Below are 57,671 nucleotides of genomic sequence, written 5' to 3'. Positions count from 1 at the left end.
ACTATTGCTGATAAGAAAGGGGTTGATAGTTTCTATTTAGCTAGTCAGGATGATAAAATTTTAATTAAAGGAACTAATGCTTTATCGATAGCTAAGGGCTTAAACCATTATCTTAAAACATATTGTCATACATCAATAACATGGTATGCGAATGATAAAATCGAAATTCCAAAACAATTCCCAAAAGTTTCAAGTCCGGTTGCCGAAGTTTGTAGATTCGAAAATCGGTTTTTCTTAAATTATTGCACATTCGGCTATACTACTTTATGGTGGAAATGGAGAGATTGGGAGAGACTAATTGACTGGATGGCACTGAATGGTATAAACATGCCCCTTGCGATAACCGGCCAAGAATATGTCTGGCAGAAGGTATGGAAGAAATTTGGCATGACGGAGGCCCAAAGCAGGGCATTTTTTACTGGTCCGTCTCACTTGGCATGGCAAAGAATGGGTAACCTGGACAGGTGGTTAGGCCCATTGCCACAAAGTTTTATCGATAATCAATTTGAGCTTCAGAAACAGATCTTGAAAAGAGAGCGTAGCTTCGGAATGAAACCAGTTCTTCCTGCTTTCGCGGGCCATGTTCCATTTGATTTAAAACAAAAGTTCCCTAATATCAAGTTAACAAACCTGGGTTCGTACGATACAGGGAAACAAAATGATGCTTATTTTCTAGATCCGATGGATCCGTTGTTTATCAAGATACAGAAAGCATACCTGACAGAACAACAGAAATTATTTGGAACTGACCACTTTTACGGTGCTGATCCGTTTAATGAGATGGATCCACCAAGCTGGAAACCAGGCTATTTAGCAAATGTTGCAAGAACCATTTATAGTGGAATGAAAGCGGTTGATAAAGATGCGGTTTGGATCCAAATGGGTTGGACTTTTTATTATGACCGAAAGCATTGGAACAATCCTACTTTAGAAGCCATGATAAAGGCGGTACCGAAGAACAAAATGATAATTTTAGAATATTTTGGAGAGAAAGCAGAGTTATGGAGAACAACAGATGCCTTTTTTGATGCTCCTTATATTTGGTGTTATCTGGGAAATTTCGGCGGAAATACTCAGTTAGCAGCTCCATTATTGAAAGTATCAAAGCTTCTTCCAGCTGCCGAAAAAGATCCAAACAAAAGACAGATGACAGGTATTGGAACAACACTTGAAGGTTTCGGAGTGAACGATTTTATGTTTGAATGGTTATTTGACTATGCATGGAATGCTGATGCAGAAAATACTACAAAGTGGATTAAAGATTACGCAAACAGCCGCACTGGAAATAAAGATGAAATTATTGAAGCAGGTTGGGCTAAATTACTTCCATTGATTTACAACAGCCAGGTATCTGGAGTTGGTCTGGGCAATATCATCCAATCGAAACCGATGTTAAAAAGAAATGGTTCATACTCTTCTTTAAGCAGTTATGATTATTCAGCACTAGCCTCAATTTTACCAGTTTTCCTACAAGCGAATGAAGAGTCGAATAGGAACGCTCGCTTTGAACGTGATTTAGTTATGCTAGAAAAACAGGTACTGGTAAATTTAGCATTATCATTTAGAGATACCATTGCAAAGGCGTACTATGCAAAAGACGAAAAATTATTTAACCAATACACACAACATTTTTTATCACTATGTGATGATGTGAATAGCTTAACGGCAACGCAAAGCGAATTAATGCTTGGAAAATGGATAGACGATGCCAGGAGCTTCGGAAAAACTGATGAAGAGAAAAATTACTACGAAAAAAGTGCAAGGGTACTCATTACAACCTGGGGTGGCGAAGGAAATGGAATTACAGATTATGCTGCAAAAGATTGGTCAGGTTTAATAGCCACTTACTATAAACCAAGGTGGGAACTATTTTTCGATGAATTAAGAAAGACTATTAAATCAGGAAATGAACCCGACATGGCTAGTTTCGACAAAAAGCGCGCAAAATTTGATTGGGAGTGGACCGATAAAAATCACAGCACGCAATCTTTTTCTCCAACCCCCACTCCGAACACTATTAAAGTTTGTGAAGATTTATATAAAAAATGGATACCATATCTTTAAATTGAACAGGGTTTAAATAAAATCACCTACAGGATGATGGAGAAAACAGAACCAAAAACCATCGACGAATATATTGCACTATTTCCAATAAAAACGCAGGAAATGTTACAACAGATTCGAAAAAGCATACAAAATGCAGCACCGGATGCCGTGGAAGTAATCAGCTACAAAATGCCTGCCTTTAAGCAAAACAAGGTTTTGGTATATTTCGCTGCTTATGAAAAACATATTGGCTTTTATCCCACCGGCGATGGAATCGAGGCCTTTAAAGCTGAATTTTCCGACTTTAAATGGAGTAAAGGTGCTGTTCAGTTTCCTTTGAATGAGCCTTTACCTTTAGACTTAATTACCAGAATCACAAAATTTAAAGCGGAAAAGGATTTGGAAAAAGTAAAAAAATAAAATCATCAAATGATAGGCTACCTTATTAGCAAATTGGATAGCGGCCTGTTAGCACGATGGTACAATGTTACGGCGCTGAAATATATACAGGATGACGATCTCATGATAGAATATTAATCACATTAAGATTATTATTCTTAACATGTTCCCTTGCAACCATAACATGATATTGCAATATTGATTACTCGAAAAATATCTTTTATTTTTTTCGCCTATTTTTCTTCTCGTTAGTCTTCACAGCATTTTCAGTATCTAAATAATCTTTTCCTGTTTCCGACTTTATCCAGGCATATCTGGCAGTCACGCAATGAGGGCAAAAGTATTTTTTAATAGGGAGGAAAAAAAATAGATTTTTTATCAACCAAGGCCTGGGTATTTGATAGTGATATGGTGTGTTGCATTTCCAACATCGGGGATATAAATTAGACATCAATTTTTAAAGTTATATATTCGGTTAGCCCGATTTAGAAAAACAAATACTGTGCCAATAGTAGAATCACTTTAAAAGATCTTTATCATATCTATCTCAACTGTTTTTTACATAACTGAACTTTTCCACTACTATTCGTGGAAAAATTGGTCTCAAAAATCCCGCAAATCCTGATTAGCTTTGCTACCTTAATTTAGGATATGTTAACTCACCATAAAATAATTGCAGCCGAATTAAAAGTTGCAGAAAAACAAATAACTGCAACCATAAATCTATTAGATGAAGGCGCAACTGTTCCGTTTATTTCCCGTTACCGTAAAGAGGCGACCGGCAGCTTAGATGAGGTCGAGGTGGCCGCAATCCGCGATCGGGTTTTGCAATTACGTGATTTGGACAAACGCCGCGAAGCGATTTTAAAATCGATGACCGAGCTAGGCAAGTTAACACCCGAACTTGAGGAACAGATTAACCTGGCGGAAACCATTTCGCTTCTTGAAGATATTTACCTGCCTTATAAGCCGAAACGTAAGACACGTGCATCGGTTGCAAAAGAAAAAGGATTAGAACCTTTGGCTTTACAAATTCTCGAACAGCGCGACTTTGACCTTGCTGCTGAAGCCAATAAATTTGTCGATCCCGAAAAAGCGGTGAATTCGCTTGATGAAGCTTTAGCTGGCGCAAGAGATATTCTTGCCGAGATGATCGCCGAGAATGCAGAGGCTCGCAACAAAATGCGGGCTTATTTTCAGGAAAAGGCTGTTTTTAAATCAGAAGTAATCAAAGGCAAAGAAGAGGAGGGTATTAAATATAAGGATTATTTTGAATGGAGTGAGCCCGTTAAAACAGCTGCATCCCACCGTGTTCTGGCCATGCGCCGGGGCGAAAAAGAGCTGATTTTAAGACTAGATGCACTTCCACCGGTTGAAGAGGCCATCTCGATCCTCGAAAACCAGTTTATTGCAGGCAATAATGCGGCTTCCAAACAGGTACAGCAAGCTTTAGAAGATGGCTACAAGCGCTTACTTGAGCCTGCCATGGAAACAGAGTTGCGCGTTTTTACCAAACAAAAAGCAGATGAAGAAGCCATCCGGGTTTTTGCCGAAAATGCACGCCAATTGTTATTGGCAGCTCCGATGGGACAAAAAAATGTAATGGCTATCGATCCAGGATTCCGTACCGGTTGCAAGGTTGTTTGCTTAGATAAACAAGGTCAGTTGTTAGAGAATACAGCAATTTATCCGCATACCGGACAGGGAAATGTGAAAAACGCCGAATTTACTATCCGGCAACTTTGCGAAAAGCATAATATTGAAGCTATCGCGATTGGTAACGGCACTGCCGGAAGGGAAACTGAAGCTTTTGTCAGAACATTAAATCTAACTAATATTACCATCGTGATGGTTAACGAAAGTGGTGCTTCAATTTATTCGGCATCAGAAGTGGCCAGAGAAGAGTTCCCTACGCATGACATTACCGTGCGTGGAGCCGTTTCAATTGGTCGCCGTTTAATGGATCCGCTGGCCGAACTGGTTAAAATTGATCCAAAATCCATCGGCGTTGGCCAATATCAGCACGATGTTGATCAGAATAAATTGCAGGCAAGTTTAGATGATACCGTAATCAGTGCGGTAAATGCGGTGGGAGTAGAATTAAATACCGCTTCAAAACAGATCTTAGCATACGTTTCCGGCTTAGGCCCAACTTTAGCAAAAAACATTGTTGATTATAGGAATACCCATGGTGCTTTTAAAAACCGCGAAAGTTTAAAAAAGGTACCGCGGTTAGGTGATAAAGCTTATGAGCAGGCAGCGGGTTTCTTACGTATCCGCAATGCCGAAAATGTTTTGGATACCAGCGGTGTGCACCCTGAACGTTATGCAGTAGTAGATCAAATGGCTAAAGACCTTGGCACTACGGTATCTGCTTTAATGAAAGATACGCAATTGCAAAAACAGATTAAACTACAGCAATATGTTACAAACGAAATCGGTTTACCAACATTAACAGATATTTTAAAAGAACTGGCAAAGCCCGGCCGTGATCCACGCGAACAGTTTGAGGCTTTTAATTTTACCGATGGGGTGAATGAGATTTCTGATTTGAGAGTAGGGATGAAACTTCCAGGCATTGTAACCAACATTACCAATTTTGGAGCTTTTGTTGATATTGGCGTACACCAGGATGGCTTAGTACACACCAGTCAGCTGGCAAACCGTTTTGTCGCTAATCCAAATGACGTAGTAAAAGTGCACCAAAAAGTCGAAGTTACAGTGATGGAAGTTGACGTAGCCCGTAAAAGGATTTCGTTGTCAATGAAGACTGAAGCTAATCCGAAGTCAGAAGCCCGGAATCGGGAGCCGAAGGAGCAGAAACCTAAGCAGAATTTCAAATCTAATAATAATAACAAACCAAACTTCAAGCCGCGTAATGAACCAAAAGATGCTGATGGCGATTTACAGGAAAAATTGGCAAAACTGAAAGGGATGTTCAAATAATTTAGTTACTGAGCGGCACAGGCAAGCTTGTGCCGCTTCAGTTAGAGAATTACTGGAGCGCAATTAATAATCGAACTGGTGGGTATAATCTTTATTAACATCAACGGTAACCCCATCATCATTGGTAACCACTTTGCCATCAATCTCCGCTTTATAACTGATCTGATAACTGGTATTAAAGTTAATACACTGCGCACTTGCACTAATCACATCAACTGGCAATATGGTCTCTATTACATAGGTTTTGGTACTCCCCGTAAAATCGTCTTTACCTAAAGAAATAGCAGCCTCATTGTTTCTGGTCACGCCATTTACCTTCCAGATGGTTTTAGTGCCTTTAGTATCACCGCCTACAATTACGAAAGAAACGTAATCGTCTGTTGCATTCACACCGTTTGCAGTAATGGTAAATTTTGCAGTTTTACCACTTTTTGAAGGAGTTGTTTCTGAATCCTTTTTACAAGAAAACAGTAGCGAAAAAACAAGAGCAAGAGATAATAATGTTGAAATTTTTTTCATAGGTTTTTAGTCTTTTTCTTAGCATTTATGCCAATTAAGTGCCAAGACTAATAACTATAATTAAAATACTATGTTCCCGGTAAACGGAACTACCTGTTTTTAGGTAGTTTTTCGATAACATCTTATTATTTAATGTTTATTATGATATACAATGTCCTAAAATTACAGTTGCGAAAAAGAATTTACAATTATTAACCCAGGCTCAGCAGCTGCTAAGAGGTTTAAATCTGCCATGGAATTGAATAATTACCCGTTCTGTTTGATTTTGAAACTACAACCCCGCAAACTTATCCCGAAGCTCTAATCTTTTTTTAGGTAAACTATCAGGATAGTTTTGCTGAATAAAAGCAATCATTGCTTCCCTTACATAGCACCTTAAATCAAAAGCCCTCGACGAATTCGAAGCACTCATCAAAAAACGAACCTCGATGGTTCCGTCTTTAATACTGTCGGTAACCTGTACAACATTTACCCTTTTATCCCACAAAGGATTTTCATTCAGCAATCTTGTCAACTCCTGTCGCATTGGTTCAATCGGAATTGTATAATCAAGGTATAAAAAAACTGTTCCGAGCAGATCAGCCGAAACACGTGTCCAGTTTTGGAATGGCTTTTCGATAAAATAGGTAATTGGCAGGATTAAACGTCTTTGGTCCCAGATATTAACGACTACATAGGTTAATGTAATTTCTTCTACCTTACCCCACTCCCCTTCCACAATCAACACATCATCAATTCTTATCGGCTGGGTAAAGGCAATCTGAAAACCGGCCAACAAATTACCAAGCGATTTCTGTGCTGCAAAACCGATGATAATCCCTCCTATACCAACGCCTGTAAGCAGCCCCGCCCCGATTTTTCGCATGCTTTCAAAACTCAACAGAATAATAGCAATAGTAACCAAAATAATAAGTGAAACAATAAACTTTCGAACAAACTGCAACTGTGTTCTTATTTTACGCTCTTTTAAATTATTTTCTTTGTTTAGATCATATTTCAGGTAAAAATAGTCTTCTAAAACGTTAATGGCCCGCACCAAAATCAGCGCAAAAATAATCGTGAGTGCGATTTCCAATGCCTTGCTTATTGGAAGGCGGTAGGCTGGCGACATCTCCATCAGCGTTAAGGAAAAATTGAGGAACAGTAAAGGAATAAACAAAGCAATAGGCCTCTTCAAATGCTTTACTGTTGATTTAATAATAATAAAATCCCACCAGCGGGAAAGCAGGATAAAAGTTTTATGAATAATAAACCTGATTAAAATACCAAGAAATACCGCTATAAAACCAATAATGAGGTTCTTGAAAAACAAAGGAATAGGGAAACCGAAAAGCTGGTCGAGATACTGCATAAACGAAATTTGCTGGTTAATAAATGTGGCGGTAAGCCATTTGACATTGTTTATAACAGCCAGATTTTTGGATTGTTTGTCAATGCAAAACCATTAGCCGCAAATAAATTATCTACATTAGCATTTTATACATCCTCAAAAGATAAACATGAATTTCTTCGATGCCCACAGTATATTTTTCACAGTTTTTGGCTATAAATTGAGCTATCTGGAATTTTTCGCTGTAATTACGGGAATCGTTTCTGTTGTCCTGTCAGCAAAAGCCAGTGTCTGGAGCTGGCCCGCAGGTATTATAAATGTATTTTTATCCGCCTTTTTATATTATCAAAGTCAGCTTTATCCTGATATGTTTCTAATGGTTTTCTTTTTTGTAACCAACATAATGGGCTGGTGGCGATGGACAAATCCAAAACCCGAAGAAGAAGACAGAAACAAGGAGCTTAAAATCAGCTTTATGCCCCTAAGGCAATTTATGTATTTATTGGCCATTGGAATTTTTGGCACATTATTAATAGGCACTTTGGCTGGTCAGCTCCACAATTGGCTGCCTCTATTATTTAATTTGCCCAGTGCTTACCCTTTTGTTGATTCATTTATTTTTGTAATGAGTGTAATCACCACTTTCCTAATGATCCAAAAAAGAGTAGAATGTTGGATCATCTGGCTGATAATTGATATTGTTGCCACCTATCTCTATTTCCTAAAAGGGATTAAATTTATGGGAATTGAATATTTCATCTTTACCATTATTGCAGGCTTTGCCTTATGGAACTGGATTAAGGAATACAAGGGTTACAGTAAAACAATATCGAATACTGAAGATTTATAGATCTGACTTCGACTTACAAAACATTTTTTTATCTTTAACTTAAATCCTAAATGATATGACAGCAAAACAGATGCTTCCTATCATCCCTGATAATGTAGTTAATAAAATTTACGGGTTAAGAGGCCTAAAAGTGATGCTGGATAGTGATCTGGCGGAGTTGTATGGCGTAGAGACTAAACGTGTCAATGAGCAGGTTGGTAGAAATCCTGATCGGTTCCCAGAAGATTTCATGTTTCAACTCACTGATGAAGAGTGGTTAAACTTGAAGTCGCAAATTGCGACTTCAAGTTGGGGCGGTAGAAGAAAACTTCCTTTTGTTTTTACCGAACATGGCATACTGATGCTGTCAAGCGTATTAAATAGCAAGCAGGCTATCCAGGTAAATATCCAGATTGTCAGGATTTTTTCCCGAATACGGCAATTTATTATTGACAGCGGTGAACTTAAACTTGAAATCGAAGAAATTAAGCATAAAGTAAGCAATCAGGATAAAAACATCGAACTGGTTTTTACCTATCTGGATAAACTCATTGATAAGAAAATCGAGCCAAGGAAAAGAATTGGATATATGCCTGATGATCTGTAATAGCCGCATATAATCCGGTAATATTTGCTTACCAGGATTGCAACGATATCCTGGTAATTTGCATTAGCTTATTCACGATGTCATTCGGAGACACGAAGCATCAGTAAATGATGAACAGTTGTTTTAAACCTCAGCAGACAGCAAATTAAGATTAGCATAAACCAGATGGAAGCAACCAGAAGGGCTGTGGTTTTACTTTAGCAGAACAACTATTGCATTTTTATATCGCTGCGTTGTTCACAGTAAAGATATTTTATATCAAAAATTTTCCTTCCAACTATTTGATAATAAAAGTATTCTATCTATCTTTGCAGTCCCAAATTTAATGGGAATAATAAATTGTTTAATAAATTAAATACAAGCAAGTGAATACGTTAAGTTACAAAACTGTCTCGGCCAATGCTAAAACTGTAAACAAACAGTGGATTGTTGTTGATGCGGAAGGCGAGATTTTGGGGCGCTTGTCATCGAAGATCGCTATGATCATCCGTGGTAAAAACAAGCCTGAGTACACCCCACACGTAGACTGCGGTGATAACGTTATTGTTATTAATGCAGACAAGGTTAAATTGACAGGAAACAAATTCAGCGAAAAGCAATATGTTTCTTACACTGGTTATCCAGGTGGTCAACGTTTTATTTCTCCTAAGGAATTAATGGCGAAACACCCTCAACGTGTAATCGAGAAAGCGGTACGTGGTATGTTACCGAAAACTAAATTGGGTAAAAAATTATACACCAATCTTTTTGTGTATGCTGGTGCAAACCACCCTCATGCAGCTCAATCTCCAAAAACCATTAAACTTTAAGAAATGTCAGTTACTAACACTTCAGGAAGAAGAAAAACAGCTGTTGCACGTATCTACTTAAAAGATGGTGCTGGCGCAATTACCGTTAACGGTAAAGATCACAAAGAATATTTCCCTACTTTACCTTTACAATATATCGTAAACCAAAGTTTAGAAGTTGCTGAACTTGCTGGCCGTTACGATATTACTGTAAACGTACAAGGTGGTGGAGTAAAAGGACAAGCAGAAGCTGTTCGTTTAGCTATTGCTAAAGCGATTGTTGAACTAGATGCGGAGAAAAAACCTGCATTACGTGCTAAAGGCCTGATGACGCGTGATATGCGTATGGTTGAGCGTAAAAAACCAGGACGTGCTAAAGCCCGTAAGAAATTCCAATTCAGTAAACGTTAATCACAGGAGGCAACAACAATGGCAAGAACAACTTATCAAGACTTATTGGATGCAGGTGTACACTTTGGTCACCTTACCCGTAAATGGAATCCAAAAATGGCTCCTTACATTTTCATGGAGCGTAATGGCATTCACATTATAGATTTAAATAAAACTTTAACTAAAACTGAAGAGGCTGCGGCTGCGATCAAACAAATCGTAAAATCAGGTCGTAAAGTATTATTTGTTTCAACAAAAAAACAAGCAAAAGGAATCGTAGCTGAACAAGCTAAAAAAGTAAACATGCCTTTCGTAACCGAGCGTTGGTTAGGTGGTATGTTAACTAACTTTGCTACTGTTCGCAAGTCAATCAAAAAGATGTCTAACATCGATAAAATGACTAAAGACGGTACTTATTCGATCTTATCTAAGAAAGAGCGTTTAATGATTCAACGTGAGCGTATTAAATTAGAATCACTTTTAGGTGGTATTGCTGATTTAAACCGTTTACCTGCGGCTTTATTCTTAATCGACGTTAAGAAAGAACACATCGCGGTAACTGAAGCGTTAAAATTAAACATCCCTACTTTTGCGATGGTTGATACTAACTCTGACCCTTCTAACATCGATTTCCCAATCCCTGCGAATGATGATGCTACAAAATCTATCTCTTTAATTACTGATGTAATCATTAAAGCGATTGAAGAAGGTTTGGAAGAGCGTAAACGCGAAAAAGATGATGAGGCAGAAAAAGAAGCAGTAGCCGCTAAAGCAGCAGCTGATGCTCCTGAATCAAAAGAGCCTAGACGTAAAAAAGCTGCTGAGGCAGAAGTTGAAGCGTCAGCATCAGAAGAAACTAAAACAGAAGAATAGTAATATTTTTTAATTGCAGGTTACTGGTTTCAGGTTTTAAGTTGGCTTAAAATGAGTTTAACTTGGCGCTTGTAACTTGTAACCTGTAATTGTTATAACAAGATTGTAAAATTTAAAAGAGGAAATAAAATGTCTACAGTACAAATTACTGCCGCAGATGTAAATAAACTACGCCAACAAACTGGTGCTGGTATGATGGATTGCAAAAAAGCTTTATTAGAAGCTAATGGCGATTTCGAAGCTGCTGTTGATTTATTACGTAAAAAAGGTCAAAAAGTATCTGCTGCCCGTTCTGGTAATGCTACTTCTGAAGGCTTGGTGTCAATTGCTGTTTCAGCAGATGGTACTAATGGTAAATTAGTTGCTTTGGCTTGTGAAACTGAACCAGTTTCTAAAGTTGAAGATTTCCGTAATTTAGCTCAGGCTGTTTTAGCTGCCGCAGTTGCAAACAATCCTGCTACTACTGAAGAATTATCAGCAATTACTTTGGAAGATGGACGTACAGTTGCTGAAACCATTACTGAATTAACCGGTAAAATCGGAGAGAAAATTGTTATTCAGGAATATGCAAATATCTCTGGCGAAAAAATCGTTTCTTATATCCACTCGAACGGTAAAATGGGTGTTTTAGTAGTATTTGAAGGTGCTAATGGCGCAGATATTACTGAAGCTGGTAAAGATGTTGCGATGCAAATTGCTGCAATGAATCCAGTTGCTGTTGACAAGGACGGTGTTGATCCGGCTACTATCGAACGCGAAATCGAGATTGCGAAAGATGTTATCCGTCAGGAAGGCAAACCAGAAGAAATGGTAGAAAAAATTGCTGCCGGTAAATTGAACAAATTCTACAAAGACAGCACTTTATTAAACCAGGAGTTTGTTAAAGATAGCTCTATGGATGTGCGTAAATTTTTAGATAACACTGCTAAAGGTTTAACCGTATCTGCTTTCAAACGCGTACAATTAGGTGCATAAGCATTTATAAAAATATATTTAGAAGCCTCAAGAAATTGAGGCTTTTTTTATGCATTGCAATTCCAAACCTTGAATTAAAGTACCTCAATATAGCTACAATATTTAACTTTGAATCTATAAGCTTAACCTACTTAAACATTTCAATATGCTTAAAGTAATATCCAATACCTCTTATTTTCAGGACGACATTTTAATAGAAAACCAGGACATCGTAATTGATGGCACGATCATTTCAGGCCTTAGCGAAAGCAGCAATGAAAAAAAAGGATCTTCGCTGGCTGTGCCTGGGTTTATTGACTTACAGATTTATGGTGCAGGAGATAGGTTATTCTCTGCCGATCCAACTGTCGAATCATTAACCATAATGGAAGATGACCTGCTAAAGAAAGGCACAACCGGTTTCTTAGCCTGTATGGCAACAAATTCTCAGGAAGTTTTTAATGAGTGCATCAAAGCAGCCAAAGCACATCGATCAACAGCAAAAAATTGCTTAGGGTTACATCTGGAAGGACCATTTTTGAATCCAAAACGTTTAGGTGCACATGTACCTGCGTTTGTCAGGAAGGCCTCGCTTGATGAGATTAAAAAATTAATCGATTTTGGGGATGGTGTGATTAAAATGATGACCATTGCACCAGAACTGCAGGAGGATGAGGTAATTCAATGCCTGCTTGATCATGAAGTGGTGGTTTCGCTTGGTCATAGTAATGCGACTTTTGAAGAAGCTACAGCCGCTTATAATAAAGGCATCCAAAGCACAACCCACCTGTTTAATGCCATGAGTCCCATCCATCATCGCGAACCCGGCATACCAACAGCAGTGTTCAGTCATGATAAGGCTATGGCCAGTATTATAGCTGATGGACAACACGTAGATTTCGAAGTGATTAAATTTGCGCAGAAAATATTAAAAGAACGTTTGTTTCTTATCACCGACGCCGTTACAGCCTGTTCTACCGGACCATATCAACACGTCGAAAAAGGGAACAAATTTGTGATGCCCGATGGCACACTATCGGGTTCGTCGCTAACCATGTTAGAAGCCGTTAAAAATTGTGTATCCCATTGCGATATCAGTTTAAATGAGGCAGTAAAAATGGGAACCCGGTATCCTGCGAAATTAATTGGCCTTGACAAACTCACCTCATGTATAAGTATTGGGCAACAGGCAAACCTGTTACTCATTGATGATCATTTTAATTTAAAAGAGGTAATATTTCAGGGTAAAACGGTATAAAGCATTCAATATGGTCAAAAAAATAGCCGCGACATTGTTATTCTTGTCAATTTGCGCCGTTAATTCCTGGGGGCAACAAGCAAATACCGCTTTTTCCATAATACCGCTTGGCGTAAAGGGTGGCGATGATGAGAGCAATTTATCCTGCTATATGATTGCGCCAGAAGGCAGCAACAACTATGTCTGCCTTGATGCAGGCACCATCAATTCAGGTATTCAAAAGGCAATTAATCGTAGGGCGCTTAACGGCACCAGCGAAGAAATTCAGCGTAAACTGATTAAAGGGTATTTGATTTCGCATGCGCATTTAGACCATGTGGCAGGTTTAATAATCAACTCACCTGCTGATACTGCAAAAAAGATTTATGGAATTCCTTCCGTGCTTGGCATTTTAAGTGATAAATATTTTACATGGGATGCCTGGGCCAACTTTGCCAACGAAGGCGAAAAACCACAGTTAAAAAAGTATACTTATTTCCCCCTGATGGAAGGCAATAGCTATCTGCTGGAAGGTACAGAAATGAAAGTAAAAGCTTTTGAACTGAGCCATGGTAATCCTTATAAAAGTACTGCTTTTCTCATCAGCCACGATGATAGTTATGTACTTTATCTGGGAGACACCGGTGCCGACAAAATTTAGCAATCGGATAAACTCTTTAAATTGTGGCAGGCAGTAGCACCACTGGTCAATTCCGGACAGTTAAAAGCTATATTCCTCGAGGTTTCTTTCCCGAATGAACAGCCCGACAAACAATTATTCGGACACCTTACGCCTGAACTTTTCTTTGCTGAACTATCCAGACTTGAAGCTTTAACCAATGAAAAAGTATTTAGAAAAGTTTCTTTTGTTATCACGCATATCAAACCCCCTCTGCAAACAGCAGAAAAAGTAAAGCAACAATTGATTTCCGGCAACAAAAAGAATTTAAAATTAATCTTCCCCGAACAAGGGAGGCGCTTAAAAATCAATTAAAACAGGGGCACTATTTCAAGGTATTGCCCTTTTCTTTTAAAATCAATATTTCTATTTAAATATTTACATCAATTATTAAAAACCATAGCCAGGTATTAAAAAAATGTTAATATTTTTGGGGCCATGAAATATAAACGCATCCTACTTAAGCTTAGTGGAGAATCACTAATGGGCACAAAACAATATGGAATTGATAATGAACGCGTTAAACAATATGCTGAAGATATCAAGGCTGTACACGATAAAGGCTTAGAAATCGCAATCGTTATTGGAGGAGGAAATATTTTTCGAGGCCTGAGCGCCGAAAAAAGTGGGATGGACAGGGCACAGGCAGATTATATGGGTATGTTGGCTACAGTAATCAACTCTATGGCCTTGCAAGATGCTTTAGAGAAAGTTGGTATCAAGACACGTTTACTTACTGCCATTAAAATGGAGCAGATTTGCGAACCATTTATCCGCAGAAGAGCTGTTCGGCATTTAGAGAAAGGCCGTGTGGTTATTTTTGGTGCAGGAACCGGCAACCCATACTTTACAACAGATTCTGCTGCGGCTTTACGTGCTATAGAAATCAAAGCCGATGTTGTGCTAAAAGGAACACGTGTAGACGGTATTTATACTGCAGATCCTGAAAAAGATCCATTGGCTACTAAATACGAAGAAATTTCTTTTAGAGAAGTTTACAATAAAGGCCTTAATGTTATGGATATGACAGCTTTCACCCTTTGCGAAGAAAACCAATTGCCAATTATTGTGTTTGATATGAACAAACATGGCAATTTTATGAAAATCGCTAGTGGCGAACCGATCGGAACTCTGGTTAAATAAGATATAAAAATATTATTTTCGTAGAAATAGACACAATTATGAACGACCTCATACAATTACAATTAATGGATGCTCAATCTGCAATGGAAAGGGCTATCGATCATTGTGAATCTGAATTAACTAAAATCAGGGCTGGTAAAGCATCAGCTGGAATGTTGGATGGTATTTTCGTAGATTATTATGGTGCAGCTACAGCATTGTCACAGGTAGCGAGTATCAATACGCCTGATGCCAGGACCATCGTCATCCAACCCTGGGAAAAATCGCTTTTAACAGCAATTGAAAAAGCTATCCAGGTAGCCAACATTGGCATCAACCCGCAAAATGATGGTATCGTGATCCGCCTGGTTGTTCCACCGTTAACTGAAGAGCGCAGAAAAGAATTGGTAAAAAAGGTGAAAGAAGAAGCCGAAAGAGGTCGTATTACCGTTCGCAATATCCGCAAAGATGCCAATACCAAAATTCAGAAATTAAAGGGTGAAGGCGTATCTGATGACGAAATTAAAACAGGAGAGGGAGAGGTACAAAAATTAACTGATGCCTACATCATCAAAGTTGATAAACATGCCGAAGCTAAAGAAAAAGATGTAATGACCGTTTAATCTTTACAAAAATAAAGAATTGGGAATAGACTTAAACTATTCCCTTTTTTGTGCCCCTATTTTTTAGCGCTGGAACCCCTAACATTTAATATGGTGGGCAATGAAACCTGCGCTATCTTTTCGGAAGACTTACTGCCCTTTTTAAGTTTTTTCAATAGAATCTTCATTACGTTTTCTGCAATGGCTTCAAGAGGTTGAGCGATCGCTGTAACCGGGGGTTCACAAAATTCCAAAATTTCAAAATCATCAAAGGAAACAACAGCAATGTCCTGATGAATCTGAATACCTAGTTTCCTAAACGTTCTCAAACCATCCAGGCAAATATAGTTAGCGGCAAATAACACGGCATCAAGTTGCTTCTCGGCCTTAAAAAAATCGATCATTTCCTTAATCGATTCAGCAGAGTTTACATAATTGATCTTCTTAACAATTGCAGGCAGGTTGTATTTCTCGACAGCCTTTTCGTAACCAGCCAAACGATCAACCATCTGTTGCTGAACGGTATCAATGGTTACAAAACCGATATTTTTATAGTCGTTTTTAATAAGGTGTTCAATGGCATTGTAGGTGCTGTTCTGGTTATCAATAATGACGTAATCGGTTTTAACATCCTGTACATACCGATCAAACAGCACTACCGGAGCATCTGTCTGGATCAGTTTTTTCACCTCTTCTTCCAACCCTTCAGGTAAAGCCATAATGTAGCCGTCAACATGCCTGTCTTTAAAAATATGGAGCAGTTCAATTGCTTTTTCAGTATCGTTTCTCGTACTGCTAAATAAGATTTTATATCCCAGGCTCGAAGCAATTTCATCAATCCTGCGTGCTATCCCGGCAAAAAAAGGCTCAGAAATATCATCAACCAGGAAACCTATAATTTTCGTTTTGCCTGTTCTTAAACTTGTTGCGAGGGCATTGGGATGATAATTTAGTTCGGCCACCAGGTCTAAAACCTTTTTAGTAAGTGATTCACTGATGTTTTTTTCCCGTGCTTTCCCATTAATCACAAAAGAAACAGTGGTGATGGAGATATTTAACTGTTTAGCAATGTCTTTAATTGAAATGCGTTTCTTTATCACAGGCATTAAGCGAATAAATTTAATTGTTAATATAACAATATATCATATAAATATAGAATGATATGATGAAATGGCCTAAAAATAAAAAAGAGCAACCTATCCAGGATTGCTCGATTAACTAACTTATTATTCATAAAAAATGCTGTTGGGGAAGGAGTCGAACCTTCAAGGGGTAGTTAGCTACAGTTCAAAAAATTAATTTGTGGTCAACCCAATAAACTGCGTTTGTCCCATTATTCCCCACCACCGAGACAAGGAGGCGTGTCTGCCAATTTCACCACCCAACATTTCAAAAGTTATCAGTAAGCAGTTTTCAATTCTCAGTGATTGTTAACTGTATACTGGCTACTGCAAACTGAAACAGCTGTAGGGGAAGGAATCGAACCTTCAAGGAGTGGTTAGTACCAAAACTGGTATATTCCCATTATTCTCCGCCACCGAGACAAGGAGGTGTGTCTGCCTGTTTCACCACCCTACATTATGTTTAACAATTTTGAAAGAACGTTTCCTTTTTGTTAATTGCTTGATACAAATGTAAAGGAACAACCAATACCTTGCAAATATTTTAAACTTTTAATTTTATTTTTATAATATTAATAAATATTTGTAATTTCGTTTATCATAATTCAAAAATATGCTCAAAAAAGATAATTCCAATTTAGAAATTGACAACCTCGATATCGATATATTGAAGCAATTGATGCAGGATGCCACTAAACCGTATACAGAAATTGCCAAAGATCTTATCGTTTCCGGCGGAACGATCCATGTTAGGATGAAGAAACTGCAAGAAATGGGCATTATAAAAGGTTCCCATCTCATTATTGATCCGCAAAAGGCAGGATATGATATTTGTGCATTTCTGGGTATTTATCTCGAAAAAGGAATCCAGTATAAAGATGCAGTTGCACAGCTGAGCAAAATTAAGGAGGTGGTAGAACTACATTACACTACCGGAGCATACAGTATGTTCGCCAAAATTATCTGCAGAGACACCAATCACTTGCGCCACGTTTTAAATGAAGAAATACAGGCGGTAAACGGCATACAACGTACAGAAACTTTAATATCATTGGAAGAAAGTATTAAGCGGCAGATCGAATTGGGGTAAGCGGATAGACTAAAGTAAAAAGGTTTCATTAAGGACAACATACTTTAGACCTTATCTATCTTAAATGGTAGTAATGCTTTGGGTTTTCCTGATGCTTATTGGAAATTAACGCTCAGTATGGCTTCGGAAACGGCAGTCCCGTTATCCGCTATAGTCCCGATGAAAAAATCGGGAGCTGCCGCTACTACCGGGTTTAGGAACAAAGATTATTGCAAATAGGCCCCAAACCCAAAATAGCACTACTTAACGGACTGCCTGGACCCGATTGGAGTGAACATCCCGATTTTTTCATCGGGAAAAAACGAAAAGCGGGAAAAAAATTTAATAATTGCACAGCGCCTGCTCTCCAAATCCGAATAATGGTCATATTTTTTTGATAATGCCCTTTGACTGCGCTCTATCAAAAACAGATCACTAAAAAATATCGTCATTGAGAGAAGGAACGACGAAGCAATCTTTCCCCAGCAAACGAACCTTACTATAAAGCTTGCTACGTCGACTGAAAAGCCTTCTTATATTGACAATTTATTCAGGAGATCTGTAACGATCAATTCTCCTATTATCTACATTAAGTTTTATACACAACAAATCATCGCTCGAAAGCACGGACTTATTTATTTCAGCAACTGGTAAGCAACCAGGGCAGCAATATATGCCATCGCCGTCATATAAGCCAGCTGGATTACCGGCCACTTCCAACCCTTGGTTTCGCGGTAAACAATAGCAACTGTGCTCATGCACTGCATGGCAAAAGCATAAAAAAGCATCAGCGAGATACCAGTGGCAAAAGTATAAATTGGCAAGCCCGTACGGCTGTTAACCGAGGCAGACATACGCTCCCTTATCGTTGAGGTATCTTCATCACCACCATCAACGCTATAAATGGTAGCCATTGTACCAACAAACGCTTCACGGGCGGCAAACGAAGTAATTAAACCTATGCCAATTTTCCAGTCATAACCTAACGGACGGATAACAGGCTCTATCCAATGCCCAAGAATGCCTACATAGGAGTTTTCTAATTTTTCGGTTGCCACCAGGGTTTTAATGTGATCGGTATTTTTTGTCGTATCAGCCAGGGCCAATTCGTATTTTTTATCAATGTTTTCAAAGCGGTTGCCCGGTCCGAAAGAAGCCATTACCCAAAGGATGATGGAAATGGCGATAATTACCTTACCGGCCTCGAACACAAAAGTTTTTGATTTTTCATACATGGTGTAAAACACGTTTTTCCATCTTGGCATACGGTAAACCGGCAGCTCCATAATAAAATAAGACCTTTCTTTCGTTTTAATGATAAATTTCATTACCCATGCTACCAATACCGCAGCAATAATACCCACCAGATACATAACCATCAGCGCCAAACCTTGCAGGTTAAAAATGCCAAGAACGGTTTGAGATGGGATAATTAATGAAATGATTAAAATATAAACCGGGAGTCTTGCCGAACAACTTACCAGTGGCGTAACCATGATGGTAATCATTCTATCTTTCCAATTTTCAATATTTCGGGCAGCCATAATAGAGGGTACAGCACAGGCTAAACCGCCAATCATCGGTACAACCGATTTACCGTTGAGTCCGACCTTGCTCATAACTTTATCCATCATAAAGGTAACACGAGCCATATAACCCGTATCTTCCAAAACAGATATGAATGCGAAAAGAATGGCAATTTGTGGAATGAAAACAAAAATGCCACCCAAACCTGCAATTACACCATCCAGCAACAAATCGGTAAGCATGCCTGCCGGCAAATATTCATGCCCTATGCTGGTTATAAAACCAAAACCAGTTTCGATCCACTCCATCGGATAAGATGACCAGGCAAATATTGCATTGAAAATTACAAAAAGGATAAGCATAAAAATGGCAAATCCCCAGACTTTATGGGTTAAAACAGCGTCTAGTTTATCACTAAAAGAAAATTTCTTTTCGGTGCCTTTATCAATAACCACATCAGATAAAATAGTGCCGAGATATTTATATCTGGCAATGGTTTCTGCAGCCTGAATTTTAGAAGATTCAAAATGGTGAGACTGTTCAATATGTTCAATTTCTTCCTGCTCTTTTTCGGTGAAGAAGGTTAAATGTTCATGCTGATGTAACACCTGCAGTGCATAATAATCATTGTCTGAATTCAGCTTCGTCTTTATGGCATTAATTGCCTCCGGAGCAAGGAAGTTCACATCGATATCCTGATACTGCGTGGCAATTTTATTGGTATTGGCAATAGCCTGTTTTAGCCTGTCAATCCCGATATTATTTCTTGCCGAAATGGAAACTACCTGGATACCCAATTTTTCGGATAGTTTATCCAGATTGATTTCAATTCCCTGCCTGGCGGAAAGATCGATCATGTTAAGCGCCAAAATGATTGGGATACCCAAATCTGCCACTTGGGAATATAAAAGCATATTACGCTTTAAATTCGAAGCATCGGCAATAAGCACAATCACATCAGGATGACTATTGTTTTTTTTATCGGCAAGTACCTGAAAAACGATACTTTCATCAGTACTCTTCGGATATAAGCTATATGTTCCCGGTAAATCAATAACCTCAGCTTCTTTGCCGTTATCGAGTTTTGTAAAACCCGTTTTCTTATCAACGGTGATGCCCGGAAAGTTTCCAATTTTTTGATTTAACCCTGTTAAACGATTAAATAAAGTAGATTTACCTGTATTGGGATTACCAACTAATGCGACTTTAATATCCAAACCCAGCTTTTTTATTGAATAATAATAACATCAGCTTCACTTTTACGCAAACAAAGCTGATAACCAGCCACACGGATCGCCATAGGATCGCCCAGAGGAGCAAAACGTTCCACCTCTACTACCTCACCCGGTAAGCAGCCCATCTCCATTAACTTTACAGACATATCCAAATCTGTAAAGGCTACAATTGTTCCCTTTTCTCCAACTTTTAGGTGCGACAGTTTCATGTGCTAAATTTGTCGCAAGTTAGCCTTTCTTTAGATTTATTCCAAATAAGATAATGCGGTGGGGACGATAAATTATACAGCTTTACCGTAAAATGATTTAATCCCGCTGCCTTCCTCCTCCAAAGCCACCTCCACCATTGCCACCACGGCCTCTACCACCATCTCCGCCTGCCCTAATCATGTTTTTTCCTCCCATGCGATTTAAGGAATAGGTAAATGAAAACATGAAATAACGCTGCAATACATTGTAGCTCTCATCACGTATGGTATTATTATTGGCTGTGCGGCTTACGCCTTGATTTTCATTTAGCAAATCATTTACTGCTGCTTTAAAAGTACCCCTGTTTTTGAAAAACTGCTTGCTTATGTAAGAATTTACTAAAGTAAAGCGGGTATCAAAACCCTCTCCCCTGCCTGTATTTTGGTTATAGTCTGCATCAACTGACCATCGGATATCACCTGGAAACAAATAGCTTACACTAATATTGGGGCTAAAAGTATAATATCGTGTATTGGAACCGGATTGAACGGAATAGGTAGCCCTGTTTATTGAACCGTTAACGCCTGCGGTGAGATCAAGTTTATCCAGGTTGGAAACTAAACGGTAACCATTATTAATCGACCAGCTATTGGTGATGTTCTTTAACGTATTGGTAAAGTTTACATCCCTGCCGTAGTTGCCACTAATGTTGATATGGAAATTAAGTTTATTTTCTGCCATGATGGGTAAACTTAATGAGGAAGATAATGAACCTGAATAAACGCCATTTACGTTTACAGGCAAAACAGCAAATTTACCCTGGTTAGCCCCACTCTCGATCAGACTGCTGCTATTGGCAATTTTGTTCGAGGTTTGGGTAAGGTTTACATTTATAAATAACGACCTGTTTTTACCTGGCGTAAATGTGTTATAGGCAATGCGCAAGGTATTGTTGAACTCAGGTTTCAAATCAGGATTTCCCAATGGTATACTTTGCGTATTGGTATTGTTTGGAATAGGCTGCAATTGCTGTATGGAGGGCTGACTGGTGCTGCCCCTGTAATTAAAAACCAATCGCTTGCTGTTGCTGAAATTATACCGAAACATGGCAGAAGGGGTATAGTTAAATACGTTCTGTTTTAGTATAAATCCTCTGGTAATGTTATCGTTTTTCCGATCGGTATTCTGAACGGCCATCCCCACATTCCAGTTGTATTTTTTAGCCATTTTATTAAAACTGAAACCAGCCGTATTGGTTAAAATCGTGTTTTCATAAACGTTACTTAACGAATCATTCAGCAAATCATAATTTAGTGTAGCCGGATTAAAATCGTAGGTAAAGCGCTCAGAGGTATTGTGATTATAGCCGTTCTGGTAGTTAAACTCAATGCTTAATGTTTTATTTAATGGCTCTGTGTATACCAACCGGGTATTTTGGTTAATAGATTCGCTTTCCTGATCATTAAGCTGGTTAATAATCTTCTTTGTTTTAACATTATCTTTTTCGCGCGTTTCAGGATTGTAATTATAATTGTCGGCGTCGTTATTGTTGATATTGGTATTAAGATTCAGGGATAAAGTCCTGCCGCGGCGCATAAACTTTTTGCGTAATAAAATATTGTTGCTGACAGCTGGCGATGTATTATGGTTAGTTAACCGCTGAGCGCCATCGGTAGTATAGGTGCCAAAATCACGGGTATAAGTACTGCTGTTCACGCTTTCATTATTGGTATAGCTTAAATTCGGCTGTATGCGCAAGGAAGTGAGCGAATCCAGTTTGGTATCGACCATAAAATTTAAACGGTGGTTCAAACGGTCTGCAGTATTATTTTGGCTATTGTTGAAAACTGTGGTTACATTACCCAAAAGATTTTGGGTAACACTGTTCCTTAAAATCAGGTTATCAGATTTATTAATGAAATAGCTAAAATTAATTTCAGTTTGATCGGCATAAACGTCCGAAAAGTTGACCCCACCGGCTTTGGTATCGGTAATACCGCTACGTCCGCCATTGCCACCCCCGCCACCCAGGCCACCTCCAAAATTTTGCCTGTTCACATTGTTAAACTGAGCCACTACACTCAATCGCTTATCCTGATCGAAATGGTTGATATTCGCATTCACATCGTAACGGTCATCAGAACCATAACCACCGGTGCTATTACCGAAATAGCCATTTTTTTTCTCCTTCTTTGTGGTAATATTAATGATTTTGGTTCTTGAACCATCATCAATTCCGGTAAACTGTGCCTGATCTGAAAGTTCATCAATAATCTGAATTTTATCAATCATATCGGCGGGAAGGTTTTTAGTAGCCAGCAATGGATCATTGCCAAAAAATTCTTTACCATCAACCCTTACCTTGGTAATGGTTTCGCCCTGGGCCTTCACTGTCCCGGCTTTATCTACCTCTAATCCTGGCAATTTCTTTAACAGATCTTCTACTACAGCATTCTCCACCACTTTAAACGAGCTTGCATTAAACTCAAGCGTATCCTTTTTTACTACAATTGGTGGGATTTCGGCTTTAATATCAACCGTTTGAAGATCAATCGCCCCTCCTTCCAAAACAATATCAGCGAGGGTTATATCTGCTTGATCTGCAGTAATTGTAAAATCTTTAGTGGCATTTTTTAAACCCAAATACGCTGCATATAATCTGTATTTACCCGGCTTTAAATTTTTAAAAACAAACTTCCCATCTTCTGTGGTATTTGCAGCACCTACCGTACTTGAGTCTGCCAGATTTTTAAGCGCTAAAGAAGCATAATCAATTGGTTTTTTATCTGTCGATTGGATAATCCTTCCGCTAACAGAACCCGTTTTCTGGGCGTATACATAAAAAGATGATAAAATAAGTAGAAGGGTAAAAATTTGTTTCATTCGGTTACTTTGGCTTATAGCATAAAGACAGCAGGCTGTTATAAAGGTTTATTTTGTTTTGAGTAACAATTGAAATACATAAAATGTCAATTGTACATTTAATATGGTCAGATCTCTTAAAATATAAAAGTCCCGAATCAGACCGGAACTTTTATTTGTATTTAAAAACCAACTAATATCAACAGGATTGCATTTTCGGGCAATGGTTGCTAAGGTTGAGTTACATCCTCATGCGGCCTCCACTACCGCCACCGCCACGCTGACCTGGCATCTGCATATCGCCGCTCATGTTTCTACCCCCAATGCGCGTTAACGAGTAGGTGAAGGAGAACATATAATAACGTCTTAACACATTAGAAGTTAAATCAACAATTGAAGTACCCGTAGCGGTTCTGCTCACACCGGTGTTCTGGTTAAGTGCATCATTTATAGAAAACTTGAATGTTCCCCTATTTTTAAAAAACTGACGGCTGATGTAAGGATTAAGAATGGTGTATTCCTGGTTAAACAAATCACCGCCACCAAAATTCCTATAGTAATCGATATCAATGGCTAACCTGATATTGGCTGGCAATACATAACTGACATCAAAACTAGGATTGATGGTATAATACTGTGTATTAGATGATGGCCTGGCAGAAAATGTAGAGTTCGTATAACTTCCGGTTATACCTCCTGTTAAATCAAATTTATCTACATTGGTAACCAATTTATAACCGTTTGAAATGGTGTAACTATTGGTTACATTCTTTACCAGCGCGTTGCTCACCTGATCTGCAATAAAATTCACATTTCTGTTATAAGAGCCGTTACCGGAAATATTCAGCGTTAGCTTACGCTCTGCCATCAAGGGCAGAGACCAGGTGGCATTGGCATTACCTGCATAAACGCCGTCAACATTGATATAACTTACCTGCTGAACACCTCCTGATAAAGGTACAACCGTGTTTCCGATGGCGTTAAACGTTTGCGTAAGATTTAAACCGGCAAAGAAAAAACGACCAGTTTCGATATTAAAATTGTTAAAGTTAATTCTCAACTGGTTATTAAACGCAGGTTTTAACTCAGGATTACCCAAATAAATGGTTTGAGCGTTTGTATTGTCAGGTATCGGTTGGATCTGATCAATAGTTGGCTGATTGGTTGAGCCACGGTAATTGATGAATAAGCGCTTGCGGTTACTAAAATTATACCTGAACTGTGCTGACGGTGTAATATTGATAAAATTCTGGGTCCGCCTTAAACCAGTTGTTAAATTGGTATTTACCCTATTCGTCTGTTGCGCAGCTACGCCGATATTCCAGTTGTATTTTTTCTCTGTTGTAGTTAAGCTTAAACCTGCCGCATTGGTTAAAGTACGGTTATTGTAGATATTGGAAAATGTATTATCTACAAGGTCAAATTGTAGCGTTAATGGATTGTAATTAAATACATCTCTTTGCGAATCGCTATTTGAATAACCGTTCTGATAATTAACCTCCACACTTAACGTCTTGTTTAACGGTTCAGTATAAACCACTCTTGTGGTATTGTTTATGGAATGACTGCTGGTATTGTTTAACTGATTGGTAATGGTATCTCTTGCTACTATTCCTTTTGTAATTTTGTCATTTCTATAGTTAAGGTTCGTCCCGTCATTATCGTTAATGCTGGTATTTACATTTAAGGATAACGTACGGCCTCTCCGTTTAAAGCTCTTGCGGATCAATAGATTGTTACCAATGCTAGGTGTTGCTGTAGTTGTAGTGTTCCGCTGCGAACCGATTGTTGAACCATCATCAAGTATTCTGGTATAGCGGTTTAAATTGTTACCATCGGTTTCGGTATAGGCGAGGTTGGGCTGTATTTTAACAGATAAAGATGGGTTAATTTTGGTATCGACCATAAAATTGAAACGGTGGTTAATCCTGTCAGAGGTATTATTTATCGCTTCATCAATGTTGTTGGTACCGCCGGCGAGGTTCTGGGTATTGGAGTTCTGGATAAGTTCTGAATTTGCCTTATTAAAGAAATAACTGGCCTGAAACTGGGTACCATCTTTATAGGTATCGGCAAAGTTTAAACCAGCTGCGTTTGTAGTGGTAATTCCGCCACTTCCGCCGCCATTACTTCCGCCACCAAAACCACCACGTCCGCCACCGAAGCCCCCAAAACCATTGCCTACACCTCCGCCCTGTCCAAAATTCTGCTTGTTTACATTGTTAAATTGACCGATAAAACTAATCTGCCTGTCATCGTCAAATTTGTTTACGTTAAGGCTTGCATCATAACGGTCGTTTGAACCATAACCAACAGTACTGTTACCGAAGTAACCGTGTTTCATACCATTTTTTGTAGTGATGTTCAAAATCTTGTTTCTTGTTCCGTCATCAATGCCGGTAAACTGGGCCTGTTCAGATAGTTCGTCAATTACCTGAATCTTATCTACCATGTCGGCAGGAAGGTTTTTGGTTGCCAGTAATGGATCATTGCCAAAAAATTCTTTACCATCAACCTTTACTTTGGTAATGGTTTCGCCCTGGGCTTTTACACTCCCGTCTTTTGCTACCTCCACCCCTGGAACCTTTTTCAGGAGATCTTCTACCACGGCGTTTTCACGTACTTTAATTGATTTGGCATCAAACTCCAGGGTGTCCTTTTTCACCACAATAGGAATGGTAGCGGTAACATTAACGGTTTTCAAATCAACACCATCATCGCTCATCGCTATTTCGCCGGCGTTTACCGCTGCTTTGGCTACTTCTATATCCTTGGTTGCTGTTTTTAAACCCAAAAATGCAGCATAAATCCTATACTTACCTGGCGCTATAGCTTTAAAGGTAAAACTTCCGTCAGGACTGGATTGACCGGAAGCCACCACACTCGAATCTTTCAGGTTTTTAACTGCTATGGTAGCAAAGTCAACCGGTTTTTTATCTTTCGCGTTAACCACTTTACCGCTTATTGAGCCAGTATTTTGAGCCTGGGCCAGATATCCACAAAATAGGAGCATAATGAATATTGCCCGCTGAACGTTTCTTTTCATTAAAAAGTTAGGTATTATATTATAAAACTAAGCTATCAGACTAAAGAAAAGTCCAAAGGTTTGTTAAGGTCTGTTAAAAGCTTGGTAACATTTTAAATACAGCCTAGGGGAGATATTCAGGCCAGAAGAAAAAGCGGTCTGAAGGAAGGTTATTTTTGAGATGAAGGATAACTCTGGTAATATACTTTTGGGCAGTTACAGTCTTTTTTAAAGATACTACAGCCGCTTAAACATACCAATACGATTACACATAGAATGCTAACTTTCCTTCTCATTGAAATTTAATTTATGGAGCAATACATAACTAAAAACGGCCATTGATGCGCCTAACATATCACAGCCAAAATCCCACCATTCTGCAGAGCGGTAGGTAAAAACCTTCCATTGCAGCAATTCTATTCCGCCACCGATAATGGCATTGATGAGCAAAATTTTAAAGATGGTGAATGTTCTGAAAGCGTAGGTATGCTGATATTTAATTTTACCAAAAAAGAGCAGGACAGATAAGACAAAAAAGAAGCCCATATGGGTCATTTTGTCAAAACCTTCAAAGAAAAAGCCGCTTTTCCCAACTGAATCAGAAATGTGCATATTACAAAACACCAAAACAACAAGCGTCCAGAGAAGGGCCCATTTTTGCTGTTTTAGTGCTTTGTACAAAATATCAGGAATTAAGCTCCTACCAGTTCCTGGTAAGCTTCTGCTGTTAATAAACTATCTAATTCAGCTGCATCCGCCAATGATACTTTAACCATCCAGCCTTGTCCATAAGGATCAGAATTAACCAATTCCGGGTTATCATTTAATTCAGCATTAACTTCCAATACCGTTCCGGTAACAGGCATATACAAATCAGATACAGTTTTAACTGCTTCTACGGTACCGAAAACTTCTTCTTTAGCAACCTCACTACCTACAGTGTTAATATCAACATAAACGATATCACCCAATTCACGTTGTGCAAAATCGGTTACGCCGATATAAGCTTCATTACCTTCAACTCTAACCCACTCGTGGTCTTTGGTGTACTTTAATTCTGATGGAAAATTCATTATTTTTATATTTTGAAAATAAGTTATCTAAGTTGTTGCTCTGTCAGGGCTTGCAAACATAGCTGCAAAGATTTTAAAGCTTCCTGACATTTACACCCCAAAAATACAATTTACTTTCACATATCGCAATGCCTAATCCATTAACTTAGATATTAATTTATCAGCGATACGCTAATATATTGCAACATTTATCAATTGAACAAACATCTATTTTGCTAGGCTGCTGTTTCGACGATGTTATGCGCGGGTATTAAAACGCCGGCTTGTGATTCTATACTACAGCAGCAATTGCAGTGAATAAATAGAAACAATTAAACTTCAGGTATATGGCATGATGGTGGCTGCTACTATAACCAGTCAACCTTAAATTATGATATTCGATTCAACCCATCAATAATTGATAATGAATAGTTCAAAATCATATGCTCCTCATATAGTACCTTAATCCAAAGTCATTATCCACACCAGTAATGATATAATAAATAATAGCGTAAATATGGATCCGATTATGTCAAATTTGCTCATAAACATTTGGTTAATAATATTCACATACGAAATGTTTTATCAAATGGTTTCCTCATCTTTTCATTTTACGATCACAATCTACACGTTTATTAAATTGTAGACATTTCCGAAGCGGTCAATTAATTGGTTCCAACACCTCATTATCAGATAAGCAGACCTCTTTAAACTATAATTATCCTCTTATTTTGTATTAAAAGTTTTTAGGAACTCAAAACGAAAAAAATTATGAATGGGGCTCGGGTAAGCTTGTTTCATTCGCGCTAAGAACATGTAAAAAGATAACATTCAGAACTTATACCCGCAGCAATAGTATAGTTTTAATCTTTCAAGGATAACTATACTGCTTTCAATCGAAAGTTTGCCCGCTTAACTAAAATTTCATGGACATAACAAACACATTAAATAATTACACCATTAGTTACGATGTAGTATCATGATCTGCTTCTTCCTAAGTTGATTGCGTTTCTTCTGACACTGAAAATCGACTACCATTAGCATAAATGCCAAAATCAATAAAGTGATCAATAGCCAGTCCACCGTTGGACGGTCTCTCATAAAAAATAGTTGGTTAGAATGCAAACATAGTAAAAAACTTAGTGTAACGCAATAATGCATATTTATGGATATGATTAACGAACAACCGCATCTTTAGATAATAAAAATGTATTAATCCTATTTAGCATGAAGCGGTATATTATTTAAGCAACCCGATTAAATTACCTGTTATAGAAACCGTTAAAGGCATGAATATTTTTATGGAATTGCCTGCTCTGGCTTGCCTTATCGACTAAAATTATCACTAAGGCACAAAGTAATAATAAGATTAACATCCAGTCAATTGTGAATTGCTTTTTCATCATCTGATTATTTAAAGACATGCAAATTTATGAAAAAAAATAAATGCAGTTCAGCAACTCCGCATCGCCAGATTAGGGCTGATATTAAGCCCTATACAGGAAAAATATGGTCAGTTAAAAGCATTTGGCTGATAACTGGAGGATAAGGTGGCAACAATTCAAACCATAAGAAAATATCTGATCCTGCAAATGAGTGTTTTTTTTTTCAATCCTGCCTACTTATACATACAGAAGATATCGCATCGTAAAAATAATAATTATTTGATTACTAACAGATTAAGAAATATCACAATATATACAAACATATTAGGAATATCTTTTCTGTTGGAATTCAAATCTTTTAAATGAAAAATTACGTATCTATGTAAATCTAACCATACACAATACCTAACCAAAAACTAATTATGAGTAAGCTAATTATTATTGCAATTATTTTTTTCAGCTTATTTTGGGCAGTTCTGCTGATCGTGAAGCCCATAATCCTGGCTGTTTTTATCGTATTAACCAGCATTGTATTTTGGCTGAATACCAGATATGCAAAAAACATAGAATAAAGCTTTAGCCATAGGAAACCTTTTCAGGAATATGGGTTTCCTATGCCGAAATAGTTTAAATCCCCTATATAGGTCAAATAAAACATCATTCTATTATTCAACAGAAATCAATCAAAATTAGTCTACATACTGTCTCTAAAGAATGAAATAAGATTTGTTATGCTCCTTTCAAGCACATAACACAACCATTAGCAAACCAGCTTTCATTATCATTTAGAAAAGAGATCTTTACGTTAGAATATTCACCCTTGTAACAAATCAAAGTTTCTTTATTAATACCGGCCTTTTTATATACCTCATCTAAATTTATAGTGATCTGATTGAGCACATGATAAACCGCTACTAAAACTAAACCTCTAAGGTCATCGTTAGGTTCAAGAAATTTAACTAAACCAAGTTCTTGATATACAGATATTTGTTCGATATCCGAATCTGCTGTTTCATCAACATCTACTGGCATCTTTGGTAAACTGTATGCCTCACATAATCTATGAAATGCGACTTCAGCCTGTTCTTCAATTGATTTGTTTAAGCCCTGTATCTCAACCAGGATAGAGGCCAAAATATGATCACTATCAATCCAGCTTTTTATGGGGTTAATTTCTTTATTATGCTTTGCCATAAATTTTTTCTCTTATACCACATTGTAACCACTCTACAGGCCTTAAGTTGCTTGGCAGGAATTCGATACCTGTTAATTTTTGATCTTCTACCGTTTTCTTGGAAAATACTGGAAAAGCACTTTACCGAATTCTTCTAAAATAGTTTTGAATAAATCACTAACAATAGTTTTGGCGTAAAACCTGGTGGCACCGTACTAAGCAGATCAGTTAATTTTGCCCTTTTACTCAAAATACCTTTTGGAACAATGGGTTTAAAATCAACCTTCTCAAACCTTATGTTTTCAGCCAAACTTAAATTATTTCCCAACCTAAAGGGAGCTCTGCATCCTGTATCTGAGGATATTGGCCAATGATTTTATTGTTTGTACTTACTTCTATCTTATAAAACATCAGAATATTAGTTGATCAAGTGGAATATTAACCCATTTCAAAAATAACGGCAACTAAGCTTTTCCATAAATTGCACTTCTATGTTCATGGAGCCATTCATTTGAAGTAAAATTAATTGGTTTAAATTCGATACCTGTAATTCCATTTACCAGCAAAGCTTGCTTAACTCTTTCGGAGACATAATATCCTAGCCCTCCTTCAACATGTGTTAGTACAAAAATGTCCTTTGATGCACTTTCAGAGATGTTTACACGATTAATAATCGTTTTCCATCTTTCCAAATCGCTTTGACTGGCTAAATAATCATTAAACTCTGCCAAGGTTGAAATATTTACACGCTCAAAGTAAAATCCACCTTCGGGGTTTCTTTTTCTTGTTGTCACTTCAGATTGCTTAAAATCAACAAGTTCAAAACTAGTACTTAGTGGAACTGATAACCAATATTCATAACTTAGGTTATTAGCTTCAATTTTACACGAAAAAAATTGAAAAACATCTTCATCAAATTCATTCAATATATTTTTCAACTCCTTGCTAACTAAAAGCTTTTGGGAGAATCCTGCAGGAACAGCGCTTAGCAAAGCTGTCAATTTTGCTTTTTTGTGTAGTATCCCAATAGGCATTTTTGGTTCGAAATCTATTTTTTTCAAAGAAATATTGTCAATAAAGTTAGGGTCTGAATCCCAATTAGGAGGTAAAATAGCCTCTTCTATTTGACAATAATTACCAACAATTTTATTGTTTAAACTGTGTTGTATTTTATAGAACATTTAAAAAATTAATTGATTAAGTGGAACATTTGGGTAATTATTAATTGCATTTCTAATATGGCTAATTATTGCGAGAACTTCATCATAAGTTTGTTCAGGGGTAAGATTTTTTGGAATATCTTCGAGTAGCTCAACAACCCGATTATCATATAGGTTATGGCTCCCGCTGTGCGCTAGGTTGTTAAGAGGAATTCCATTCAAAATGTCGTTCATATGAAAAAAATGTTTTGATTTAGCAGCTTTTTGGATAGCCCAATTTGTAGATTTAGCCCAAGGAATAATATGATGAGCTTGTCTAGCATCCCCTTTGGCTAGTTGCAAGACCTTTCTGAGTTGACTTCTGTTTCCAAAATGAATTGTCTCCCCAGCAACTACTACCCATTTTAATGTAGTTTTAGAACCATTAGCCAAATTAAGTGTCTTTTTCGCATATTTAGCGCCAGTAGCCCACCAGCCTGCAATTGGAATTACAGCGACGAAACTCAATGTAGCATTAGTTCCATTTCCCTCTACTAAATACATTACTCCATTAGCGACATCGGCTACCTCGCCATAGACTGGAATTAAGCCTGCTCCGTCTAATGTTAAATGAATCATTTCTTTACTGGCATGCCAAAAAACTTTCCATCTAGGCCAGTCCGGATGTTGAAATTTAATAATTGCACATTCAGTTGAAAAATAGGTAGAAAAGTATAACCCAAAATCAGGGTACACTCCTGGCATTACAGATGAAACATTAGCATAAAGTGTTTGAGAATTTGGCCAATTAACTTGATTTGCTATCGTGCCTTTAATCATCATCGCAGCTGCAATCTGAGATTCATAAGAGTAATCCTCTTCCTTTAGCAAAGCATCAAGCTCAATACTTAACACAGTATTATTAGTAATGAAATCTCTAATACTATTATCTTGATTTATCAAAGAGTTAGATAGCAAGGTAGATTGGGCCGCATTAAGAGTGAGTTGACTGGGCGGTGTAACCGGCGGAACAGGGTCACAAGGTACCGAAGGGGCACTCATTAAACGTGTACCTCTTTCGTAGCTGACCAGAATATTGGGATCTGGGATTTCAGGACATGGATTATATCCCGGAGGTGGATTTGGAGTGGTACCGCCGCCCGTGCCACCTCCACTACTCGACCCACCGTTACTGCCACCCGTTGTAATGGTTTCACAAGTTGTATAGGTAGTAGAAGAGAAGGAGTAACCGCCCGGATACTCTCCGCTGGGAGTTGTGCCTCCGTTCCAGGGGCAATCAGGGTCCCATGGCATGTGCCCGCCTTGAGAGCATCCGTAAGGCGTATACATATAAATTGTATAATCTGTACACATCGAATAATCCATTGTCTTTCCGCCAATTCCCATTAATTTCTCACGTGGATTGCCTTTTATGGTACCTAAACTTTCAATTATGTTCAGCTCTTCCAAATTGACAGGCGCAAATGAAATAGTTCCATCAAATGGAATTGATTTCCTAGTTTTATAGGCGCTTATCCATTTTTCGGTAGGGAAATAGGTAGCAATAAAAGCTTTGGTTTTACCACCTTGTACCTCTATTGTAAAATTTCTGAACGATACAGCATGCGGACTGGATAAAGGCATTCTAAAAATATAGCTTGTTCCGGTTGCTGAAGTTATTTTGTCGATTGTATCTGTGTAAACCTCTAATTTTGTAGTCAGGGAAACCTCTCCAATAGACATTAATTTTTTCTTTCTATCAAAATTCACGAAATTTGGCTTCAAGAAGCCTAACGAGTTAAAATTGACCTGACTGCTGAATTTTTCGAAGTTAATTTTTTGAACTACATGTTCAGGTTGAGGCAACTTTTGTGCTGTTAATTCATCTTTTTTGCAAGAAGGGCACAGAAATACAATGGTGAATAGTAATAAAGCGAATAATTTTATCCGCCTTAGCAATAATTTTTTCATAACGTTAATTTTCAGATACTATAAATGTATAGTTTATAGATAAATTAACCGGAAAACAATACCATATTACTCACAAATGAGTAGGTTTAAAATTATAAAACATAGGAACTGATTCTATACACTAAGTTTATTCAGGAATGTTTAATTTTATGATATCAGATGATTTAGCTAAGCCTATTCATGTATTACCATGCTGAAGCGGTAATTTGCTTCAGATGTCTTCATTTCTACTAACAAAAAAGTCAAGCAATACTACCTCAGAAAACATTCCGTGTTCAGGCTCAACATCAAAAATTTCGTCAAGAATTTCAATAGCTCGGTCGTAATCAAGTTCAGTTTTTAGGATTCCACTATTGCGAGATTACTTATCCCTAATTCAATGTAAACCTTAAGCTAAAACCAAAATTACTGAAAGAGGTATTAAAGGTCTGCGAAGTATAAGGTTTTGTAATATTCGAATCGTAAAATAACTTGATATTGAATTTCTGATTTAACACATAATCTACACTCGGCCTTAAGGTAATATTCTTGGCTCCCGAAGATACTTCTGCTTCAGTGACATCGGCACGATAGATAACTGTTTTGTTATCACGGATGGCCACATCCAATTTAAAATCCATATTGTTATCCATTTTGAGGCTTTTAAACCATCCGAATGGAAAACGGAATTTATTGGTGCGATAGCCCAGGCCCAATACCATATTATTTTCAGACAACTGCGCCAATTGACTGTTCGCCAGGCTAAGCCCCAGCAAACGCGACCGGTTTAATTCGAAAGAAGCAGTGAGGTTATTTTTAAATCTGGTATCCACACCAACCAATGGAGAAAAGTACTCGGAAATGGTTACCTGAGCAAACTGGTATTCAGGTAAAAAATTATTATTCACATCTCTACTGCTAACGGCGCCGTTCGTTTCCTGATAACGCAACAAGGTATTAAATCCATTAATATTATAAGCTGAGCGATAGCCATGACGGATATCGACAGATGAAAACTGATCTGCAATAAACGGAATACGGGTTAAACCACTATACGTTAGGGTCCAGTTTGGAAGTGGTATTTTAGGGAAAGCATTCATTTTTGTTCTGCCGGCATCCTTGCCAGAATAAGCAGCCATAAAAGCAGAGATAATTACATCCTGGCTTTCCTTGCCGTATCCATCTGCGTACCCTCCACTAATGCCGGCCGAATTTGGGTTTTGCGCGCCCAGCCTTCTCGAAATAATTATCCGGTTAGCCATAAACTGATTGAATAATTCAGAGACAATAGTGGAGTTGCTTTCTTTAAACGCCGTACCCAAAGCGATGTATGATACACTATAATCGCCTGTAGTAATTGCACTCAGATTCTCAAATGATGATGCACTGGCCACATACCTAAAATTGGTACTGAAATTTCTGGTCTGTGCTTTATTGGCTTTTAAAGTAATCCGTAAATCTTTAAACGGTTCAACCAAGCCTGTAAACTGAAAATCTTCGCGCAGTGTATTAACATATAACTGGTTCTGTAAGGTATCGGTTGTTAACCAGCCATTGCCAAGCGCCATCTCGCGGATATCGCGCTGACTACCAAAAACGAACCCCAAACCAGGCGCACCTGTAGCCCTGTCAATACCAAAAAACTGTGTTGCTGGCATATAACCTGGCAGAAAAATACCTTTTGTCTGCACAAAACTGGCATTAACATTTTTTAAACTGGTTAAGATATTGATAAAAAAGTTCTTCGCTTTGCTCCCATCCTGATCATTCCCGGCATTTCTGATAAAGCCAAATTTGTTGTATAGCGCAGTCAGGTTTAACGTTGGGTTCACCTGAACGGTTCTGCTGTTTTGTACCGTGTTACCCAAATTTATATTCGGATCGCGTAAGGTAGATAGCGGCTCCGTTTGCCAGTTAAAGTTGGTTCCATAACGGGTTTTTACGGTCACCCAGTTTAGTCCCGGTATTTTATCAATCGGTAAATTATAGGTAACGTTTAAGTTGTGGTTATAATCGGTTGTACGTCCTAAGCGCTTTAGGTTCTGCCAAACGGTATCACGTTTAATGCCATCAATTCTGCCATCCGGTTCATCTATAATCGAATAATTTGTGGCATTAAAATCCAGCTGTAATGAACGTGTAAGGTTCCACGCAATACCATAAACACGGCTCATGGTAAAGTTTTTGTTAAAGGTAGTGCCGTATCCGCTCTGGTAAAGCCCAATGGTATTGTTCGGATCGTTATTCCGCAAGGTATTTTCTGAATATAAACGGTCTACATCAATTCTGAAATTAATGGCACTAGGAAAAATACTAAAGTTAAAATCCCTTAACAAAGCCAGCATGTTCGATTTTATAATCTTTTCAAAAGGGGCTATTGTTTTGGCTTCTTTTGAATAACTGTACTGTAACGATGCCCTGTAGGTATTCTGAATGCTGTTTTGATTAATAAAATCACGATGATTATATTGGGTATAAGCATAACTTGCTGCAAAATTTTCAATATCCCAGAGTTGGGCAGGTTTACTGGTATTGGTACGTTCCTTCCTAACATTGGTGAAGTTGATGCCCCTCCTAATGGTATAATCCTGTGCGAAATTTAAAATCGAATCTTTTTGCTCTTTGGTAGATTGTGATAATGCATTTTTGAGCTCAATATCTGGTGTCCTTGGATTGAATTGCGGCGTAGAAACCTGTTTAGAGTAATTCACGAACATCGGTATTTTCACACCCGATTTCTGTGGCAGGAACTTGCCCAATTCCATAGCTGAAGAAACATCAAGCAATACATTGTCTGCGCGGTTCCGCTCGCTCACTTTCGAATCAATAGATCCAAAACCAATGGTCGATTTACTTCCTGAAATATTTACATCTGCAAAATCGGCCAGTTTCAGGTTCAGTCTTCCTGTGGCTGCCCAGCCGCCTCTTTCATCAAATTCAGTTAACCTTAATTCATTAAACCAAACCAGTGCATTTTTATCAAGACCATCATCATTCTGCTCATCATTGGCAGCGCGGAGCGGATTTTTAATACCCACCATATACACCCGAACCTTGCTCATATCAGGCTGCCCTTTAACAATGATTGTCCTTGTTCCGTCGGTATAGGTAAAGGGAACATTTGTAGGCCATGGCTGCCCGTTCGCTTGTTTGGCAACGTTACGGGCTAACTTAGCATTCTGAAAAAGCGTTAAGTTAATATCCATTCTATTGGCTTCAGGCCAAATGGCATCGGCATCTCTTGTACCGGGGTTAGTAACCTTTAACGGAATTACATATTCATAATAGTTGTCTTGATTGTCGGTACCAATCCGCAAGAACGCTGCAACATCATTATCATTCAAAACCTGGTTACTAACCGCTTCAGCATGAATAAACATTTCCAGATGTTTATAAGACCTAAAATCACTGTAAGCTGTTTTAAATGCGGCTCTACCGTAACCATCTCTTAACGATTTTACGGTAACCGATAACGATTGCTCATTTAAACGTGTATCGCCCCGGTAATTGCTATAGTCTCGCTCGCGAAGAATACCAGGAGGCGTTACATATGGAATTGGTGAACGTTTGCCGTTCTCTTCAATATTTACCGTCGAAACTTCAATGGTAGAATTATCAGGAGTAAGTGCAGGTAAAGATGGGTCTACAATTACTTGCGAAGCCTGGTTAGCAGCGTTAAACTCTCTCCACTCCCCACGGATCAATTGCAACTTCGCAAAACGCATTATGGCAGTATCAGCAAAATTGGTCATAAACATCCTAAAGAAACGGATAGATTTAAAATCCTGGATACCGCCCACACGATCTTGATACTGGCTGATCGGGATTCTGAATTGATACCATGAAACGGCCTGCGTGTTTCCATTGGCCAGTCTCACCTGCGAGGTGACTTTATCAGTAATAAAGTTCTGTCCAACATTTAAATCACCTGGGCGCATGGAAACCTTATATTGAAAATACTCATCGCTTTGCGTCATGTTATTATCGCGGTTGATGTCTTCCCCGTCCGGTAACGAAGTGGATGCTGAGTTTTCAAGGCCTAATTCTTCCTGCGACTGCTGTGATGTTTTAGAATTTCCTTCTGTTCCGTTGTATTTTTCATAACGCTTAAGAATACCTGCATTGATCTGATCTAATGCCGGTCCCCTGAAATAGGTGTAGTTATCTGATGATGGATCGGCATCAATTGCTGCCGAAGCTGTTGCATTCAGTTGCGATTTGATCTGCGTAATTGCCGCAGCAAATTTTACTTTCTCATCAGCATCTGATAATCCGTCCAAACCTACATCCTGAGCCCTACGTGAATTTGGATCATTATCGAAAGCCTGCACTACGGGTTGTAGTTTCGGCACACGCCCCCAAACGGTTTCATCATATTTGCTCGGATCGTTTGTAGCAGGCAAACCATTTTCCAAAGATTTTCTACCATCTTTCAGAATATCCTCTGATATGTTTCCGAGGTTGAAATAAATATCACCTCCGGCCGAATTCGGTTTATAAATAAATGGATCCATTACCCAAAATTCGATAAAGCCAACATTTAAGGCTTCAAAATCATTGGTTTCGATTTTACGCTGAAAACCGCCCCAACTGTTCCTGGGCTGCAACAAACTTCCATCCGGCCTGAAATCAGTAGTACGGAAATTATATGGCCCCCTAACAGTTGGATAAAAGGCCACATCCAAAGTGGTAATGTTTAAAGCCTGCCCTGTTGCGGTTTCCTTAAATGGAAAAACCTCCTGTTCAATTACCTCTCTTACGTAGTGATTGGAAAGTTCGGTGCGGTTGCCCCTGATATTGGCAGGCGTAGTAGAAGCGGCTGAATTGTAAAAAGTTGGATCGATATTGTAAAATGCGATCCTCGCCCGGTTATAACCGTATGATAAATCGTTGGATTTATTAAATTCCGGAAAAAGCTGTGGTGTACCGGATAGTTGCCAGGCGATAGCACTTTTTAAATCGATTACCGATCTTGAAGCTTCGAAATCATCCAGATAACTTACCCCGTTTTTACTGCCTGCAAAATTCAGCGCTCGCGGATGACCAGGAATCAGTTGCGCAAATTCACCATAAAATGTTACACTTGATGGCGCTTTGGTTGAAATGAACGGCAGTTTATCGACCAGTTTTGTTAAAAATCTTGACGGTGAACTATAATTAATATCTGCTCCCCAAATGGTATTGGAAATAGGCTCTTCTCCAATGTTTACCTTCTGGGTTAAAGGTTTTTCGGTCAGGTTCATTATTGTACCGCCGAGATTTAATTTATTATTTACACGATAATCTAAACGGGTTCCGAAAAGCGACCGTTGCTGCAAACCAAAGGTTTCACTGTTTTCTGTGGTAATCCTGATGGGTTGACCGGATACCAGAAGTGCCTGATTGATGATGCTTACCCGGCCACCCTGATAATCGACTGTAAAATCTACGCCCTCTGTTAGTGGCATCGTTCCTGCAAAAACCTTTACCGAGCCTTCCGGAACGTTGATGGCATTCAAGCTGAATTCAGAAGAAATGTCAGACTGGTAATTTACCCTGATGGTATACCTGTTCTGGTTTTGGAATAGTTGCCTCGCAATGGTTTGTGTTGAATCGTATAGTGCCGTAAATGTATATTTATTAATCAACGCCTGTTCACTCGGCAAAAACTTTGCAGCCAGATCTTTACCAAAGGGCTCAATTATCGGAAAAATAATTCTTCCATTTGCCGGATCGATGGTAATATAACCTGCATTGGTATTGGTAACCAATGAGGTTTGTCCGTTGCTGCCTACACCGAACATACTGGCCTGATTGGCATTACTTGCTGTAGAATAAGATCCAAAAGCATTGTTTGCTGCCACAAAATCGAAAACTCCATCAGGTTTCCGTTCGTTCTGCTGATTCAGACGATCAAATTCAGTTAGGTTAATCCACTGCTTGTTAGCCGTATTCTGACCTTCGGTCATGACCGGATTATCCACCCCTGTTTCATTATCAATACGGTAAATATCAAGTTTAAAATTTTGACTGCTAATCTGGTACCCACCAATGGAGTAAATATTTTTCATCATCAGATCCCAGGTTGGCAGCTGTATCTTGGTCGTTTCGTTCTTTAACAACTTAGCATAAAGCATTTTTGGATTAGCCGCATCAAAAGGAACATCGGTAGAAAACTCACCTACCTGATATTCTACACCATTATAGGTATAGCGGTAGGCAACAGCTAAAACCTCATCGGCATTTAGCGGGTTGTTTAATGATAAATACCCCAACTGTGGCTGAAAGGTAAATTCGCGCTCTGTTAACTTTCTGGCATAAACCAGTTTGGCAAAGTTATCGGTATTGCTACTGTTAGCTGGGGTTGTTTGGAAGAAAGAAAGGACTGCATTAGAATTTGTCTGCCTGATTGCTCCGCCCTGATAAGCGTTTAACTGCGAGATCAGGTTGTTTGATTGTTGTGCAAAACCAGTAGCGGTAGTTCCTGCCGGTAAGCCTGAGGTTCCACCTGTAATCAATACATTGTTAAAAGGAACATTTTCACCAAGGTCCATTAAGCCCAATACATCCCTGGAGTCGGTTGTACTCCCTGCCTTATTGGTAATCCAAACTTCAATTTTAGTAATCTGAATAGGTGAAGTGATAATGGGTGCGTTGGCCAGGTTCCTGTTATAATTATTTCTGAAATATTGCGATAGGAAATAGTGTTTATTGGCTTCGTAGCTATCAATGCTTAATGTTGTGGTATTTTGCTGTGCGCCATTGGTAATTTTAATCTCTCTCGATTGCGATTTTTGTTGAGTATAAACACTGGTTACGTTTAAACGTCCAAATTTAAGTTGCGTTTTTATACCAAAAAGCGCCTGTGTTCCGGTAATCAATGAGGTATTTAAAGGCAAACTTACGTTACCCGCTTCTATTTTCTGAATAATATCATCTACGCCTCCTGTATAATCCAGTTTGATCTGATTTTCAAAATCAAACTGTGCTTCGGTATTGTAATTACTTTTAATTTTCAGCTTGGTACCGATATTTCCAACAAGGTCCATCTGGATCCTCTGGTTAAAATCGAAATTGGTCTGTACCCTTTGCCTTTCGTTAAAAAGTGGGTTTTCGTTTTTATTTATCCTGCCTAAAAAAGTAAGTTCGGCCTCGCCACGAGGCTGAATATCAATTGTTGTACCTCCGAATAGTTTTTCAAAAGCTTTACTGTTTACCTGGATTTTCGGAATAATGCCCGTAGTTCTGTAATCGCTTACTTCAGCATTGGAAATACTACGCCAGTTCCCCCTTTTGATTTCACTGTTTATCAGGCGCTGGTACTCATCAATGGTTAAATACTGGGTATTAAGGACAAATTTTTCTCCTATCAGTTCCTTAACCACATAACGTTTATTCTTCGCGTCGTATTCTACAACTCGTTTTAAATTACTTGGAGATGGATAAAATGGATGAACTGCCGAACCAATCCCTAATTGTTCTTTTTCACGCAGGCTGAAGTTATTTTTAGGCTTAACCGTATCCGTTTTGCCTGCAACAACCTGAGAATAAGTAGTTTGAGAAGCAGTTAAAAAGAGAGAAATGAGAAAAAGAAATGTAGATATTCTCTTCAAAGGCGTTAATCTATAAAGTTTTCAAAGCTTGTTTAATTAGTTGCTCTACCGAAAGGCTTCCTTCTGTCACTTTTAATATTTGGTCTATAGTTTTTTCGGCAGTTTGTTTGGCGAATCCGAGCATTACCAATGCTGATAACGCTTCATCTTTAACAGTATTGTGTTGAGGCATAGAAATTAATGAATCTGCCCCTTCTTTTTTTAATTTATCCTGTAGTTCTAAAACCAGGCGTTGTGCGGTTTTTGCACCCAAGCCTTTTATCCGCTGTATCAGTGGCAGGTCTGCTTTAACAATTGCAGTTTGAATCTCTATTGGTGTGATGGAGGACAAAATCATCCTCCCGGTGTTTGGACCAATGCCCGATACCGAAATTAAATGTAAAAATAAACGGCGTTCGCCCTCATCAGCGAAGCCGTATAATGTATGTGCATCTTCTTTTACATGCAGCCAGGTATATAATTTGCACCTTTCTGCATCGCCCAAAGCGCTGTATGTGTTTAATGAGATATTGATATGATAGCCTATACCTCCGGCCTCAACCACAACATAAGCCGGGTTCTTGAATGTCAATCTACCATCAATATAGGCGTACATGTAATATTACTTTTTAGTTGTTTTCCCAAATATACCTTTTCGTTTCGATGTTGCAATTTCTTCTTTTCCCTGCACATCTACAACAGCTATGGTAACCATATTAACAATTTCGCGTACAGAACTACCTAATTGAACAATATGAACAGGTTTATTCAGTCCTAACAGGATTGGACCCACTGCTTCGGCACCGCCAAGCTCTTGTAACAATTTGTATGCAATGTTTCCGGATTCCAGATTTGGGAACACTAAAGTATTGGCCGGGGCATCTGCCAAAGTGCTAAATGGAAAATTATCCTGCAGCAATTCATTGTTGATGGCAAAATTCCCCTGCATTTCTCCATCCACTACAATTTCGGGATAGTTTTTATGAAGAAGCTTTACGGTTTCCCTAACTTTATTGGGAGTTATCCCATCGTTAGAACCAAAATTTGAATACGATAATAAAGCAATGCGCGGTTTAATGTTAAACTGTTTAACCGATTTATCGATCAGCAAAGTAATATCTACCAATTCCTCTGCCGTTGGATCTACGTTTACAGTGGTATCGCCAAAAAACACAGGACCTTTTTTGGTCATCATCATGTACATACCGGCAACGCGTTTAACACCTGGTTCCACACCGATTACCTGAAGGGCCGGTTTAATGGTAGCGCCGTAATTTTTAGTTAAACCCGAAATCATCGCATCAGCCTCTCCAAATTCAACCATCGAAGCACCATAGTAGTTACGGTCTCTTAATAGCTTTGTCGCGTCGCGCATAGAAGAAACCCCCTTTCGCTGGCGTTTTTTGAAAAGTGCTTCTGCATATTGTTTGGTTTTTTCAGGATTCTGCATCTGATCGATGATCTCTACGCCCCCGAGTTCCAAAGCATGCTCATCGATAATCGCCTGTATTTTTTCGCGGTTACCCAATAGGATCGGAATGGCAATATTTTCATCTTTGACGATCTGGGCAGCTTTTAAAATTTTATAATTATCAGCCTCTGCAAACACCACCCGTTTAGGATCCATTTTCGCTTTGGTTGTAACCGCTCTCATAATGGCATCATCCAAACCCAAACGTTTCCTGAGTTCTTCATTATAGGCATCCCAATCGGTAATAATTTTTCTGGCTACGCCGCTTTCAATTGCAGCTTTTGCCACAGCCGTTGATACTTCGGTAATCAACCTAAAATCAACAGGTTTTGGAATAATATAATCGCGTCCGAATTTTAAGTTTCGTGCATTGTAGGCCAGGTTAACCGCCTCAGGAACTGATTTTTTAGCCAATTCGGCAATTGCCTTAACTGCAGCAATTTTCATGGCTTCATTAATGCTGGTTGCGCGAACATCGAGCGCTCCGCGGAAAATATAAGGGAAACCCAGCACGTTATTTACCTGGTTCGGATAATCAGAACGGCCTGTAGCCATGATCAGATCTTTACGGGTTTTGATGGCCAGATCGTAGGCGATCTCAGGATTTGGATTCGCCATTGCGAAAACAATCGGGTTTTTGGCCATCCCCATCAACATGTCCGGGGAAATAACGTTTGCTGCCGAAAGTCCGATAAAAACATCTGCCCCTTTCATGGCTTCTCCAATATTGGCAATATCCTTCCTTGTGGTAGCGAAGCCCATTCGGATATCATCCAGGTCCGTACGGTGGATATCAATCAATCCATTGATATCGAACATCACCAGGTTCTCTTTTTTAACTCCTAAGCTCAGGTACATTTTAGAGCAGGAAACTGCGGCAGCACCTGCGCCACTTACCACAACCTTAATTTTATCTATTTTCTTTTTCTGGATTTCGCAGGCATTCAATAATGCTGCCCCAGAAATAATGGCCGTTCCATGCTGATCATCATGCATTACAGGGATATTCATCTCCTGCTTTAAACGTCGCTCAATCTCGAAACATTCAGGCGCCTTGATATCTTCCAGATTGATCCCTCCAAAGGTTGGCTCCAAAGCTTTAACGATTTTTACAAAATCATCTACATTTTCAGTATCCAGCTCCAAATCAAACACATCGATGTCGGAGAATATTTTAAATAAAAGACCTTTGCCTTCCATTACGGGCTTGCCCGCTTCGGGACCGATATTGCCCAGCCCTAAAACAGCTGTTCCGTTACTGATTACTGCAACTAAATTACCTTTAGCGGTATATTTGTAAACATCCTCTGTATTGTTTGCTATCTTTAAACAAGGTTCTGCAACTCCTGGAGAGTATGCCAGGGTTAAATCCCTTTGTGATGTTGTTGGCTTAGTAGGTACTACTTGTATCTTTCCCGGACGGCCTTGCGAGTGGTAATCCAACGCATCTTGCTTTCTATTCGTATTACTCATTAAGTAACTTATTAGTGACGGCGCAAAGGTACAATTCTTTTTATGAGGCTTAAAATAAAAAGCCGTTCAAAAAAAGTGAATGGGCAGTTAAGAGATTGAAGTTTAGTTTCTGAATTAAATGGGAAAAGCAAGCGGCCTGACTTCCTTTACCGATGGACTCCGTTATGGCAGCAATATTGCCCCAAAGAAATTTCACCGCTATTCCTTTAAATATAAATATTAGATTCCAGATAGGCTGTGAATTATCCTTTGCTGATTTTCAGGATCATCCCAGCTTGTAAACCGGCTTTTGACAAATTATTATCTCTTCTGATACTTTGTACGGTTGCCCCGTCAAATCGCTCTGCAATCTCCGATAAGGTATCGCCCATTTTCACTTTATAACTGAAAAACGATGATGGCGCTTTTAATGGTTTGTGGTTTTTGGCATAAATCTTCAACATTTGGCCAGGCACGAGTGTTTTGCTTTTTAAACCATTCCAAACCCTTAAATCTTGTACTTCTACACCAAATTTATCAGCAATTGTGGTTAAACTTTGTCCTGAGGTTACTTTATGAAAAACTACAGCTGATGCAGTTACGCTTTTATTCTTTTGCTTTCTTAAATCCCGGACATCATCGGTACTGGCAGCCACCACTTTCATGTCAACCTCTACTTCCTGGTTGTTCAGCACATCATAAATACCTGCATAATCGATATCCCTCAACTTTGGCATTACAATACGCTTTGGTTCATCATCGGTGCCGTTAACAATCTTCTTCTTATACGATGGATTTAAAGCCATCATAGCCGATTCTTCAATATTAAGCACCCTGGCCAAGGTAGCCAGAGATACAAACCGCGTAGTTTGTACGGTATCGGTTTTGAGGAACATATTCGAGGCCTGTGCCGTAATCTGGTGTTTGTGAGAATAGTTCATTACATAAACCGCAGCAATAAAGGCTGGCACATAATTTCTGGTTTCTTTGGGCAAAAACTGTCTGATTACCCAAAAATCCCTTGATCCTGCTTTATCAATGGCCCGGTTCACATTTCCCTTTCCACAGTTATAGGCAGCAATGGCCAGCAGCCAATCGCCAAGTTCTTCAAAAGCATCTCTAAAATAAGCTGCCGCAGCATAACTGGCCTGTATTGGATCTTTCCGTTCATCAACAAAATTATCCATCTTTAAGCCGTAAGCCTTGCCTGTGCCGAACATAAACTGCCAGATACCTGTAGCGCCCACTCTCGAAATCGCGTGCGGATTCATCTGCGATTCTACTATGGTAAGGTATTTTATTTCCTGCGGAATATTGTAATCCTTTAATGCTTTATCAAAAATGGGAAAGTAGTAACTCGATAAACCCATCATTTTACCAAACATGTCTTTACGTTTGGCATAAATATCAATATATTGCTGAACGTATTCGTTATAGGGAAGGGGTACTGTTTTGGCAATAGAATCGAGCCGGAGCTTATAAATAAAGTTCTGCCCCATAGTCAATGGGTTTTCGGAAACAGCCGGTACGGCTACGGTATCAGTATTGATAAAGATATTGTTACGAATCTTTGGCAGGCTATCCAGCTTGAGCGTTTGCTGCGCAGAAGAGGAAGAAATAATTCCTAAACAAGCACAAATTGAAGCAAAAAGTAATTTTTTAATCATGGGCTATTGGTTCAAATTTTCATTAACCATGGCTTGCATTCCTACAAAACCTTTATGCAGATTCTTTCTTCTTTCCAATAAAAAAGATTGAGAGAAAACTGCGCACTTTCCAGACTATACCTGGAAAGCAGTTAATAAAATGTCATTGCCATACTTGATTATAATGCTGTTTGCATTAAAAATTGTGCGTAATTTCAATGACAATAAAACTATGATAAAAATGCCTGAGAAAAAGCCAGAAGCTTATCTTCCTCAAAATGTTTGGCTGTAAATTGTATACTTAACGGTAAACCTGCCTCATTATTGCCTATTGGCAAAGCAATCCCCGGATTTCCGCTTAAAGATGGTAGCACTGTAAAAATATCGGCCATGTACATCACCAGTGCATCCTGCAGGTGATCACCTATTTTAAAAGCTGCTGTTGGAGCCACAGGAGATAGAATCAGGTCATAATCCTGAAATAAAACATCCATTTTTTCTCTGATCAGCCGACGTACCTGCTGTGCTTTTTGATAATAAGCATCGTAATACCCTGCACTTAAAACAAAAGTACCTAAAAGGATACGACGTTTAACTTCTTCGCCAAAGCCTTCGGCCCGGGATAATTTATAAAGTTCATTTAGGGATTTTGCTTCCATGTTACGGTATCCGTAGTGAACGCCGTCGTAACGCGAAAGATTTGATGAAGCTTCGGCAGTTGTTAAAATATAATATGCCGGCACCAGATAATCCAGCAGATCAAAAGAAACATACGTTACCGTATGTCCATCAGCTTTGAGCTGCTCAATTGATTTTAAAATAGCAGATTTGATTTCAGGATCAAGCGCTTCGCTTTCTATCGTTTCCTTTAATACCGCTATCTTATGTTTTTTCTGTTCATTTAACAAAACAGGATAATCAGGCACGGTAAGAGGAGAAACTGTTGAATCGTAATCATCTGCACCTGCTAAAACCTGTAAAAGCAGGGCTGCATCTTCTACTGAAGAGGTAATGGGGCCAACCTGATCAAAGGAAGAAGCGTAAGCAATCACCCCATATCTCGAAATACGGCCATATGTAGGTTTAAGACCAATCTGTCCGCAAAATGCAGCCGGCTGTCTTACAGAGCCACCCGTATCAGTACCCAGTGCAGCTAAACACATATCAGCCTGAACGGCTACCGCCGAGCCACCTGAAGATCCACCCGGAACAAGCTCCGGGTTTGCTGCATTTTTAGTCGGCCCAAAGTAGGATGTTTCATTAGAACCGCCCATCGCAAATTCATCGCAGTTTAACCGGCCTATAATAACGGCATCTTCCTGTAATAAACGTTGCACAACGGTAGAAGAATATGGAGATACAAAGCCTTCAAGCATTTTTGATGATGCCGTAACGATATGGCCTTCATAACAGATATTATCTTTAATACCAATTACCATCCCTGCAAGTTTACCTGCAGTTCCATTTTCTATCCTTTGCTGTACCGCTTTCGCCTGAACTTCGGCCGATAAAAAAAACACCTCATTAAATGCATTGAGGTGTTCATTATTTTTAATTTGCTTAAAATAATAAGCCAATAAATCGGGTAAAGTTAATTGCTTTTGCGAAATGAGTGTCTGAATCTCCTTCAGAGAGCTGTATTTCTTCAAAACTTAAAATTATTGCAATTAAACAGTTTTATCACGGTTAGATGGATCTACCTGATCTCCATCAACACCATCTTTACCATCTTTAAATTCTTTAACACCTTTACCTAAACCCCTCATCAGTTCAGGAATTTTTTTACCACCAAATAATAACAATACCACTACCGCAATAATGATAATTTCTGGTGTTCCAAGCATTGCTGCTATTGTTGTATTTAACATAACTTTTTGTTTAAACTTTTTCTTTGTCTGTTGTTATTTTCTCCTCAACTGGCTTAGTGGCTTCAGTATGCGCTGTGCCAGGGGTTACCGTCTCATCAACAGGCGATTCTTCTGTAGGATGATGGCGCTGGTTGTGATTTTGTGCTGTTTCTTCTGCTTCCTCTTTATCCAGATCCATTGCATTGATATTTCTATGGATCTCACGCTTTACACCGTCAGAGGCATCTTTAAACTCCCTGATCCCTTTCCCAAGCCCTCTTGCCAGTTCAGGTAATTTTTTACCCCCGAACAACAACAGAACTACTACCAAAATGAGCACGATCTCCGATCCACCCATGTTTAAAAACTCTAATAACGTGCCTTGATACATCACTAATATAATTTATACAAATATAGACATTTTAAAAACTATTCTTTTATTTACTGATCCAGGCTTCCGGATTCAATTTTGTCTGGCCACGCATAATTTCAAAATGGAGTTCTGCAATATCTCCTGTATTGGCCAAAATCCCAATAGTTTGATGGGTACTTACCTTATCCCCTTTGCTTACACTTGTCGATTTAAGGTTCTGGTAAATGGTAAAATAGTTACCATGCATTAATATCACCACATATTTACCGTAAATAAGGCTGACACCTAAAACTTCGCCATCAAATACCGCTTTTACTGCTGCACCTTCTGAAGCAGTAATATTTACACCTTCATTATTCATGCTTGCCTGGTCTACCTTGTGTATACCGAAGTGTTCGGTAATTGTGCCGGACACCGGGTATGGTAAACGGCCTCTGTTATTTTCAAACCCAGCAGCAAGTTTTGCCGATCCGGCACTATTGGTTAGCAGCTCATTGGTATTCTTTTCTTTAACTGCCGCCGGCGCTGCTGGAACAGGTTTGTTTTCTGCCTTTGCTTTAGCCGCCGCAGCCTTAGCCTCTGCCGCGGCTTTCGCTGCTGCTATGCGTGCCTCTTCAGCTGCTTTTCTTCTTGCTTCTTCAATTGCGCGTTGAATGGCTAAACGAATCGCTTTATCAATCTGTGCCTGTTGTTTGATACGGGTATTAATATCCTGTTTAAACTGCCTCTCCTGCTTACTCAGCTTATTGAGCACCACAGATTGCTCACTTTTATCTTTTCCCAAACGCTCACGCTCCCTCTCTTGCTCTTTCAGCAGATCGCTTTTTTCCCTAAGCGTTTTATCCAGCACCTTAATCTTTCCGTTCAGTTCTAGCTGTGTGTTCTCTATATAGCCAGCCTGTTTTTTACGGTACTGACTGAATTGCTGCAAATATTTGATCCGTTTATAAGCCTGGTTAAAATCCTTTGATGCAAAAATGAACATCATCTTATCATACGAATTTCTATTTCGCTGCGCAAAGCGAATCATACCTGCATACTCTTTTTTAAGATCGCCTAACTGACCTTGTAACGTATGTACGGTATTTGTGTTCTGAGAGATTTGATTATCCAGATTTTTTATTTCAGAGTTAATGGTACCAATTTTATCCTGGCGCAACCTAATCTGGGCATTTATGGCATTAATCTGTTGTATAGTAAGCTTTTTACCACTGGCCGTTTTATTCAAATTCTTTTGAAGCTGTTCTATTTCACGTTGTATAGCTTCTTTTTTCCTTCTGAGCTGGCTTTCCGTTTGTGCAACTGCAGAGATCGTTAACACGCTTAAAAAAAAGATAAATAGGAGTTTCTGTAGCTTCATTAAGCCAAAAGTATAAAATTTTTACAGTAAAAAACACTAAAGTTGAGATACTAACGTCATAATTACTTATTACAGAACCCTCTTCATATATTCTTCATCCAATATAAAGATTGCCAAATTGCCTGATGCAAGCAGCAGGTTTTTTGGCAACTATTAAAATTAACTGTAATTACTATTATTTTACAACCGTAAACCTCTTTGGTACATTAAACGGAAAATCGACCGGAACATTGCCGTCAATTTTTACATATTGAAGATCGATATTTATTGTTTTCGCTTTAGATAGCGTTTTGATCTTCAGCGCACCAGGAAATAAAAATTCGTTTAATTTTTGATAATCTGAATACGTAACTTTCAATGCCTGCCCATTTTTAGCATCATTTAAATTGGTTTCAGATACTTTGAAAAGTGTATTAAAGAGCAACCTGTAATCTAGCTCCGATTTACTTCCGGAAACAACCCAAACCCCGTTCTCCTGTTTAACATCCGATTCCGGAACTAAAAACTCGCCCACGGCATTACCCGTTAAGATGGCCTGCAGGGTGTTAAAATTAACCTGTTTGTTGGTAAAATTGTAAACATAACTGAACGGTTTTTTGAGGTACTCGTTTTTCATCCGGTTCATAATCTTGATGCTATCAGGCGTAATTAACGCTCTTGCCACCTCTGCCATTCCACCCAATGCCGTAATGCTTACCCAAATGGTCTCCTTATCTTTCATTTTGAAATTCATGGTTACATCATTCGCATTACCGGCAATATCCAAAGTTGCTTTTGCTTTAAGTGAAAGCGTATTAAATTTAAGCTGTTTGCTATTCAACAGGGTTAAGGCTTCTGCTTTGGTATTATCTGTTTTGGTTTCCGTTTTGGTAGGAGGGGCCACTACAATTTCTTTTTTAGGTTTACATGCTGAAACAAAGATTACCGCTCCTAACAGGAATACACTATTTAAAATATTTTTTTTCATTGATCTTCTTAATTAATACTTCTGATCCGTTTCCGGCCTCTTTTGCTTTTTGCCATTGGATTAATGCAGCATCTTTTTCACCTTTCATAAAAAGTATATCTCCATATCGCTCCAGGTAAACACCGTTTTTACTGCTATTGTTTTGTAAAGCCTTTTCAATCCATATCTTCGCCAGATCGTATTTTTGCTGTTTAAACAGAATGAAGGCATAAGTATCTGCAACGGAAGAATTATTCGGCATGGCATGTGCAGCTGTTTCAGCATATTTAGCCGCCTTCGTTAAGTCATCATTTCTCAATGCCAAGTAATAGGCATAATTATTCATGATCAGATAATTATCTGGCTCTGTTGCAATCGCTTTCTCGAAAGCCGTTTTAGCCTGTGCAAAATTATTCTGGTTGAGGTAAACATCGCCCTGAAGTGCATAAATCTGCGCCTGGAGGCTTTTGTTCTCTACATCCAATTGTGACGAGGTTTTTAAATTGCTTTGGGCAGCTTCATATTTACCGGTTTTAAAAGCTGCATAAGCCATATAATAATATAAACTGGCCTGGTTAGGATAAATGCTTAAAGCCTCTTCGCCAACTTTTAGGGCTTCATCGTAATGTCCAAGCAACGTTTGGATATTAATCACCTGTTCCCATACGATGTAAATCTGCTCATTAAGTCGCAACGCAGCCTGATATTGTAACAATGCTTCTTTCAAGTTATTCTGCTGATAGAGTACATCGCCGTAAAGGGCCAATGCTTTGGCTTCTGTAGGGTTTTTCTCTGCAACCAGCTTACTCAGTTCAGCTGCATTTTTAGCCACAATAGGCTGGTTTAGTTTAGGAAAAAGTGCGGCAATGATCTTTACCTTTTCTGCAAGCGGCATTTCATTGCTTTGAAAAGCCAGTTTTAAGGATAAAAAGGCTGCTTCATCATTTTTTTGCTTACGGTAGATATCGGCCAAAGCCAGGTTTACTTCAAAATTATTCGGTTCAAGTTGCTGTGCTTTGGTTAATACCTTTAAGGCTTCCGGGTCGTTCCCTTTTTGTAAAAGCAAACCTGCAGCGTATAAATAATTCTTTACATCCGCCTGGTTACCTTCCAACAACTTCACAATATCACTTTCTGTAGCATTGCCGTTAGATTGCAGGCGCTTTCTGGCATTTGCAAGATCTCTTGAATTACCAAATTTACCCTCAATTTCTTCATAGGTCTTTTTGGCGGCATCCAGCTGATTGGCCAAAAACTGTGCATTGGCCTTATCAAAATAATAGGCGTCGTTTTCAGGATCGAGACGGATGAGTTGGTTAAATACCCCGATCAGTTCGGGCATATTATTGCTGCGTTTATACACCTCTCCCAACAAACGCCAGTACCATAAATTTCCGTCATTTATTTTAATGGCCTGTTTAATATGCTGTTCAGCTTCCAAAAGCTTATCTAAACGCAGGTCTGCGTTGGCCAGTTCGAAATAAGCAGCATGGTTATTAGGATCTAACCCGACGATTTTATTGAAATTGGAAGCGGCCTGAACATAATTTTCAGACATTTTCTCCCGAAGACCGGCAAAGAACAATTGCTTTACCATATTGCTATCGCGATTGGTAGCAGGCGTAACTGTCCCCTGCCCAAAAGCCTGGAAGCCGGCCAAAGTAGCCCCAATAAGAAAATGCACCTTATACTTCATATCATCCAAAAATTAACTCCAAACTCCCAACTGAGAACTCCAAACTATTTTCCCGTATGCCCGTAACCACCTTCGCCGCGAGCCGTTTCGCCCAGTGCTGTAACCGGCTGCCAGCTCACCGTTTCGTGTTTGGCCACTACCATTTGTGCAATCCTGTCGCCATTAACGATCTTAAAATCAGTATCTGATAAATTTACCAATAAAACTTTTATTTCGCCACGATAATCGGCATCTATAGTACCGGGTGAATTTACGATACTGATGCCATGTTTGTAAGCCAGGCCACTTCTTGGTCTGATTTGTGCTTCGTAACCAACCGGCAGCTCAATAAACAGGCCCGTTGGTACCAGCAACCGTTGTAAAGGTTTTAAAATAATGTCTTCGGTTATTGCCGCTCTTAAATCCATTCCTGCCGCATGCGCAGTTTCATATTGTGGAAGCGGATGCCCGGATGTATTGATGATTTTTATTTCCATTTTTTTTTTAGATGTGAGATTGAAGATGCCGGATCTAAGATGGCCATCGGCCAATTATTTCTTTAACATTTTCATTAATTCATTTTTCTCAAAATAAGCAACAACTGCTACAAAAGCAATCAGCATTGCATTGCCAATGTAAATGTTGCTTTTAAATACAAAAAATGAACAGAATACAATGATCGTTGAAATAATTAAATAAGATAAAATCTTTTTAAGGTTGTAAGGAATAGGATAATACTTCTGTCCGAGAACATATGATAAAACCATCATTACAAAATAAGCCAGCATACTTACCCATGCAGACCCCATATAACTAAACCGTGGAATGAGAACAATATTAAGTACGATTGTAATGATTGCTCCGGCGACAGAAATATATAGCCCGAAACGGGTTTGATCGGATAGTCGGTACCAGATAGAAAGGTTCATATAAATACCCAGGCAAACGTATCCCAATAACAAATACGGTACCGCCGGTAAACCTACCCAATATTCTTGTTTACGGATGAAAAATTTAAGTAGTTCAATGTTGGCAATTATGGCAACAAAAAGAATAGATAGGGCAATTACAAAATACTTCAAAATCGTAGCATAGGTATTCCTTGCGTTTTTCTCTTTTGCATGGCTAAAGAAAAATGGTTCGGCACCCAGTCTGAAAGCTGTGATAAAAATACTTAAGAATATTGCTATTTTACATACTGCACCATAAATACCAACCTCTCCATCGGCTATTTCAGGTGGCAATAGCTTTTTAAGCACTATCTTATCTAAATTCTCGTTTACAATAAATGACAGATTTGCTACTAAAATTGGCCAGCTGTAAGAAAACATATTTCTAAAAAGCTTACTATCGAAACGTAATTGCAATTTCATAAATTCCGGCAGCAAATAAATCAGGGTAGCAACAGAGGCGATAAGGTTAGCTACGAAAACATAACCGATCCATTGGTTCCTGTACCATGAAGTAAACCATTCTACACCTACCCAGTTGTGTTTTATGATGGCAGGAATGAGGTAAATAAATACGAGGTTAAAACCAACAAAGCAGCCAATATTTAAAAATTTGGCAACACTGTATTTAAATGGCCGACCATCTGCGCGCAATTTCGCAAAGGGGATTACGCAAATAGCATCAATAAAAAGTATCCATAAAAAGAAACTCACATACTGTTTATAATCTGCAATTTCAGATGCTTTTGTTGCCAAGTAACCTGCAATCGAAGAGGAAAAAATTAAGCCCGTAACTAAGAAAAGTGTCGAAATAAAAGCAATGCAAAGAAATGAATTGTTATATACCTGTTGCTTTTTGTCTTCAAACTTATTTAAATACCTAAAGTAGGTACTTTCCATACCAAAGGCCAAAACTGCATTGATCAACGATGCATTGGCGTACATATTAGTGAAAATGCCATAAACACCTTTTTGATAAACACCGGTATAGATAGGTGTGAGAATGAAATTGAACAGCCTGGAAAAAACGGTACTGATACCGTAAACCATGGTTTGTCCAAGAAATTTTTTATATACAGACATTTAGTATCGCGATAGAAGCATCAGGTATCAAGATTATACACAGATAGCGATCTTGCTACTTGATACAAAATACTTGTTACTTTTTAAAGACTTCAAAATTACGATAGTTTTTTACTTCGCCATTGCTTACCTCTACATTTTCAACACGCGATCGGTCAGGACCTTCATGGCACCAGTTCACAAATTCTTCCAGAAAAATATCTTCGCCTTCCGCTTCGATATAAACCGATCCGTCTTTTTCGTTCCTTACAAAACCATTTACCATCATCTGGTTGGCAATCATTTTAGTGGTTTCTCTAAAACCAACGCCCTGCACTTTACCTGTTACTTTTATATTGAGGTGTTTCATTTAATGTTGTAAAGTTGAAATATCGCTGTAAAGGTAAATGAATTATCACAATTCTTCAGCACCTGTTACCGAAGGTATATAACTGATTAACGATAATCTTCAGTCTGAATTATGATAGGAGTATTAAACAATTAAAACCACAGCAAAAAATGGTTATGATCCATTAAACAAAACTATAATTAGACTGGTTATCATTAGCACTAATTTTTCGGGAATAGCTTAACATTTAGGTAATTTGAATTTTAAAAACGGAGACAATAATGAGTGTACATATAGGACTGATGATCTGGAAGGAAATGAAAACCAAAGAGATTCCCATTTCCATATTTGCAAAAAAGTTGGGCATTAGCAAAATCAAGGCGCAGGAAATTATTAACAGTCCTACCTTAGATGTTTCTCTACTTGCCAATGTGAGTGAGGTACTCGGCTACAATTTTTTTAGCTACTACGAAAAAGGCAAGGTATTTTCCGAGTTCAGTAAAAAGGAAACACAGGCATCAGCAGAAGAAATCAAAAGATTAAAAAGCCTGCTCAGTGAGAAGAACAAAACGATTGAACTTAAAGATAAAATCATCCAAAATCTTTCGCACACTGTTTCTCTGCTTGAAAAAGTCCAGTACCGTTAATTTGGCAGGTCATAAATTATTTTGGTTTTACCCTGATTTTTGAGATAAACTGCAGCATGGCTGATACACTTCAGCTTAACTATCCAATTCGTTGCGCAGCTGCGCAAGCTGCGCTAATTTATTTTTAAATTCATGCCATATTTCTTCAAGTATAACCCTGGCAGGTTTGATACTTTTCAGCATTGCCGAAACCTGCCCGATCTCCAGTTCTCCATTTTCTATATCACCTTCAAACATTCCCAGTTTTGCCCTGGCATGCCCCAAAAGCTCAGCCAGTTCTTTCGGGCTTGCACCTGTAGCTTCAGCATGGGCAACAGCATCGGCAAATTCGTTTTTCAATAACCTTACCGGAACCAGTTTTTTCATGGCCAATTTTGTGTCTCCTTCAGTAGCGGCAATAATTTTATGTTTGAATGCTTCATGAGCAGATGATTCTTCGGCTAACGCAAAAGCAGAACCGATTTGAACCGCATCGGCACCTAAGGCAAATGCAGCCAGCATGGCTTTTCCACTCCCAATACCTCCAGCCGCGATAACCGGAATTTCAACCTTTTCTTTAATCATCGGGATTAAACACATGGTAGTGGTTTCTTCTCTCCCGTTATGCCCTCCGGCTTCAAAACCTTCGGTAACAATGGCATCAACACCAGCTTCCTGTGCTTTTATCGCAAATTTTGTATTTGCAATAACATGAACAACTGTAACACCCCTTTCTTTTAAAAAACTGGTCCATGTTGCTGGATTACCAGCAGAAGAAAATACAATTTTCACCTGCTCTTCAATTACAACATCTATAATTTCCTGAATATTAGGGTAAAGCAATGGTATATTAACGCCAAAAGGCTGATGAGTGGCCAATTTGCATTTTTGAATATGTGATCTTAAAACATCAGGGTACATCGAACCTGCACCAATAATGCCTAATCCTCCAGCATTTGAAACCGCCGAAGCCAGTTTCCAGCCACTGCACCAGACCATTCCAGCCTGGATAATCGGGTATTTGATATTAAAAAGTTTACAGATGGGGTTCATAAGGAAATTTACTTTATAAATGATAGGAGAATTAGTGAGTATCAATTGATTCTGAAAGGATTCTATATAATTCTAAATTAAGAAAATAGTGGCCTTTGCCTAAACTTCTTTTTTCAAGAATTCTCATCCGTTGGCTAATTTAAAATTAACCTTAAAAATTTAGTTTTTTAAGGTTAAAAGATAAAATCGAATTAAAAAGATTGAAACTGACACTTTGTACATTAAAAATGCTTATTTTTAATGCACAAAGATGATACAACCTTAAAACTTAGGACGAAATAAGTTTATGCTTTAAAAAAAACGTTTTTAAAGTTATTAGAAAAATGAATAATTCTTTAAATCAACCGCCTCACCAGGTCATTTTCAATCTTAAAATCAGCCGATAATTGGATTAAATTCAATCCTGGCTTTTTATCAGCTTCAATGGTTCCCATTTGCTGATCAAGCCCCAAAAATTCTGCTCCATTTATGGTAGCCCAGCTTAGCAGTTTTTCAAAAGAAACCTGTTTATATTTCTGCAAGGTGAGCATCTCTGATAGGATATTAAGCTGATGGTTACTGGCTAAACTATCTGTTCCCAAGGTGATTTTTACGTTTTCATCTATTAAAAGATCAACATTAGGTAAAGCATTTTCGATATATAAGTTAGCTTGCGGACAAAGGCACCAGTATAAATTGGGATTGCTTTGCTTAGCAAAATCAATATCTGCTTTATTCGTAACCGTGTTGTGTACCAATAATGTTTTTTCCTTTTTTATATAAGGCAGCCAGGATTTTAATGAAGTTTTATTTGTTGGAACAAAAAAAGAGAGATCCATTCCTAAAAACTCATAAAGCTTTAAAAAACCGCCTGTTTTACTTTCAAAAAAAGTATTTTCATCAACGGTTTCCTGGTTATGCACGCTGATAAATACACTTGATTTTTGTGCTTCTTGCCTGATCAATTCAAATAGCTCAGGTGAAACGGTATAAGGTGCATGCGGAACTATGGCTGCTGGCAGGGGTTCAAAATCGCGCTTAATTTCCCTCAAATGATCCATTATAGCACTCGCACGTTCCGGGTTAAAACCTAAGGCTTCTATAAAAGTATAATAATAAATCTTACTGCCTTCTTTTACCTTTTTAGAAGAAATCTGGTTGGAAATATCGCCAACAGCAACAATTCCATTATCGAACATCTGTCGATCGGCTTTTTGCATAGCTAAATCGATCTGACCGGCATCGGCCTGTCTGCTTTTAATAATATGCTGTACAAATTCTACCAAACCTGTTTGCCGGGGAATTTGACCCCACAGGTGTGATAACTCTAAATGACAATGGGTATTAATAAAGCCCGGAACGATGGCGCCCTTATACTTAATGATCTCCAAATCAAGGTTCACCCAATCTTCTTCGGCTAAAACCTCTTTTATTTCGCCATCAGGATTTACGGCTACTACTCCGTTTTTAATTGGCGGGGAAGAAACAGGGAAGACCCAATCAGCTGAAAAGTATTTTAACATACCGCAAATTAATGGAATAATCGGAGCAAATAAAATATTTCCCTGGTCTGCGTTATTTTGGTAATGACTGAGTTTGGAAATTGCCGCCCTAAGGATGAGAATAAGAAAAAAGAGCCTCCTATCGGAATCGAACCAATGACCTACTGATTACAAGTCAGTTGCTCTACCAGCTGAGCTAAGGAGGCTTAATCGGGCTGCAATGATAGAAAAAAATCTTCATTTTTAAAAATTGAAAATTATTTTTTCTACTATAGGTAGTGAATAGCTTCTGGTCATCCAGAATATTTATTTATAAATACCATTTGGTCAGTAGTCCATGTTTAAACCGGCATGCCATCAGCAACCAGCAAACAAAAACTTGTAGTGCTTCACCTCAAAGTGTAGACAAACTCCACAGCCTTAAAAGTTTGGCACAAAAATAATTATCTAAAAACCAACCACTTAACTAAACTAATCCATTTGGCATCATTATGAAACATAAGCAAGTATTGTTACACAAATTAAATTTAAAAATATATACTATGAAAAAGTTCGTTTTAGCAGCTACAGTATTAGCATTAGCAGGATTCTCAACAGTAAAAGCAAGTGAAGTAAGTACAATGAAAAACGCTGCAATTGTTGCGGTTCAAGATAGCGCAGTAAAAACTCCGGTTAAATTGGAAGAACTTCCTGAGCCCGTAACTACAGCATTAAAATCTGATGCTTACAAAGGATGGACCGCTACTGAAGCCTGGTCGGT

42 protein-coding genes, 2 tRNA genes and 1 pseudogene (1 of these 45 running past the window's edge) are annotated in these 57,671 nt (G+C 38.5%); 16 read left to right on the top strand and 29 right to left on the bottom strand.

Translation table 11 applies throughout. The features are described from left to right. The 3 genes from ACFE6N_RS17785 to ACFE6N_RS17775 all read left to right on the top strand — a co-directional run. Positions 1–2,064: the 3' portion of an alpha-N-acetylglucosaminidase gene (locus ACFE6N_RS17785; protein WP_378938610.1), read on the top strand. The gene continues 171 nt to the left of window position 1, outside the view; the window shows 2,064 of its 2,235 coding nt (coding positions 172–2,235); its start codon lies off the left edge, out of view; it ends in the stop codon at positions 2,062–2,064. Positions 2,065–2,097: 33 nt separating this feature from the next. Next, positions 2,098–2,466, top strand: coding sequence for an iron chaperone (locus ACFE6N_RS17780; protein WP_244278782.1), 369 nt, complete (start codon positions 2,098–2,100; stop codon positions 2,464–2,466). A 630-nt stretch (positions 2,467–3,096) separates the two neighbouring features. Further along, complete coding sequence (locus ACFE6N_RS17775) at positions 3,097–5,391, top strand: Tex family protein (RefSeq protein WP_378938607.1); 2,295 nt, start codon at positions 3,097–3,099, stop codon at positions 5,389–5,391. A gap of 63 nt (positions 5,392–5,454) precedes the next feature. Here the strand turns inward: ACFE6N_RS17775 and ACFE6N_RS17770 are convergent, their stop codons facing one another. Both ACFE6N_RS17770 and ACFE6N_RS17765 read right to left on the bottom strand, forming a co-directional pair. Further along, positions 5,455–5,910 carry a hypothetical protein gene (locus ACFE6N_RS17770; protein WP_378938604.1) on the bottom strand — a complete coding sequence of 152 codons (456 nt, stop codon included), beginning with the start codon at positions 5,908–5,910 and terminating at the stop codon, positions 5,455–5,457. A 271-nt stretch (positions 5,911–6,181) separates the two neighbouring features. Continuing rightward, positions 6,182–7,261, bottom strand: coding sequence for a mechanosensitive ion channel family protein (locus ACFE6N_RS17765; protein ID WP_378938602.1), 1,080 nt, complete (start codon positions 7,259–7,261; stop codon positions 6,182–6,184). 148 nt (positions 7,262–7,409) lie between these two features. On the opposite strand from ACFE6N_RS17765, the gene pnuC reads away from it, so the two are divergent. The 10 genes and pseudogenes from pnuC to frr all read left to right on the top strand — a co-directional run bounded on the left by pnuC (position 7,410) and on the right by frr (position 15,342). Beyond that, the gene (gene pnuC, locus ACFE6N_RS17760) at positions 7,410–8,090 is read left to right on the top strand and encodes a nicotinamide riboside transporter PnuC (protein ID WP_378938600.1); all 681 of its coding nucleotides are present in this window, start codon (positions 7,410–7,412) and stop codon (positions 8,088–8,090) included. 55 nt (positions 8,091–8,145) lie between these two features. After that, complete coding sequence (locus tag ACFE6N_RS17755; RefSeq protein WP_378938598.1) at positions 8,146–8,676, top strand: ORF6N domain-containing protein; 531 nt, start codon at positions 8,146–8,148, stop codon at positions 8,674–8,676. Between the two features lie 365 nt (positions 8,677–9,041). Beyond that, complete coding sequence (rplM, locus tag ACFE6N_RS17750) at positions 9,042–9,485, top strand: 50S ribosomal protein L13 (protein ID WP_039481184.1); 444 nt, start codon at positions 9,042–9,044, stop codon at positions 9,483–9,485. 3 nt (positions 9,486–9,488) lie between these two features. Beyond that, complete coding sequence (gene rpsI / locus ACFE6N_RS17745) at positions 9,489–9,875, top strand: 30S ribosomal protein S9 (protein ID WP_039481187.1); 387 nt, start codon at positions 9,489–9,491, stop codon at positions 9,873–9,875. A gap of 18 nt (positions 9,876–9,893) precedes the next feature. Continuing rightward, complete coding sequence (gene rpsB, locus ACFE6N_RS17740) at positions 9,894–10,727, top strand: 30S ribosomal protein S2 (protein WP_090982964.1); 834 nt, start codon at positions 9,894–9,896, stop codon at positions 10,725–10,727. Positions 10,728–10,856: 129 nt separating this feature from the next. Further along, positions 10,857–11,702: a translation elongation factor Ts gene (gene tsf / locus ACFE6N_RS17735; protein ID WP_293743265.1), complete on the top strand. Its 846-nt coding sequence runs from the start codon at positions 10,857–10,859 to the stop codon at positions 11,700–11,702. A 145-nt stretch (positions 11,703–11,847) separates the two neighbouring features. After that, the gene (gene nagA, locus ACFE6N_RS17730; protein ID WP_378938595.1) at positions 11,848–12,939 is read left to right on the top strand and encodes an N-acetylglucosamine-6-phosphate deacetylase; all 1,092 of its coding nucleotides are present in this window, start codon (positions 11,848–11,850) and stop codon (positions 12,937–12,939) included. Between the two features lie 10 nt (positions 12,940–12,949). Continuing rightward, positions 12,950–13,912: pseudogene (locus ACFE6N_RS17725) on the top strand (MBL fold metallo-hydrolase). Positions 13,913–14,035: 123 nt separating this feature from the next. Further along, the gene (gene pyrH, locus ACFE6N_RS17720) at positions 14,036–14,740 is read left to right on the top strand and encodes a UMP kinase (RefSeq protein WP_090982955.1); all 705 of its coding nucleotides are present in this window, start codon (positions 14,036–14,038) and stop codon (positions 14,738–14,740) included. Between the two features lie 38 nt (positions 14,741–14,778). Next, entirely contained in the window at positions 14,779–15,342 is a 564-nt protein-coding gene (frr, locus tag ACFE6N_RS17715; RefSeq protein WP_090982952.1) for a ribosome recycling factor, read from the top strand. A 56-nt stretch (positions 15,343–15,398) separates the two neighbouring features. Here frr and ACFE6N_RS17710 read toward each other — a convergent pair whose 3' ends face one another. Continuing rightward, a complete protein-coding gene (locus tag ACFE6N_RS17710; RefSeq protein ID WP_378938593.1) occupies positions 15,399–16,427 on the bottom strand; it encodes a LacI family DNA-binding transcriptional regulator in 1,029 nt (342 codons plus the stop codon). Positions 16,428–16,563: 136 nt separating this feature from the next. Then, positions 16,564–16,708 (bottom strand) — tRNA-Asp (locus ACFE6N_RS17705). A 347-nt stretch (positions 16,709–17,055) separates the two neighbouring features. Between ACFE6N_RS17705 and ACFE6N_RS17700 the strand changes: the two genes are divergently transcribed. Then, positions 17,056–17,532 (top strand): Lrp/AsnC ligand binding domain-containing protein, encoded by a 477-nt coding sequence (locus ACFE6N_RS17700; protein WP_025145395.1) that lies wholly within the window; start codon positions 17,056–17,058, stop codon positions 17,530–17,532. Between the two features lie 614 nt (positions 17,533–18,146). On the opposite strand, the gene feoB is transcribed toward ACFE6N_RS17700, so the two are convergent. From feoB to ACFE6N_RS17590, 22 genes are all read right to left on the bottom strand, one after another. After that, positions 18,147–20,255, bottom strand: coding sequence for a ferrous iron transport protein B (gene feoB, locus ACFE6N_RS17695; RefSeq protein ID WP_378938590.1), 2,109 nt, complete (start codon positions 20,253–20,255; stop codon positions 18,147–18,149). 11 nt (positions 20,256–20,266) lie between these two features. After that, positions 20,267–20,482, bottom strand: a complete 216-nt coding sequence (locus tag ACFE6N_RS17690; protein WP_055913318.1) for a FeoA family protein — start codon at positions 20,480–20,482, stop codon at positions 20,267–20,269. 97 nt (positions 20,483–20,579) lie between these two features. Then, a complete protein-coding gene (locus tag ACFE6N_RS17685) occupies positions 20,580–23,345 on the bottom strand; it encodes an outer membrane beta-barrel protein (RefSeq protein ID WP_378938588.1) in 2,766 nt (921 codons plus the stop codon). Positions 23,346–23,565: 220 nt separating this feature from the next. Continuing rightward, positions 23,566–26,370, bottom strand: a complete 2,805-nt coding sequence (locus ACFE6N_RS17680; protein WP_378938586.1) for an outer membrane beta-barrel protein — start codon at positions 26,368–26,370, stop codon at positions 23,566–23,568. Positions 26,371–26,628: 258 nt separating this feature from the next. Continuing rightward, a complete protein-coding gene (locus ACFE6N_RS17675; RefSeq protein WP_090982944.1) occupies positions 26,629–27,030 on the bottom strand; it encodes a VanZ family protein in 402 nt (133 codons plus the stop codon). Positions 27,031–27,041: 11 nt separating this feature from the next. Beyond that, the gene (gcvH, locus tag ACFE6N_RS17670) at positions 27,042–27,422 is read right to left on the bottom strand and encodes a glycine cleavage system protein GcvH (protein WP_090982942.1); all 381 of its coding nucleotides are present in this window, start codon (positions 27,420–27,422) and stop codon (positions 27,042–27,044) included. Between the two features lie 2,093 nt (positions 27,423–29,515). Continuing rightward, complete coding sequence (locus tag ACFE6N_RS17665; RefSeq protein WP_378938584.1) at positions 29,516–29,980, bottom strand: hypothetical protein; 465 nt, start codon at positions 29,978–29,980, stop codon at positions 29,516–29,518. 444 nt (positions 29,981–30,424) lie between these two features. Continuing rightward, entirely contained in the window at positions 30,425–31,141 is a 717-nt protein-coding gene (locus ACFE6N_RS17660; protein ID WP_378938582.1) for an imm11 family protein, read from the bottom strand. Next, the gene (locus ACFE6N_RS17655; protein ID WP_378938580.1) at positions 31,142–33,070 is read right to left on the bottom strand and encodes an AHH domain-containing protein; all 1,929 of its coding nucleotides are present in this window, start codon (positions 33,068–33,070) and stop codon (positions 31,142–31,144) included. It abuts the gene before it with no gap. A 371-nt stretch (positions 33,071–33,441) separates the two neighbouring features. Further along, on the bottom strand, positions 33,442–40,641 hold the full coding sequence (gene sprA / locus ACFE6N_RS17650) for a cell surface protein SprA (RefSeq protein ID WP_378938578.1): 7,200 nt from the start codon (positions 40,639–40,641) through the stop codon (positions 33,442–33,444). A gap of 10 nt (positions 40,642–40,651) precedes the next feature. Next, complete coding sequence (ruvA, locus tag ACFE6N_RS17645) at positions 40,652–41,236, bottom strand: Holliday junction branch migration protein RuvA (protein WP_090982937.1); 585 nt, start codon at positions 41,234–41,236, stop codon at positions 40,652–40,654. Between the two features lie 6 nt (positions 41,237–41,242). Then, positions 41,243–43,564 (bottom strand): NADP-dependent malic enzyme, encoded by a 2,322-nt coding sequence (locus ACFE6N_RS17640; protein ID WP_090982935.1) that lies wholly within the window; start codon positions 43,562–43,564, stop codon positions 41,243–41,245. Between the two features lie 242 nt (positions 43,565–43,806). Continuing rightward, positions 43,807–45,210 carry a transglycosylase SLT domain-containing protein gene (locus ACFE6N_RS17635; protein WP_378938575.1) on the bottom strand — a complete coding sequence of 468 codons (1,404 nt, stop codon included), beginning with the start codon at positions 45,208–45,210 and terminating at the stop codon, positions 43,807–43,809. 209 nt (positions 45,211–45,419) lie between these two features. Beyond that, complete coding sequence (gene gatA / locus ACFE6N_RS17630; protein WP_378938573.1) at positions 45,420–46,838, bottom strand: Asp-tRNA(Asn)/Glu-tRNA(Gln) amidotransferase subunit GatA; 1,419 nt, start codon at positions 46,836–46,838, stop codon at positions 45,420–45,422. A gap of 18 nt (positions 46,839–46,856) precedes the next feature. Next, positions 46,857–47,057, bottom strand: coding sequence for a twin-arginine translocase TatA/TatE family subunit (locus ACFE6N_RS17625; RefSeq protein WP_029986031.1), 201 nt, complete (start codon positions 47,055–47,057; stop codon positions 46,857–46,859). 10 nt (positions 47,058–47,067) lie between these two features. Beyond that, positions 47,068–47,427: a twin-arginine translocase TatA/TatE family subunit gene (locus ACFE6N_RS17620; RefSeq protein ID WP_378938571.1), complete on the bottom strand. Its 360-nt coding sequence runs from the start codon at positions 47,425–47,427 to the stop codon at positions 47,068–47,070. Positions 47,428–47,473: 46 nt separating this feature from the next. Beyond that, a complete protein-coding gene (locus ACFE6N_RS17615) occupies positions 47,474–48,769 on the bottom strand; it encodes a murein hydrolase activator EnvC family protein (RefSeq protein WP_378938569.1) in 1,296 nt (431 codons plus the stop codon). 175 nt (positions 48,770–48,944) lie between these two features. After that, the gene (locus tag ACFE6N_RS17610; RefSeq protein WP_134204664.1) at positions 48,945–49,736 is read right to left on the bottom strand and encodes a DUF4292 domain-containing protein; all 792 of its coding nucleotides are present in this window, start codon (positions 49,734–49,736) and stop codon (positions 48,945–48,947) included. Next, on the bottom strand, positions 49,714–51,411 hold the full coding sequence (locus tag ACFE6N_RS17605) for a tetratricopeptide repeat protein (RefSeq protein ID WP_378938567.1): 1,698 nt from the start codon (positions 51,409–51,411) through the stop codon (positions 49,714–49,716). Before ACFE6N_RS17605 ends, ACFE6N_RS17610 begins: the two co-directional genes overlap by 23 nt. 44 nt (positions 51,412–51,455) lie before the next feature. Continuing rightward, positions 51,456–51,887: a dUTP diphosphatase gene (gene dut, locus ACFE6N_RS17600; RefSeq protein WP_134204662.1), complete on the bottom strand. Its 432-nt coding sequence runs from the start codon at positions 51,885–51,887 to the stop codon at positions 51,456–51,458. Between the two features lie 54 nt (positions 51,888–51,941). Continuing rightward, entirely contained in the window at positions 51,942–53,423 is a 1,482-nt protein-coding gene (locus ACFE6N_RS17595; protein ID WP_378938565.1) for a polysaccharide biosynthesis C-terminal domain-containing protein, read from the bottom strand. 76 nt (positions 53,424–53,499) lie between these two features. Continuing rightward, positions 53,500–53,772, bottom strand: a complete 273-nt coding sequence (locus ACFE6N_RS17590; RefSeq protein WP_090982922.1) for an acylphosphatase — start codon at positions 53,770–53,772, stop codon at positions 53,500–53,502. Positions 53,773–54,032: 260 nt separating this feature from the next. On the opposite strand from ACFE6N_RS17590, the gene ACFE6N_RS17585 reads away from it, so the two are divergent. After that, positions 54,033–54,398 carry a hypothetical protein gene (locus tag ACFE6N_RS17585; RefSeq protein ID WP_378938563.1) on the top strand — a complete coding sequence of 122 codons (366 nt, stop codon included), beginning with the start codon at positions 54,033–54,035 and terminating at the stop codon, positions 54,396–54,398. A 75-nt stretch (positions 54,399–54,473) separates the two neighbouring features. On the opposite strand, the gene ACFE6N_RS17580 is transcribed toward ACFE6N_RS17585, so the two are convergent. The 3 genes from ACFE6N_RS17580 to ACFE6N_RS17570 form a co-directional block, all read right to left on the bottom strand. Then, on the bottom strand, positions 54,474–55,430 hold the full coding sequence (locus ACFE6N_RS17580) for an NAD(P)H-dependent flavin oxidoreductase (RefSeq protein ID WP_378938561.1): 957 nt from the start codon (positions 55,428–55,430) through the stop codon (positions 54,474–54,476). 335 nt (positions 55,431–55,765) lie between these two features. Further along, positions 55,766–56,932 (bottom strand): amidohydrolase family protein, encoded by a 1,167-nt coding sequence (locus ACFE6N_RS17575; RefSeq protein WP_378938559.1) that lies wholly within the window; start codon positions 56,930–56,932, stop codon positions 55,766–55,768. Between the two features lie 112 nt (positions 56,933–57,044). Then, positions 57,045–57,117: transfer RNA gene (locus ACFE6N_RS17570), tRNA-Thr, on the bottom strand. 336 nt (positions 57,118–57,453) lie between these two features. Here ACFE6N_RS17570 and ACFE6N_RS17565 point away from each other — a divergent pair. After that, on the top strand, positions 57,454–57,671 hold a 218-nt coding region (locus ACFE6N_RS17565; RefSeq protein WP_378938557.1), incomplete at its 3' end, for a hypothetical protein.

It is taken from the genome of Pedobacter sp. BG31, from assembly GCF_042464845.1.
In the GTDB taxonomy this organism is placed as follows: domain Bacteria; phylum Bacteroidota; class Bacteroidia; order Sphingobacteriales; family Sphingobacteriaceae; genus Pedobacter; species Pedobacter suwonensis.
This window is presented reverse-complemented; position numbering and strand designations above follow the sequence as displayed.

Bases quoted from the DNA above. Each gene is read 5' to 3' on its own strand.
- ACFE6N_RS17780 (WP_244278782.1), top strand. From the start codon at position 2,098: ATGATGGAGAAAACAGAACCAAAAACCATCGACGAATATATTGCACTA.
- ACFE6N_RS17775 (WP_378938607.1), top strand. From the start codon at position 3,097: ATGTTAACTCACCATAAAATAATTGCAGCCGAATTAAAAGTTGCAGAA.
- ACFE6N_RS17770 (WP_378938604.1), bottom strand. From the start codon at position 5,910: ATGAAAAAAATTTCAACATTATTATCTCTTGCTCTTGTTTTTTCGCTA.
- ACFE6N_RS17765 (WP_378938602.1), bottom strand. From the start codon at position 7,261: ATGCAGTATCTCGACCAGCTTTTCGGTTTCCCTATTCCTTTGTTTTTC.
- pnuC (WP_378938600.1), top strand. From the start codon at position 7,410: ATGAATTTCTTCGATGCCCACAGTATATTTTTCACAGTTTTTGGCTAT.
- ACFE6N_RS17755 (WP_378938598.1), top strand. From the start codon at position 8,146: ATGACAGCAAAACAGATGCTTCCTATCATCCCTGATAATGTAGTTAAT.
- rpsI (WP_039481187.1), top strand. From the start codon at position 9,489: ATGTCAGTTACTAACACTTCAGGAAGAAGAAAAACAGCTGTTGCACGT.
- rpsB (WP_090982964.1), top strand. From the start codon at position 9,894: ATGGCAAGAACAACTTATCAAGACTTATTGGATGCAGGTGTACACTTT.
- tsf (WP_293743265.1), top strand. From the start codon at position 10,857: ATGTCTACAGTACAAATTACTGCCGCAGATGTAAATAAACTACGCCAA.
- nagA (WP_378938595.1), top strand. From the start codon at position 11,848: ATGCTTAAAGTAATATCCAATACCTCTTATTTTCAGGACGACATTTTA.
- pyrH (WP_090982955.1), top strand. From the start codon at position 14,036: ATGAAATATAAACGCATCCTACTTAAGCTTAGTGGAGAATCACTAATG.
- frr (WP_090982952.1), top strand. From the start codon at position 14,779: ATGAACGACCTCATACAATTACAATTAATGGATGCTCAATCTGCAATG.
- ACFE6N_RS17710 (WP_378938593.1), bottom strand. From the start codon at position 16,427: ATGCCTGTGATAAAGAAACGCATTTCAATTAAAGACATTGCTAAACAG.
- ACFE6N_RS17700 (WP_025145395.1), top strand. From the start codon at position 17,056: ATGCTCAAAAAAGATAATTCCAATTTAGAAATTGACAACCTCGATATC.
- ACFE6N_RS17690 (WP_055913318.1), bottom strand. From the start codon at position 20,482: ATGAAACTGTCGCACCTAAAAGTTGGAGAAAAGGGAACAATTGTAGCC.
- ACFE6N_RS17685 (WP_378938588.1), bottom strand. From the start codon at position 23,345: ATGAAACAAATTTTTACCCTTCTACTTATTTTATCATCTTTTTATGTA.
- ACFE6N_RS17680 (WP_378938586.1), bottom strand. From the start codon at position 26,370: ATGAAAAGAAACGTTCAGCGGGCAATATTCATTATGCTCCTATTTTGT.
- gcvH (WP_090982942.1), bottom strand. From the start codon at position 27,422: ATGAATTTTCCATCAGAATTAAAGTACACCAAAGACCACGAGTGGGTT.
- ACFE6N_RS17665 (WP_378938584.1), bottom strand. From the start codon at position 29,980: ATGGCAAAGCATAATAAAGAAATTAACCCCATAAAAAGCTGGATTGAT.
- ACFE6N_RS17660 (WP_378938582.1), bottom strand. From the start codon at position 31,141: ATGTTCTATAAAATACAACACAGTTTAAACAATAAAATTGTTGGTAAT.
- ACFE6N_RS17655 (WP_378938580.1), bottom strand. From the start codon at position 33,070: ATGAAAAAATTATTGCTAAGGCGGATAAAATTATTCGCTTTATTACTA.
- ruvA (WP_090982937.1), bottom strand. From the start codon at position 41,236: ATGTACGCCTATATTGATGGTAGATTGACATTCAAGAACCCGGCTTAT.
- ACFE6N_RS17640 (WP_090982935.1), bottom strand. From the start codon at position 43,564: ATGAGTAATACGAATAGAAAGCAAGATGCGTTGGATTACCACTCGCAA.
- ACFE6N_RS17635 (WP_378938575.1), bottom strand. From the start codon at position 45,210: ATGATTAAAAAATTACTTTTTGCTTCAATTTGTGCTTGTTTAGGAATT.
- ACFE6N_RS17625 (WP_029986031.1), bottom strand. From the start codon at position 47,057: ATGTTAAATACAACAATAGCAGCAATGCTTGGAACACCAGAAATTATC.
- ACFE6N_RS17620 (WP_378938571.1), bottom strand. From the start codon at position 47,427: ATGTATCAAGGCACGTTATTAGAGTTTTTAAACATGGGTGGATCGGAG.
- ACFE6N_RS17615 (WP_378938569.1), bottom strand. From the start codon at position 48,769: ATGAAGCTACAGAAACTCCTATTTATCTTTTTTTTAAGCGTGTTAACG.
- ACFE6N_RS17610 (WP_134204664.1), bottom strand. From the start codon at position 49,736: ATGAAAAAAAATATTTTAAATAGTGTATTCCTGTTAGGAGCGGTAATC.
- ACFE6N_RS17605 (WP_378938567.1), bottom strand. From the start codon at position 51,411: ATGAAGTATAAGGTGCATTTTCTTATTGGGGCTACTTTGGCCGGCTTC.
- dut (WP_134204662.1), bottom strand. From the start codon at position 51,887: ATGGAAATAAAAATCATCAATACATCCGGGCATCCGCTTCCACAATAT.
- ACFE6N_RS17595 (WP_378938565.1), bottom strand. From the start codon at position 53,423: ATGTCTGTATATAAAAAATTTCTTGGACAAACCATGGTTTACGGTATC.
- ACFE6N_RS17590 (WP_090982922.1), bottom strand. From the start codon at position 53,772: ATGAAACACCTCAATATAAAAGTAACAGGTAAAGTGCAGGGCGTTGGT.
- ACFE6N_RS17585 (WP_378938563.1), top strand. From the start codon at position 54,033: ATGAGTGTACATATAGGACTGATGATCTGGAAGGAAATGAAAACCAAA.
- ACFE6N_RS17580 (WP_378938561.1), bottom strand. From the start codon at position 55,430: ATGAACCCCATCTGTAAACTTTTTAATATCAAATACCCGATTATCCAG.
- ACFE6N_RS17575 (WP_378938559.1), bottom strand. From the start codon at position 56,932: ATGTTAAAATACTTTTCAGCTGATTGGGTCTTCCCTGTTTCTTCCCCG.